General features: G+C 70.7%; 54 protein-coding genes and 2 pseudogenes (1 of these 56 running past the window's edge). 19 read left to right on the top strand and 37 right to left on the bottom strand.

Annotated elements, in window-relative coordinates:
- From ACFV5H_RS01735 to ACFV5H_RS01720, 4 genes are all read right to left on the bottom strand, one after another.
- Positions 1-232, bottom strand: partial view of a GuaB3 family IMP dehydrogenase-related protein gene (locus ACFV5H_RS01735; protein ID WP_385048191.1) — the start only. The gene continues 893 nt to the left of window position 1, outside the view; only the first 232 of its 1,125 coding nucleotides appear in the window; the start codon lies at positions 230-232; its stop codon lies off the left edge, out of view.
- A gap of 107 nt (positions 233-339) precedes the next feature.
- On the bottom strand, positions 340-1,845 hold the full coding sequence (gene guaB, locus ACFV5H_RS01730) for an IMP dehydrogenase (protein WP_385048194.1): 1,506 nt from the start codon (positions 1,843-1,845) through the stop codon (positions 340-342).
- 171 nt (positions 1,846-2,016) lie between these two features.
- Complete coding sequence (locus tag ACFV5H_RS01725; protein ID WP_030829597.1) at positions 2,017-2,604, bottom strand: sigma-70 family RNA polymerase sigma factor; 588 nt, start codon at positions 2,602-2,604, stop codon at positions 2,017-2,019.
- A gap of 916 nt (positions 2,605-3,520) precedes the next feature.
- The gene (locus tag ACFV5H_RS01720; protein WP_003948568.1) at positions 3,521-4,132 is read right to left on the bottom strand and encodes a response regulator transcription factor; all 612 of its coding nucleotides are present in this window, start codon (positions 4,130-4,132) and stop codon (positions 3,521-3,523) included.
- A 380-nt stretch (positions 4,133-4,512) separates the two neighbouring features.
- Here ACFV5H_RS01720 and ACFV5H_RS01715 point away from each other — a divergent pair, with 380 nt between their 5' ends.
- Complete coding sequence (locus tag ACFV5H_RS01715; RefSeq protein WP_385048197.1) at positions 4,513-4,842, top strand: WhiB family transcriptional regulator; 330 nt, start codon at positions 4,513-4,515, stop codon at positions 4,840-4,842.
- 106 nt (positions 4,843-4,948) lie between these two features.
- Here the strand turns inward: ACFV5H_RS01715 and ACFV5H_RS01710 are convergent, their stop codons facing one another.
- Positions 4,949-5,845, bottom strand: coding sequence for a LysR family transcriptional regulator (locus tag ACFV5H_RS01710; RefSeq protein ID WP_073932703.1), 897 nt, complete (start codon positions 5,843-5,845; stop codon positions 4,949-4,951).
- Positions 5,846-5,925: 80 nt separating this feature from the next.
- Here ACFV5H_RS01710 and ACFV5H_RS01705 point away from each other — a divergent pair, with 80 nt between their 5' ends.
- The 4 genes from ACFV5H_RS01705 (at position 5,926) to ACFV5H_RS01690 (ending at position 8,832) form a co-directional block, all read left to right on the top strand.
- Positions 5,926-6,606, top strand: a complete 681-nt coding sequence (locus ACFV5H_RS01705; protein WP_385192198.1) for an MOSC domain-containing protein — start codon at positions 5,926-5,928, stop codon at positions 6,604-6,606.
- A 61-nt stretch (positions 6,607-6,667) separates the two neighbouring features.
- A complete protein-coding gene (locus ACFV5H_RS01700) occupies positions 6,668-7,441 on the top strand; it encodes an SDR family NAD(P)-dependent oxidoreductase (RefSeq protein ID WP_385048204.1) in 774 nt (257 codons plus the stop codon).
- 128 nt (positions 7,442-7,569) lie between these two features.
- On the top strand, positions 7,570-8,277 hold the full coding sequence (locus ACFV5H_RS01695; RefSeq protein WP_385048207.1) for an ester cyclase: 708 nt from the start codon (positions 7,570-7,572) through the stop codon (positions 8,275-8,277).
- Between the two features lie 180 nt (positions 8,278-8,457).
- Positions 8,458-8,832, top strand: a complete 375-nt coding sequence (locus ACFV5H_RS01690; protein ID WP_385048209.1) for a VOC family protein — start codon at positions 8,458-8,460, stop codon at positions 8,830-8,832.
- 200 nt (positions 8,833-9,032) lie between these two features.
- Here ACFV5H_RS01690 and ACFV5H_RS01685 read toward each other — a convergent pair whose 3' ends face one another.
- Positions 9,033-10,112, bottom strand: coding sequence for a hypothetical protein (locus tag ACFV5H_RS01685; RefSeq protein WP_385192195.1), 1,080 nt, complete (start codon positions 10,110-10,112; stop codon positions 9,033-9,035).
- 217 nt (positions 10,113-10,329) lie between these two features.
- On the opposite strand from ACFV5H_RS01685, the gene ACFV5H_RS01680 reads away from it, so the two are divergent.
- Positions 10,330-10,812, top strand: coding sequence for a DUF3293 domain-containing protein (locus ACFV5H_RS01680; protein WP_385192192.1), 483 nt, complete (start codon positions 10,330-10,332; stop codon positions 10,810-10,812).
- A gap of 15 nt (positions 10,813-10,827) precedes the next feature.
- Positions 10,828-11,037, top strand: a complete 210-nt coding sequence (locus ACFV5H_RS01675; RefSeq protein WP_385192190.1) for a hypothetical protein — start codon at positions 10,828-10,830, stop codon at positions 11,035-11,037.
- A 67-nt stretch (positions 11,038-11,104) separates the two neighbouring features.
- On the opposite strand, the gene ACFV5H_RS01670 is transcribed toward ACFV5H_RS01675, so the two are convergent.
- On the bottom strand, positions 11,105-12,352 hold the full coding sequence (locus ACFV5H_RS01670; RefSeq protein WP_385048219.1) for a hypothetical protein: 1,248 nt from the start codon (positions 12,350-12,352) through the stop codon (positions 11,105-11,107).
- A 241-nt stretch (positions 12,353-12,593) separates the two neighbouring features.
- Positions 12,594-12,749: a hypothetical protein gene (locus tag ACFV5H_RS01665; RefSeq protein WP_385048222.1), complete on the bottom strand. Its 156-nt coding sequence runs from the start codon at positions 12,747-12,749 to the stop codon at positions 12,594-12,596.
- Positions 12,750-12,823: 74 nt separating this feature from the next.
- Here ACFV5H_RS01665 and ACFV5H_RS01660 point away from each other — a divergent pair, with 74 nt between their 5' ends.
- Positions 12,824-13,240 carry a DUF1761 domain-containing protein gene (locus ACFV5H_RS01660; protein WP_385192188.1) on the top strand — a complete coding sequence of 139 codons (417 nt, stop codon included), beginning with the start codon at positions 12,824-12,826 and terminating at the stop codon, positions 13,238-13,240.
- A gap of 11 nt (positions 13,241-13,251) precedes the next feature.
- Here the strand turns inward: ACFV5H_RS01660 and ACFV5H_RS01655 are convergent, their stop codons facing one another.
- A complete protein-coding gene (locus ACFV5H_RS01655) occupies positions 13,252-14,304 on the bottom strand; it encodes a hypothetical protein (RefSeq protein ID WP_385192186.1) in 1,053 nt (350 codons plus the stop codon).
- Positions 14,305-14,392: 88 nt separating this feature from the next.
- Here ACFV5H_RS01655 and ACFV5H_RS01650 point away from each other — a divergent pair.
- Together ACFV5H_RS01650 and ACFV5H_RS01645 are read left to right on the top strand one after the other, a co-directional pair.
- Positions 14,393-14,986: pseudogene (locus ACFV5H_RS01650) on the top strand (RICIN domain-containing protein); the annotation flags it as partial.
- A gap of 45 nt (positions 14,987-15,031) precedes the next feature.
- Positions 15,032-15,850 carry a pectate lyase gene (locus ACFV5H_RS01645; protein WP_385192255.1) on the top strand — a complete coding sequence of 273 codons (819 nt, stop codon included), beginning with the start codon at positions 15,032-15,034 and terminating at the stop codon, positions 15,848-15,850.
- A gap of 72 nt (positions 15,851-15,922) precedes the next feature.
- Here the strand turns inward: ACFV5H_RS01645 and groL are convergent, their stop codons facing one another.
- From groL to ACFV5H_RS01625, 4 genes are all read right to left on the bottom strand, one after another.
- Positions 15,923-17,548: a chaperonin GroEL gene (groL, locus tag ACFV5H_RS01640; RefSeq protein WP_085571203.1), complete on the bottom strand. Its 1,626-nt coding sequence runs from the start codon at positions 17,546-17,548 to the stop codon at positions 15,923-15,925.
- Between the two features lie 148 nt (positions 17,549-17,696).
- The gene (gene groES, locus ACFV5H_RS01635; protein WP_073932713.1) at positions 17,697-18,005 is read right to left on the bottom strand and encodes a co-chaperone GroES; all 309 of its coding nucleotides are present in this window, start codon (positions 18,003-18,005) and stop codon (positions 17,697-17,699) included.
- A 303-nt stretch (positions 18,006-18,308) separates the two neighbouring features.
- The gene (locus tag ACFV5H_RS01630; RefSeq protein WP_385192184.1) at positions 18,309-19,088 is read right to left on the bottom strand and encodes a polysaccharide deacetylase family protein; all 780 of its coding nucleotides are present in this window, start codon (positions 19,086-19,088) and stop codon (positions 18,309-18,311) included.
- Complete coding sequence (locus tag ACFV5H_RS01625) at positions 19,085-19,969, bottom strand: polysaccharide deacetylase family protein (protein ID WP_385192182.1); 885 nt, start codon at positions 19,967-19,969, stop codon at positions 19,085-19,087. Before ACFV5H_RS01625 ends, ACFV5H_RS01630 begins: the two co-directional genes overlap by 4 nt.
- Positions 19,970-20,104: 135 nt before the next feature.
- Between ACFV5H_RS01625 and ACFV5H_RS01620 the strand changes: the two genes are divergently transcribed.
- Positions 20,105-21,292, top strand: a complete 1,188-nt coding sequence (locus ACFV5H_RS01620) for a methyltransferase domain-containing protein (protein ID WP_385192180.1) — start codon at positions 20,105-20,107, stop codon at positions 21,290-21,292.
- A gap of 15 nt (positions 21,293-21,307) precedes the next feature.
- On the opposite strand, the gene ACFV5H_RS01615 is transcribed toward ACFV5H_RS01620, so the two are convergent.
- A complete protein-coding gene (locus tag ACFV5H_RS01615; protein ID WP_385192253.1) occupies positions 21,308-22,399 on the bottom strand; it encodes an LCP family protein in 1,092 nt (363 codons plus the stop codon).
- Between the two features lie 105 nt (positions 22,400-22,504).
- Positions 22,505-23,557 (bottom strand): LacI family DNA-binding transcriptional regulator, encoded by a 1,053-nt coding sequence (locus ACFV5H_RS01610; protein ID WP_385192178.1) that lies wholly within the window; start codon positions 23,555-23,557, stop codon positions 22,505-22,507.
- A 139-nt stretch (positions 23,558-23,696) separates the two neighbouring features.
- On the opposite strand from ACFV5H_RS01610, the gene ACFV5H_RS01605 reads away from it, so the two are divergent.
- Positions 23,697-26,015 (top strand): glycoside hydrolase family 3 N-terminal domain-containing protein, encoded by a 2,319-nt coding sequence (locus ACFV5H_RS01605; RefSeq protein ID WP_385192175.1) that lies wholly within the window; start codon positions 23,697-23,699, stop codon positions 26,013-26,015.
- A gap of 9 nt (positions 26,016-26,024) precedes the next feature.
- Here ACFV5H_RS01605 and ACFV5H_RS01600 read toward each other — a convergent pair whose 3' ends face one another.
- The 5 genes and pseudogenes from ACFV5H_RS01600 to ACFV5H_RS01580 form a co-directional block, all read right to left on the bottom strand.
- Complete coding sequence (locus ACFV5H_RS01600; RefSeq protein ID WP_385192173.1) at positions 26,025-26,288, bottom strand: hypothetical protein; 264 nt, start codon at positions 26,286-26,288, stop codon at positions 26,025-26,027.
- Positions 26,285-26,581: pseudogene (locus ACFV5H_RS01595) on the bottom strand (tRNA (adenosine(37)-N6)-threonylcarbamoyltransferase complex transferase subunit TsaD); the annotation flags it as partial. The gene ACFV5H_RS01600 and the pseudogene ACFV5H_RS01595, both read right to left, overlap by 4 nt.
- Before the next feature lie 19 nt (positions 26,582-26,600).
- Positions 26,601-28,772 carry a DUF262 domain-containing protein gene (locus ACFV5H_RS01590; RefSeq protein WP_385192171.1) on the bottom strand — a complete coding sequence of 724 codons (2,172 nt, stop codon included), beginning with the start codon at positions 28,770-28,772 and terminating at the stop codon, positions 26,601-26,603.
- Positions 28,773-28,835: 63 nt separating this feature from the next.
- Complete coding sequence (locus ACFV5H_RS01585; RefSeq protein WP_103543427.1) at positions 28,836-29,027, bottom strand: hypothetical protein; 192 nt, start codon at positions 29,025-29,027, stop codon at positions 28,836-28,838.
- A 10-nt stretch (positions 29,028-29,037) separates the two neighbouring features.
- Positions 29,038-29,889: a helix-turn-helix domain-containing protein gene (locus tag ACFV5H_RS01580; protein ID WP_385192169.1), complete on the bottom strand. Its 852-nt coding sequence runs from the start codon at positions 29,887-29,889 to the stop codon at positions 29,038-29,040.
- A gap of 270 nt (positions 29,890-30,159) precedes the next feature.
- On the opposite strand from ACFV5H_RS01580, the gene ACFV5H_RS01575 reads away from it, so the two are divergent.
- A complete protein-coding gene (locus tag ACFV5H_RS01575; protein WP_385192167.1) occupies positions 30,160-30,660 on the top strand; it encodes an ATP-binding protein in 501 nt (166 codons plus the stop codon).
- Between the two features lie 10 nt (positions 30,661-30,670).
- Here ACFV5H_RS01575 and ACFV5H_RS01570 read toward each other — a convergent pair whose 3' ends face one another.
- From ACFV5H_RS01570 to tsaD, 5 genes are all read right to left on the bottom strand, one after another.
- Positions 30,671-32,263 (bottom strand): N-6 DNA methylase, encoded by a 1,593-nt coding sequence (locus ACFV5H_RS01570; RefSeq protein ID WP_385192164.1) that lies wholly within the window; start codon positions 32,261-32,263, stop codon positions 30,671-30,673.
- On the bottom strand, positions 32,260-33,774 hold the full coding sequence (locus ACFV5H_RS01565; RefSeq protein ID WP_385192162.1) for a restriction endonuclease subunit S: 1,515 nt from the start codon (positions 33,772-33,774) through the stop codon (positions 32,260-32,262). The genes ACFV5H_RS01570 and ACFV5H_RS01565 overlap by 4 nt, the downstream gene beginning before the upstream one ends.
- A complete protein-coding gene (locus tag ACFV5H_RS01560; protein WP_385192159.1) occupies positions 33,771-37,358 on the bottom strand; it encodes a DEAD/DEAH box helicase family protein in 3,588 nt (1,195 codons plus the stop codon). Before ACFV5H_RS01560 ends, ACFV5H_RS01565 begins: the two co-directional genes overlap by 4 nt.
- 176 nt (positions 37,359-37,534) lie before the next feature.
- Positions 37,535-37,798, bottom strand: coding sequence for a hypothetical protein (locus tag ACFV5H_RS01555; RefSeq protein WP_385192156.1), 264 nt, complete (start codon positions 37,796-37,798; stop codon positions 37,535-37,537).
- Positions 37,795-38,892 (bottom strand): tRNA (adenosine(37)-N6)-threonylcarbamoyltransferase complex transferase subunit TsaD, encoded by a 1,098-nt coding sequence (gene tsaD / locus ACFV5H_RS01550; protein ID WP_385192153.1) that lies wholly within the window; start codon positions 38,890-38,892, stop codon positions 37,795-37,797. The genes ACFV5H_RS01555 and tsaD overlap by 4 nt, the downstream gene beginning before the upstream one ends.
- 162 nt (positions 38,893-39,054) lie before the next feature.
- On the opposite strand from tsaD, the gene ACFV5H_RS01545 reads away from it, so the two are divergent.
- A complete protein-coding gene (locus ACFV5H_RS01545; protein WP_385192150.1) occupies positions 39,055-40,263 on the top strand; it encodes an RNA-guided endonuclease InsQ/TnpB family protein in 1,209 nt (402 codons plus the stop codon).
- Positions 40,264-40,288: 25 nt separating this feature from the next.
- Here the strand turns inward: ACFV5H_RS01545 and rimI are convergent, their stop codons facing one another.
- Together rimI and tsaB are read right to left on the bottom strand one after the other, a co-directional pair.
- On the bottom strand, positions 40,289-40,885 hold the full coding sequence (gene rimI, locus ACFV5H_RS01540; protein WP_385192148.1) for a ribosomal protein S18-alanine N-acetyltransferase: 597 nt from the start codon (positions 40,883-40,885) through the stop codon (positions 40,289-40,291).
- Complete coding sequence (tsaB, locus tag ACFV5H_RS01535) at positions 40,882-41,535, bottom strand: tRNA (adenosine(37)-N6)-threonylcarbamoyltransferase complex dimerization subunit type 1 TsaB (protein ID WP_385192146.1); 654 nt, start codon at positions 41,533-41,535, stop codon at positions 40,882-40,884. The genes rimI and tsaB overlap by 4 nt, the downstream gene beginning before the upstream one ends.
- A 119-nt stretch (positions 41,536-41,654) precedes the next feature.
- Between tsaB and ACFV5H_RS01530 the strand changes: the two genes are divergently transcribed.
- Both ACFV5H_RS01530 and ACFV5H_RS01525 read left to right on the top strand, forming a co-directional pair.
- The gene (locus ACFV5H_RS01530) at positions 41,655-42,203 is read left to right on the top strand and encodes a hypothetical protein (RefSeq protein WP_385192144.1); all 549 of its coding nucleotides are present in this window, start codon (positions 41,655-41,657) and stop codon (positions 42,201-42,203) included.
- 164 nt (positions 42,204-42,367) lie between these two features.
- The gene (locus ACFV5H_RS01525) at positions 42,368-42,547 is read left to right on the top strand and encodes a hypothetical protein (RefSeq protein WP_385048263.1); all 180 of its coding nucleotides are present in this window, start codon (positions 42,368-42,370) and stop codon (positions 42,545-42,547) included.
- A 302-nt stretch (positions 42,548-42,849) separates the two neighbouring features.
- Here the strand turns inward: ACFV5H_RS01525 and tsaE are convergent, their stop codons facing one another.
- The 4 genes from tsaE to ACFV5H_RS01505 all read right to left on the bottom strand — a co-directional run bounded on the left by tsaE (position 42,850) and on the right by ACFV5H_RS01505 (position 47,388).
- Positions 42,850-43,380 carry a tRNA (adenosine(37)-N6)-threonylcarbamoyltransferase complex ATPase subunit type 1 TsaE gene (gene tsaE, locus ACFV5H_RS01520; RefSeq protein WP_385048266.1) on the bottom strand — a complete coding sequence of 177 codons (531 nt, stop codon included), beginning with the start codon at positions 43,378-43,380 and terminating at the stop codon, positions 42,850-42,852.
- Positions 43,349-44,572 carry an alpha/beta fold hydrolase gene (locus tag ACFV5H_RS01515; RefSeq protein WP_385192142.1) on the bottom strand — a complete coding sequence of 408 codons (1,224 nt, stop codon included), beginning with the start codon at positions 44,570-44,572 and terminating at the stop codon, positions 43,349-43,351. The genes tsaE and ACFV5H_RS01515 overlap by 32 nt, the downstream gene beginning before the upstream one ends.
- Positions 44,569-45,750 carry an alanine racemase gene (alr, locus tag ACFV5H_RS01510; RefSeq protein ID WP_385192139.1) on the bottom strand — a complete coding sequence of 394 codons (1,182 nt, stop codon included), beginning with the start codon at positions 45,748-45,750 and terminating at the stop codon, positions 44,569-44,571. Before alr ends, ACFV5H_RS01515 begins: the two co-directional genes overlap by 4 nt.
- Before the next feature lie 204 nt (positions 45,751-45,954).
- Positions 45,955-47,388: an NAD(P)H-hydrate dehydratase gene (locus ACFV5H_RS01505; protein WP_385192136.1), complete on the bottom strand. Its 1,434-nt coding sequence runs from the start codon at positions 47,386-47,388 to the stop codon at positions 45,955-45,957.
- Between the two features lie 148 nt (positions 47,389-47,536).
- Between ACFV5H_RS01505 and ACFV5H_RS01500 the strand changes: the two genes are divergently transcribed.
- Positions 47,537-48,721, top strand: coding sequence for a hypothetical protein (locus ACFV5H_RS01500; RefSeq protein ID WP_385192134.1), 1,185 nt, complete (start codon positions 47,537-47,539; stop codon positions 48,719-48,721).
- Between the two features lie 55 nt (positions 48,722-48,776).
- On the opposite strand, the gene ACFV5H_RS01495 is transcribed toward ACFV5H_RS01500, so the two are convergent.
- From ACFV5H_RS01495 to ACFV5H_RS01470, 6 genes are all read right to left on the bottom strand, one after another.
- On the bottom strand, positions 48,777-49,613 hold the full coding sequence (locus tag ACFV5H_RS01495) for an RNA polymerase sigma factor SigF (protein WP_385048279.1): 837 nt from the start codon (positions 49,611-49,613) through the stop codon (positions 48,777-48,779).
- 96 nt (positions 49,614-49,709) lie between these two features.
- Positions 49,710-49,838, bottom strand: coding sequence for a hypothetical protein (locus tag ACFV5H_RS01490; RefSeq protein WP_385048282.1), 129 nt, complete (start codon positions 49,836-49,838; stop codon positions 49,710-49,712).
- Positions 49,839-49,843: 5 nt separating this feature from the next.
- Positions 49,844-50,215, bottom strand: coding sequence for a holo-ACP synthase (locus ACFV5H_RS01485; RefSeq protein WP_385048285.1), 372 nt, complete (start codon positions 50,213-50,215; stop codon positions 49,844-49,846).
- Positions 50,216-50,410: 195 nt separating this feature from the next.
- Positions 50,411-50,581 (bottom strand): hydrophobic protein, encoded by a 171-nt coding sequence (locus tag ACFV5H_RS01480; RefSeq protein WP_385192132.1) that lies wholly within the window; start codon positions 50,579-50,581, stop codon positions 50,411-50,413.
- Positions 50,582-50,933: 352 nt separating this feature from the next.
- Positions 50,934-52,781, bottom strand: a complete 1,848-nt coding sequence (glmS, locus tag ACFV5H_RS01475; protein WP_385192129.1) for a glutamine--fructose-6-phosphate transaminase (isomerizing) — start codon at positions 52,779-52,781, stop codon at positions 50,934-50,936.
- Positions 52,782-52,891: 110 nt separating this feature from the next.
- A complete protein-coding gene (locus ACFV5H_RS01470) occupies positions 52,892-53,680 on the bottom strand; it encodes a hypothetical protein (RefSeq protein WP_385052234.1) in 789 nt (262 codons plus the stop codon).
- Positions 53,681-53,913: 233 nt separating this feature from the next.
- Here ACFV5H_RS01470 and coaA point away from each other — a divergent pair, with 233 nt between their 5' ends.
- Together coaA and ACFV5H_RS01460 are read left to right on the top strand one after the other, a co-directional pair.
- Entirely contained in the window at positions 53,914-54,882 is a 969-nt protein-coding gene (gene coaA / locus ACFV5H_RS01465) for a type I pantothenate kinase (RefSeq protein ID WP_385052231.1), read from the top strand.
- A gap of 16 nt (positions 54,883-54,898) precedes the next feature.
- A complete protein-coding gene (locus tag ACFV5H_RS01460) occupies positions 54,899-55,846 on the top strand; it encodes a DUF389 domain-containing protein (protein ID WP_385052228.1) in 948 nt (315 codons plus the stop codon).
- Positions 55,847-55,879 lie beyond the last annotated feature (33 nt).

Genomic DNA, 55,879 nt, shown 5'->3' with positions numbered 1-55,879 from the left:
GGTTCAGCACGCCGAGGCCGCCGAGCTCGCCGATGCGGATCGCCGTGGCCGGCGAGACGACCGAGTCCATGGGAGCGGCCAGGAACGGCAGCTCGAAGCGGTAGGCGTCGATCTGCCAGGCGATCGAGACCTCCTTCGGGTCCCGCGTACGGCGGCTGGGGACGACGGCGATGTCGTCGAAGGCGTACGCCCGGCGGCCGCGCTTGCCGCGCCCGATCTCGATCTCAGTCACGTCTGTGGCCTTTCCCTGATGCGTTGCAGCGCCTTCCAGTATCCCCGACGGACACGCCGAGGGCGGTCCCGGAGGTGTCCGGGACCGCCCAGGAAGGCCTCTTCTGACTACTTGCGGCTGTAGTTCGGTGCCTCGACCGTCATCTGGATGTCGTGCGGGTGGCTCTCCTTGAGGCCCGCGGAGGTGATCCGTACGAAACGGCCGTTGTCCTGGAGCTCGGGCACGGTCCGGCCGCCGACGTAGAACATCGACTGGCGCAGGCCGCCGACCAGCTGGTGGACGACCGAGGAGAGCGGACCGCGGTAGGGCACCTGGCCCTCGATGCCCTCGGGCACGAGCTGCTCGTCGGAGGCGACGCCCTCCTGGAAGTAGCGGTCCTTGGAGAACGACTTGCGGTCGCCGCGCGTCTGCATGGCGCCGAGCGAGCCCATGCCGCGGTACGACTTGAACTGCTTGCCGTTGATGAAAAGCAGCTCGCCCGGGGACTCCTCGCAGCCCGCGAGCAGCGAGCCCAGCATCACCGTGTCGGCGCCCGCGACGAGGGCCTTGGCGATGTCGCCGGAGTACTGCAGGCCGCCGTCGCCGATGACCGGGACACCGGCCTCCTTGGCGGCCAGCGCGGCCTCGTAGATCGCCGTGACCTGCGGGACGCCGACGCCGGCGACGACACGCGTGGTGCAGATGGAGCCGGGGCCGACACCGACCTTGATGCCGTCGCAGCCCGCGTCGACGAGGGCCTTGGCGCCGTCGCGCGTGGCGATGTTGCCGCCGATGACGTCGACGCCGGAGGAGTTCGACTTGATCTTGGCGACCATGTCGCCGACCAGGCGGGAGTGGCCGTGCGCGGTGTCGACGACGATGAAGTCGACGCCCGCCTCGATCAGGGCCTGGGCGCGCTCGAACGCGTCACCGGCGACACCGACCGCGGCACCGACCAGCAGCCGGCCCTCGGCGTCCTTGGCGGCGTTGGGGTACTTCTCGGCCTTCACGAAGTCCTTGACCGTGATCAGGCCCTTGAGGACGCCGCCGTCGTCGACCAGCGGAAGCTTCTCGATCTTGTGACGGCGCAGCAGCTCCATGGCGTCCGGGCCGGAGATGCCGACCTTGCCGGTGACCAGCGGCATCGGCGTCATGACCTCGCGCACCTGACGGGAGCGGTCGGTCTCGAAGGCCATGTCGCGGTTGGTGACGATGCCGAGCAGCTTCTTGTTGCCGTCGGTGACCGGAACGCCGCTGATGCGGAACTTGGCGCACAGGGCGTCGGCCTCGGCGAGCGTGGCCTCCGGGTGGATGGTGATCGGGTCGGTCACCATGCCGGACTCGGAGCGCTTCACCAGGTCGACCTGGTTGGCCTGGCCCTCGATGGACAGGTTCCGGTGCAGAACGCCGACGCCGCCCTGGCGGGCCATCGCGATCGCCATGCGCGACTCGGTGACCTTGTCCATGGCGGCGGACAGCAGCGGGATGTTGACCCGCACGTTCTTGGAGACGTACGAGGCGGTGTCGATCTGGTCGGGCGCCATGTCCGACGCGCCCGGCAGCAGCAGCACGTCGTCGTAGGTCAGCCCGAGTGTCGCGAATTTACCGGGCACTCCGTCGACGTTGGCAGTCATGACACCTTCCCCAAATGGCCTTGATCGGTGCGGATGTCCATGCTAACGGGAAGCGCGGGTGTCTCATTCCACGGTTTCGCACGGCTCCGGGCTTCGTATGTTCGTACGGGAACGGCTGATCTTCCGTTCATATTCCGTTCGTATGCCGAAGCGGCGGCGCGGTGGCGGGGGTTACTGCTCCGCCAGGGCGCGCAGCCGGCTCAGCGCGCGGTGCTGGGCCACCCGGACGGCGCCGGGTGACATTCCCAACATCTGTCCAGTCTCCTCCGCCGTGAGGCCCACGGCGATCCGCAGCAGAAGCAGCTCGCGTTGGTTCTCGGGCAGGTTGGCCAGCAGTTTCTTGGCCCATTCCGCGTCGCTGCTGAGCAGGGCGCGCTCCTCCGGGCCGAGGGAGTCGTCGGGGCGTTCGGGCATCTCGTCGGAGGGCACGGCCGTCGAGCCGGGGTGCCGCATCGCCGCGCGCTGCAGGTCGGCGACCTTGTGGGAGGCGATGGCGAAGATGAACGCCTCGAAGGGCCGGCCGGTGTCCTTGTAGCGGGGCAGCGCGAGGAGCACCGCGACGCAGACTTCCTGGGCGAGGTCCTCGACGAAGTGCCGGGCGTCGCCGGGCAGCCTCGACAGACGGGTGCGGCAGTAGCGCAGCGCCAGGGGGTGGACGTGGGCGAGCAGATCGTGCGTGGCCTGCTCGTCTCCGTCGACCGCGCGATGGACGAGCGCACCGATCGCCCCTTGGGCAGTGCCCGCCTCGTCGTCGCGCATCGGTCCATGGTGCCTTGCGGACGTCTGGTCCGCGGCACCGTGTCCCTGGTTGTGCACCGAAGCGTTATGAGCAGGTGCGCCGGAACTCATCCCTTGCGCCCTCCCCTTCCGCTCGACCGACTCGTCCCCGAGGAACTCCACACCTCAAGGATGCGGCATCCGCGGCGAAACGAGCAGTGGGCGCCTGGCGGCTGCCGCCGAGGCGCTGGTGGACGGGGTTCTCGCACCCCGGGCGCAGCGGACGGCGGGAGGGCTCTCGTACCCCGGGTCCGGCCGACGACAGAGGTCCCACACCCCGCGCGGCGAACGGCAGGCATGCCCGCGCTTCGAGCACGGCCGACGACGAGGGCCTGCACATCCCGGGACCGGCGGATCCGGCCGAGTCTGCCGACTCGGTGCGCTCCGGGGCCGGCGCGGCCCGTCCCGGAACCCGCTCGGTCGGCTCCATGGTCTGCCGTGCGGCTCGGTTCGGGTCCGTGGGGCCGTGTTGCGCCGCGCGGGACCACGGGCTTCACCCCACCGGCGGCACGCCATCGCAGCCACGGACTTTCCGTACGCCGACAGCACACCGCGCGAGGCCACGAATCTCGCGTCCACCGACGACAGACCTCGCGAAGCCACAAACCTCGCGCCCGCCGGAGTGGCCGGGCCCCGGGCAGGAGTGTTCACAGGCGCCGCTCGCCAGGGTGGACCGGTCCGAGGCGGAAGGGGTCCAGGGCCTCTCGTCCGGGTCGTGCCGAACCCGGGGCTCCCGCTTCCGCGCCGGCCGGGCCCGGCTGCCCCGCCGATCCAGGCCGCCGGGCACGTGGCCCCGGATCCCCGCCGGGCCGTACACGCCCCGGATCCCGCCGCCGTCCCGCGGTGCAGGGCCCGGGGCCCTGCTCGCCACCCCGCGTGATCCCGACGCGAGCCGGCCCTAGCGCACCAGGCCCCACCGGAAGCCGAGCGCCACCGCGTGGGCCCGGTCCGACGCGCCGAGCTTCTTGAAGAGCCGCCGCGCGTGCGTCTTGACGGTGTCCTCGGAGAGGAACAGCTCGCGGCCGATCTCGGCGTTGGAGCGGCCGTGGCTCATGCCTTCGAGGACCTGGATCTCACGCGCGGTGAGCGTGGGCGCCGCGCCCATCTCGGCGGAGCGCAGCCGGCGCGGGGCGAGCCGCCAGGTCGGGTCGGCGAGCGCCTGTGTGACCGTGGCCCGCAGCTCCGCGCGGGAGGCGTCCTTGTGCAGATAGCCACGCGCGCCGGCCGCCACCGCGAGCGCCACACCGTCGAGGTCCTCGGCGACCGTGAGCATGATGATGCGCGCTCCGGGGTCGGCGGACAGCAGTCGCCGGACCGTCTCGACGCCGCCCAGACCGGGCATGCGTACGTCCATCAGAATCAGGTCCGAGCGGTCGGCTCCCCAGCGGCGGAGGACTTCCTCGCCGTTGGCAGCCGTCGTCACGCGCTCGACGCCGGGCACGGTCGCAACCGCGCGGCGGAGCGCCTCTCGGGCAAGCGGGGAGTCGTCGCAGACGAGGACGGAAGTCATGGCCGCCCTCCGCAGCTGATGCGCGTCACCTTGAGCCTCCAGGCTGGTACGAAATCGTCACCTGTGCGGTCGACCGTCTCGGACGCCCGCCCGAGCACTTGTTCCTTCAACCGCCTCGCACTCTCAACGACGGTCACTCGAAAGAGTTACGGGGCCGTCTGCCACCTTCGGCACTCTACGTGAGGAGGCGGACACGATGGAGATACGCGCGACGGACCTCCGAACTTTCACCACAACCCATGCCCCATTCAGCCCTTTTTCTTCCCCTTTGTTGGTGTCCGGGGCTAGATTCGCAATGAGTCATATTTTCATCTCCTTGGATCGTAGTTGTACGGTCGTGGACACCGGATCCGCCCAGAACGGCTACAAGGGGTCACGCAATGGCAGATTTCTCCCGCCTTCCCGGACCGAACGCGGACCTGTGGGACTGGCAGCTCCTGGCTGCCTGCCGCGGGGTGGACAGCTCGCTCTTCTTCCACCCGGAGGGCGAGCGTGGGGCGGCTCGGAGCGCTCGCGAGAACTCGGCCAAAGAGGTCTGCATGAGGTGCCCGGTGCGCGCCGAGTGCGCCGCACACGCGCTGGCGGTACGCGAGCCGTACGGCGTGTGGGGCGGACTGACCGAGGACGAGCGCGAAGAGCTGATGGGGCGGGCGCGCAACCGGCTGGTGTCGGCATCGGCCGGCGGCGGGCACACCGCTTCGAACAACTGAAGGAACGTTTCTCCAAGAACACGGGGCACGTACGCGTGCCCTTGCTCCGTCACTGGGGGTGATCGACCGCTCCTCACGCGCGGTGACCACGTACCCGGAACCCCCCTTACCGGGCAGCCGCCCCGGCCAGCTTCTCCAGCGTCGCGGTGACCGCCGGCACCTGGGCGAGGTCCGGGAGGGTGAGCGCGACGATCTCCCGGCGCACGGCGGGCTCCAGCGCCACGGTGCGCACTCCCCTGGGCCGTACCGACTCGATGGCGAGCTGGGGCAGCACCGCCACCCCGAGTCCGGCGCCGACCAGTCCGGCGACGGCCGGGTAGTCGTCGGTCGCGAAGTCGATGCGCGGGGTGAAGCCGGCCGTCTCGCACACCTCGACCAGCTGGCCCCGGCAGCGCGGGCAGCCGGCGATCCAGGGCTCGTCGGCGAGTTCGCCGATGGCGACGGACTCCGCGCGGGCGAGCCGGTGCCGTTCGGGCACGAGCCCCACCAGCCGGTCCGACAGCAGCGGCCGTACGACGAGGTCGTCCCACTCCTCGGCGCCCGCCGCCCCCTCGTACCGGAAGGCGAGGGCCACGTCGCAGTCGCCCTCGCGGAGCATCTCCACGGAGCGGGGCGGTTCGGCCTCCTCCAGGGAGACCCGGGTGCCGGGATGGGCGGCGCGCAGGGCGGCGAGGGCCGTGGGGACGAGTGTGGAGCTGCCGCTGGGGAAGGAGACGAGCCGAACCCGGCCCGCGCGGAGCCCGGCGATGGCGGCGACCTCCTCCTCGGCGGCGGTCAGTCCGGCGATGATCCCGGCCGCGTGCCGCACCAGCGCCTCTCCGGCCTGCGTCAGGCGCATCTCACGGCCGCTGCGTATGAGCAGGGGCGTCCCGACGGACGCCTCCAGGGCCTTCATCTGCTGACTGACGGCGGGCTGGGTGCAGCCCAGTTCGCGGGCCGCCGCGGAGAAGGAACCGGAGGTGGCCACGGCGCGCAGCACGCGGAGGTGACGGGCTTCGATCACACCTCAAGGATAAGCCGAACTTTGACCCGGCGCCGGATAATGCGTCGACGCTTTGACGTTCATCGCTTACCGTGCGACCCATGAAGCTTCTGTCTGTGAACCTGGGTCGCCCCAAGGCCGTGCCGTACACGGACCAGCGCGACGGCGTGACCGGCATCGACAAGCAGCCCGTGGACGGGCCGGTCCGGGTGGCGGCGCCGGGGCCGATGGGGATCGGCGGGAGCGGCCTGGCCGGGGACGCGGTGTGCGAGAGGCGGCATCACGGCGGGGACGAGCAGGCGGTGTACGCCGTGGCCCGCGAGGACCTCGACGAGTGGGAGCGCACGCTGGGGCGCCCGCTGACGAACGGCATGTTCGGCGAGAACCTCACCACCGAGGGGATCGACGTGTCCGGCGCCCTGATCGGTGAGCGCTGGGCCGTCGGTCCCGAGGTGGTGCTGGAGGTGACCTCCGGGCGTATCCCCTGCCGCACCTTCCAGGGCCATCTGGACGAGAAGGGCTGGGTGAAGCGGTTCACGCAGCGGGGCGCGCCGGGGGCGTACTTCCGGGTGATCCGGCCCGGTGAGATACGCGCGGGTGACGCCGTATGGATCGTGCACCGGCCGGATCACGAGGTGACGGTCGCGCTGCAGTTCCGCGCGGTGACGACCGAGCGGACGCTGCTGCCCCGGCTGCTGGCGGCGGGCGAGGCGCTGCATCCGGAGGCTCTGGCGACGGCGCGGACGTACGTGGAGAAGTACGGGACGGAACCGACGGCCTGACGGCGTGTCCATGGGATGACACGAAGCGGACGCCTCCCCTCCGGGTAACTACTCTTGCGCCATGACAACGGCTCTGATTACGGGATCGACGGCTGGGATCGGTGCCGCGTTCGCGCGGCGGCTGGCGGCCGACGGACATGATCTGGTGCTGGTCGCCCGCGACACCGTCCGGCTGCGCGAACAGGCGACCGAGCTGCACGACCGCCACGGCATCGAGGCGGAGGTGCTGACCGCCGACCTGGCCGAGGACAAGGGCATCGAGGCGGTGGCCGACCGCCTCGGCGACCGCAAGAACCCCGTCGACCTGCTGGTCAACAACGCCGGCTTCGGCCACCGGGGCCGTTACCTCGAGGTCCCCATGGCCGACGAGCTGAGGATGCTCAAGGTGCACTGCGAGGCGGTGCTCCGGCTGACGTCGGCGGCGGTGGAGGCGATGCGCGAGCGCGGGCGCGGAGGTGTCGTGAACGTCGCCTCGACCGCCGCGTTCGTACCGCGCGGGACCTACGGGGCGTCCAAGGCGTGGGTCGTCCAGTTCACCCAGGGCGCGGCGCAGGATCTTGCGGGCCACGGTGTACGGCTGATGGCTCTGTGCCCCGGTTTCGTGCGCACCGAGTTCCACGCGCGGGCCGGGATGGGCACGGACAACATCCCGAACTGGATGTGGCTGGACGCGGACAAGGTCGCCGCGGCGGCGCTCGCCGACCTGGCCCGGGGCAAGTCGCTGTCGATCCCGGATCCGCGCTACAAGGCGCTGATGGGGGCGGCGAAGCTGGTCCCGCGCGGATTGCTGGGCGGGATCTCGTCGCGGACGGGACGGAAGTACGGGCCCCGGTAGGTCCCGGTGGGCCCCGGTAGGGGTGGCCCGACGGCCGTACCGCCACAGCGGGACGGACCCCGCTCCCCGGGAGAAAATGGGTGCTGACGGAACCGACCCGGACGCAGGGGGGACCGGAGGCGAGAGCCATGACCTTCCTACAGCTCATCGACTGCAAGACCAGCCGGTTCGAGGAGATGGACCGGCTCCTGGACCAGTGGGTCGAGCAGACCAGGGGGAAGCGGACGGCGACGCACGCGGTGGTCGGCAAGGACCGCGCGGACACGTCGCACCTCGTCGAGATCGTGGAGTTCCCGTCGTACGAGGAGGCGATGCGGAACTCCGGGCTGCCGGAGACCGACCGGATCTTCCGGGAGATGGTGGCCCTGTGTGACGGTATGCCGACCTTCACGGACCTGGACGTGGTGCGCGACGCGCGGCTGAACACGGACTCCGCGCGGCGCTTCTTCGAGATCCTGGCCACCGAGGACGACCTCTCCCCGATGACGGGCCTGGTCGAGGAGCACTACCACGACCACGATCCGGCCAACGAGCAGGACGTCATCGGCCTCGACCACCTCCGGCGCGAGATGGACGTGTGGCGCGGCGGCTTCGACTTCGCGTTCCGGATCGAGGACCAGCTCGCGCAGGGGGACCGGGTGTGCACCCGGTGGAGCTGGGAGGGCACCCACAAGGGCGACTTCCTCGGCATCCCGGCGACAGGGAGGAAGGCCGCCATGACGGGCACGACCATCTTCCGCTTCGGCGACAACGGGAAGATCGTCGAGGGCTGGTGGCAGTACGACCGGCTGGGGCTGATGGCGCGGCTGGGGGCGCTGGAACCGACGGATCTCTGAGCCGACGCCGCCGGACCGCTCTCCCGACCCGCCCTGGTGCGTACGCGCCGGACCGACGCGTACACGGTCGTCCCGGCCGGCCCGGAAGCCCCTGCCGCGCATGTCCGCCGCGGTGGCGGGTATCGCCCTTCCCGTACGGGAGTGTCGTGGAGACGGCCGAAGAGGCGAGGGGTGCCGGAAGTGATTCGAAAGCTGCAGATGGTCGCGCTGGACTGCGCCGATCCAGCCGGGCTCGCGCGGTTCTACGCGGATCTGCTCGGCGGCCGGGTGGTCACGGACCCGGACGCTCCGGAGTGGGTCGAGGTGCACGGCTTCGAGGGGATTCCGCTGGCCTGCCAGCGGGTCGACGGCTACCGGCCGCCCGAGTGGCCCGGCCAGGACCGCCCGCAGCAGCTCCACCTGGACTTCGACGTGGACGACCTCGACGGGGAGGAGAAGCGGGCGCTCGCCCTCGGCGCGACCGTGCTGGAGCGGACGGACCAGCTCCGCCCGGGGACCAACTGGCGGGTCTACGCGGACCCGGCCGGCCACCCGTTCTGCCTCTGCCTCCACTGAGCCGGGCACGTCCCGGCGGGCACGGGTGCCGGCGTCGGCCGGCGCGGTACGGCCACGGAGGTTCGTTCCAGGCGGTGATCACGCGGACGGTGGCTCTTTCGCCGGCCGGTTCCGGGAAGAGAACCCCGGCCGTGCCCCGAGGGCCCGGTCCGACTCCATCGCGCTCCCCCTCGGTTGCGTCAGGAGAGTGAACGAGCAGGTCACCTCGTCCCGGGTGCCGTCGCCCGCGCCCAGCGGTGGAGCGTCTCGCTCCTGTCGTCGTACGTGAGCCAGGTCCCGTCGCCTAGCGGGCGTACGTAGCTGTCGACGGGGCCCGTCGGGTACGTGACGACCCCGCGTACGCGCAACGTGTGCGCGTCGAGCAGCCAGTGGCGGGCCCCCTCCGGGTCCTCGTCGGATTCGACCGTCGAGGCGATGACGGTGTCGGCGTCGACGAAGCCGCAGCCGTAGTCCCAGTAGGTCTCGTCCTCGTCGTCGGCCGACTCGGGCTCCTGCTCGGCGGTCACCGTGCCGTCCAGGGCGTGCAGGCGCAGGTCCGCCCCGTAGTGCTCGACCGTCAGGAAGCCCGGGTGTCCCGCGTGGACGTCCACCAGGATGCGGTCCAGGCCCTCGTTCACGTCCCAGCCGGTCAGCTTCCCGCCGTCCCGGCGTGCCCAGTGCAGCAGGATGCCGTCCTGGCCCATGCCGATGCTCAGCCCCATGTGCACACCGTCGGGGTGGGAGAGGTGGTGCGAACCGGCTGCCGCGCTGTCGATCAGCGGCAGCCACCCCAACTCCCGTCCGTCACGGGCGTCCAGCACCACCCAGCGCTCCTGCCATTCGCCCGGCTCCGGCTCCGCCACGACATGCGCCCACACGAGCCGGCCGTCGTCCGAGATCCGGCAGGAGCCGTGCTCCGAACCACGGCACACCTCCTGCTCGTCGCCCGTGTGCGGATGATCGAGCTCGGGACCCCAGCAGCCGTGCCGGTACTCCCACAGCGTCTTCCCGTCCGTCCCCATGGCCCGTACCGCGCGCTGCCCCGAGAAGACCGCGAAGGTGCCGTCCGGGCTCACCGAGTGAACGCCGTGGTCCCACCGGGGCCAGGGCAGGGGGAAGACGGCCGTCGGCGCGCGCTCCCCCGCGAACAGCTCACGGAGGTCGTGGGCCTCCAGCTCGTGCCCGTTCCGGAGCAGGGCGCGGCGGGAACCGTCCCCACGGCTCTCCAGCGCGAAGCCGTTGACCAGTGCGCGCCCACCCGGCAGCCTCACCGAGTCGCGCAGTTGTGCGGTGATCGACATGGGCCGAAGGTAACGGGCCCCACTGACAGGGCGGATCGTCCTTCGCGCTCGCCGAGGAGCGTGGTGTGTCCCGCTGCTCCACATCGCCTTCACAACCCTCTTGCCACGGGGCCCGGATCATGAGATCTTGCGGCCGACGCCTCCATGATCCCGTGGGGGCGAGCACCGATCTCCCTGCACGAGGTGTAAGGGGGTCTTCGTTCCACAGGAGGCCCTTGTGCACGCCATCGGCGCACCCGGCACGCCCCGCAACTGGGATCTCTACCGGACGGCGGTCGTCGACATCCGGTTCGGGGAGCGGGCCGTGCGAGTCGCACCACGTCCTCGGGGCACGGCCGAGGGCTTCTTCCCGGTACCGGACGGCAGCGGTGCCACCGTCCATGTGATCACCGCCTGGAACCCCCGTGGCCGTACCGCGTCGGCCGACGCCAACGCCCGTGACCAGCGCCTGCTGCTCGACGAGGTCCGTCGCCGTGGTCTCACCTCGTGGCCCGCGGTGGGTGGCGACGTGTGTGGCACGCACCGGGAGGAGAGCGTCGCCGTCGTCGGACTGAGCGATGCGGCCGCGTGTGCTCTGGGGCGCCACTTCGGCCAGGACGCGATCTTCGCCTGGACCCCCGGTGCCTGGCGGGTCCTGGCCTGCGAAAGCGGTGCTGTGGCGGTGAGCGGATGGGCGGCGTCCGAGCAGGCGTCGGCGTAGAACAGGAGCAGAACGATGGGCATGTATCCCATGCGCACCCCGGATCGCTGTCCCCGCTGCGACAGGCGTCTCGGCGATCCGCCGGCCGAGCGGGTCGTGGTCGACGGCTTCCCGGCCGAGGTGACCTACGCGACGGACCCCGTGTGCGGTGCGCGCTGGCACGTGTGGGACAGGACGTCCCCGCTGCGTCGCCTGGCTCGCCCTCATGTGGAGGGCACGGGATGATGTCACGACGCGCCGGGGAGATGCGATCGACTCCCCGTTACGACGTGGCCGAGCGGGTGGCGGGGCCTCATTGGATGAGCTTGATGAGTTCCGCGCCGGCTTTGTAGAAGGCGAAGAGGCCGGGAGCCACTGACAGGAGGGGGCGGAGCCGGCCTCTCAGCGGGTACCAGCGGGGCGCCTCGTACAGCAGTTTCCCCTGGACGGAGAGGTAGGAGAAGTCCCTCTCACCGGCGGAGGGGCCACGCGACGCGACCGCACCGTCTCCACGCTCCAGCAGGCGCCTTTTCACTTCGGCTCTTTTCCGAACGATGATCCTCCGGTGGTTTTTGACCATCACCCAGAGGAGCGCCAGCACGATACCCAGGTTCGCCCAGATTCCCACCAGCGCCATGACGCCGATGACCGTGTTGCCCGATTTCCCGGGGGCGCCCTGCAGGATGTAGGCCACGGCGAAAAGGGAGACCGTGAAGTTCAGGAAGCCGAGATAAACCATCGCGTTGACGTCACCGACCGGCTTCCAGCCGAAGTCGTCGTCACGGTCCCTCGGCACGTACTGGAACACCCAGTGTTTCCTGGACCTGATCGAGAACATCAGGATCTTCTGATAGATGTAGGCCTGCTTCGCCGCGAAGTAGACCCCGATCGTCCCTACGGTGATCCAGGTGGCGGCCAGCAGCGGATGCTCCGTGTAGTTCGCCCACCAGGAGGCGCGCAGGACGTCTTCGCGCGGATGGTCCCTCGATATCTCGGAGAGGTCGGAGAAGGCGCGGCCGCCCTTGTAGGCCGCCCAGTACAGGTAGCCGCTCCCGAGGGCGCTGACGGCCAGCAGCACCACTTTGACCAGGCGCCCGAGGCGTATCTCCCCGTTGAGGCGTTCAAGCTTCTCGGCGAGCTTCCCCACCTTGAACTTCTCCGGCCGTACGAGCCCGGAGGCGACGAGGTCCCTCTGGAGCCGGGAGAGTCTTCTGACCAGGGTGAGATAGAGCGTCACCGCGAGCGTGGAGGTGACGCCGAGGGCGACGCTCGGCAGGTCGGCGACGAGAGGCAGCTCGCGGCACTCCGAAGGGTGGTCCCGGAAGGCGGGGACGGCCAGGTGCAGAAGAGTGGAAGGAGGGCATTCCCGCGACGATTCCACCCCGACCGCGGCGCATGCGGCGAACACGGCGAGCATGACCACGAACGGGAAGGAGGGAATGAAGAAGGCCTGCTTCACCTTGCTCTTCGGAGTGATCTTCTCCGAATAGACATCCAGGGCACTGTGGACCCTGCCGGATGCGCGCCTGATTTTCGATATGAGCGACTTCAGGAATTTCACGGCACGCTTCCCCACTGTCGTACACGTGTCGCACACGCGCGGGGATGCAGCCGATCGACACCCCCGTGAAGATTAACCGATTCCCTCACTTCACCGCCATACACCCTCCCCGTCACTTTCCCGTCGCCTGAACAGAACTCGAACTGAAATCAATAAAAAGAACGAAAGGAAAATAAGATCATCCGATCAGATATGAGCAGAGGGAGGGGATCAGTCGGTGGGGACGTACCGTGACACGGTGTCAGGGCGTGGGCTGCCCCGGCTGTACCGATGCCGCCGGTGACGAGGTCGGGGTGCCGGACGGGGGCTGGAGTTCGCGCTGGGCCCAGGCTCCCGCGACCACCGTGGCGAACGCGGTGGCGGCGGCGACGAGTACGGTGCCGGGGGAAGCGGACACACCTTGTCCTGTACATCGCCGAGACTCATGGCCCCGGCGGTCGCAAGGACCGCTCGTCCGCAAGGAGCCCGTACGTGTTCTCCGTTCTCGCCGACATCAACTGGGCGGCCGTCGCGATCGCGGCCGTCGCCTCTGTCCTGCTCGCCGGCGTGTGGTTCGCGGTCGTGATCGCCAAGCCGTACGCCGTGGCCCTCGGCCGCGAGGGGGCGCCGGCGCCCGTGCGGACGGCGGTCGCCGCGGCGGGACCGCCGGTGTGCCTCCTCGTCACCGTCCTGACCAGCGCCGTACTCGTCGAGGCGCTCGACATCACGGGAATGGGGGACGCCGTGGTCTTCGGGCTCCTCGTCGGCGTCGGTTATCTCGGCGCGATGACCTTCCAGATCGCCGTCAACCCGAACTTCCCGCGCCCGCTGTACTACGGCGTCCTCAACGCGCCGTTCTTCGTGGTCACGAGTGTGCTCAGCAGCGTCGTCCTGGTCGCGATGGGCTGAGTCCCGGCCGGTCAGTCACCGCCTCCGCCGCCCCCTCCCCCGTCACCACCGCCGCCGTCGCCGCCGCTTCCGCCGCCGTCGCCGCCCTCCCCGCCGTCACTGCCCCAGCCGTCGCCGCCGCCGCGTTCGTTGTCGTCGCGTCCGGTGCCGAGGTTGCTGAACCAGTGGAGGTCCCAGGTGTCGGCTTCCGTCTCCGCACGGGAGCGGGGACGGAACCTGGCCAGGCCCGTCGTGTCCCCGAGGCCGAAGGAGGCGGCGACCGTGTGGGCCATCACGGCGTCCAGGGGGTCGGGGCTCTCGTGGTGCACCGTGGCCAGCGGCAGCAGCACCGTGCCGGGTGGGGGACCCGGCCACCGTGACGGACGGGTCAGCAGCGCGACCCGCCGGTCGTCGCGCAGCAGCCACGAGCTCTCCGCGTTCTCGCGCCGCAGCGTCCAGTGCCGGTCGGGCAGGCGTATCTCCACGCTGCTCCTGGACTTGCGGAACTTACGGCGGAGTTCGAGGTGCGCGGTGACGTCGCCGACGGTCAGGTGCAGGCCGCCGTCCGGGGCGGCGGAGTCGCCGCGGAAGCCGTACGGCGCCCTGAGCCGTACGGCGGGGGCGTGCGGGCCCCACACGTCCACGCGGACCAGGCGCCGGTCCACGGCGACGGCGACCGGTCCGGCGGGGCCGGGCGCGTACCGCCGCGCGATCCACAGCGGTACGCCCTCCGCGTGCGCCCGCGCGGCGAGCGCGGCCACCTGGCCCGCCCCGCCGCATCCGCGGACCGCCAACTCGCCCAGGGCGCGGGCGAATTCGGCGGTCCGCCGCACCTTCAGCGGCGTGGTCGTCCCCGTCACTCGGGTGACCGGGACGGTGCCGGGACCCTGCGCCAGCGAGGTCAGGGGGCGTTCGGTGCCGCCACCACCGAGCCAGCACCCCCGCAGGTACGCCTCGGCCATGGCGCCGAGGTTCAGCTCGGCCGGCGGGGTCGTCCTGCCGCCCCTGCGCAGCCCGCCCTCGGTGAGTTCCACCGTCCGCGCCAACGGGTTCCGGGACCGTTCCCCGTAGAGCACTTGGCTCATCACACATCCCCTCCTGCTTCCCCGCCCGCACTGCGGTTCCCACCCTCACACACCGGGCCCCGGCGGCCCTCGCCGCCCTCGTCGAAGAATGTCGCGGCCGTGCGGCAACCCCCCGCCGTGCGGCGGCGACTTCGGGGCGGTGGACAACGAGGGCCATCGCACATCGAACGAAAGCCGTGACATGCGCAGTACTGGTAACACCGCCCCGCGCGCGGGGCACCGGAGGAAGAACGGCCGGCGCCGCACCGTCCTGATCGGCGCTCTCACCACGTCGCTCGTGGGCGGCGCCGTGGTCGGCGGCGTGCTGATGTCGGCGTCCGCCGCGGAACCGGGGGCGGGTACCTACCGCCTGGTGAACGCGGCGAGCGACACCTGTCTGGAGGTTCCGGCGGGGAGCACGGGCGCCGGGGCGCAGTTGGCCCTGGCGGACTGCGACGGGGGCGCGGACCAGAACTGGGAACTGGCCGAGTCCGGCGACGGTTTCACCGTGACGTCGTCCGCCACCGGTCTGTGCGCGGGTGTCAAGGGCGACTCGGTCTCCGCCGGGAAGGCCGTGCAGCAGCAGGACTGCGGAGAGGGCTCCTCCCAGGTGTGGAAGGTGAGCGCCGTCGGTGACGCCCACCACCTGGTCAACGCGCACAGCGAGAAGTGCCTGAATCCCAAGGACGGTCTGCTGCAGCAGAACTCCTGCGACAAGGCCGCCGGAAAGACCTGGACCCTGCGGGAGGTGAACGGCCCGACGCCTCCGGCGGCGACTCCGACCGCGGCTCCGACGGCGAGCACTCCCGCCTCTCCCTCCACGCCCGCCTCTCCCTCCGCGCCCGCGGACGACGAGCCGGCCGGTGACGCCGAATTCGCCTCCTGGCCCACCGCCACCGGCGAGCAGGCCGTCTCCTCGACCATCGAGGTGAAGGGCGTCTACGACGGTTCCCTGAAGCGCTTCCACGGCTCGGGCGACCTCGGCGGCAGCGGCCAGGACGAGGGCCAGGACCCGATGTTCAAGCTCGCCGACGGCGCGACGCTGAAGAACGTGATCCTGGGTTCGCCCGCCGCCGACGGAGTGCACTGCTCGGGCAGCTGCACCCTGGTCAACGTGTGGTGGGAGGACGTCGGCGAGGACGCCGCCAGCTTCAAGGGCAAGTCCGCCTCGGCGGCCTACGTCGTCGACGGCGGCGGTGCCCGCAAGGCCGACGACAAGGTCTTCCAGCACAACGGCGCCGGCACCCTGACCGTCAAGAACTTCCAGGTGTCCGACTTCGGCAAGCTCTACCGCTCCTGCGGCAACTGCGGGACCCAGTACGAGCGCCACGTCGTGATCGACAACGTCCTGGTCACGAGCCCCGGCAAGGTCATCGCCGGTGTCAACGCCAACTACGGTGACACCGCGACCCTCTCCGACGTGACGATCGTCGGTGACAGCAAGAAGAAGATCATCGTCTGCGAGCGGTTCAAGGGCAACGACAGCGGCGACGAGCCGACCGCGCTCGGCAGCGGTCCCGACGGCACGTCGTGCGTCTACGAGACCTCCGAGGTCACGTACCAGTAGGGCACGGGGCGAGGGCCCGGCACCGCCGAACTGCGGCGGTACCGGGCCCTCGTGGCGCTGTGAGCGGGTCGCTCAGTGGGCGTGGCCGTGGCCGTGGCCCGCGGCGGCCGGCTCTTCCTCTTCCTTCTTCTCGACGACCAGGGTCTCGGTCGTCAGGAGGAGGGAGGCGATGGAGGCGGCGTTCTCCAGGGCGGAGCGGGTCACCTTGACCGGGTCGATGACGCCGGCCTTGACCAGGTCGCCGTACTCGCCGGTGGCGGCGTTGTAGCCGCTGCCCTTCTCGAGCTCGGCGACCTTGGAGACGATGACGTAGCCCTCGAGGCCGGCGTTCTCGGCGATCCAGCGCAGCGGCTCGACGGCGGCCTTGCGGACCACGGAGACACCGGTGGCCTCGTCGCCGGTCTTGTCGAGGTTGCCCTCGAGGACCTTGACGGCGTGGACCAGCGCGGAGCCACCACCGGAGACGATGCCCTCCTCGACCGCGGCGCGGGTCGCGGAGATGGCGTCCTCCAGACGGTGCTTCTTCTCCTTCAGCTCCACCTCGGTGGCGGCGCCGACCTTGATGACGCACACGCCGCCGGCCAGCTTCGCGAGGCGCTCCTGGAGCTTCTCGCGGTCCCAGTCGGAGTCGGTGGTCTCGATCTCGGCCTTGATCTGGCCGACGCGACCGGTCACGTCCTCCTTGTTGCCGCCGCCGTCGACGATCGTGGTGTCGTCCTTGGTGACGGTGACGCGGCGGGCGGAGCCCAGCACGTCCAGGCCGACCTGGTCGAGCTTGAGGCCGACCTCCTCGGAGACGACCGTGGCGCCGGTGAGGACGGCCATGTCCTGCAACATCGCCTTGCGACGGTCGCCGAAGCCCGGGGCCTTGACGGCGACCGCGTTGAACGTGCCGCGGATCTTGTTGACGACCAGGGTCGACAGGGCCTCGCCCTCGACGTCCTCGGCGATGATCAGCAGCGGCTTGGAGGCGTTGGCCTGGATGACCTTCTCCAGCAGCGGCAGCAGCTCCGCGATGGAGGCGATCTTGCCCTGGGTGATCAGGATGTACGGGTCGTCGAGGACGGCCTCCATGCGCTCCTGGTCCGTCACGAAGTACGGCGACAGGTAGCCCTTGTCGAAGGCCATGCCCTCGGTGAAGTCCAGCTCCAGACCGAAGGTGTTGGACTCCTCGACGGTGATGACACCGTCCTTGCCGACCTTGTCCATCGCCTCGGCGATGAGCTCGCCGACCTGCTGGTCCTGGGCGGACAGCGCGGCGACGGCGGCGATGTCGGACTTCTCGTCGATCGGGCGGGCCGAGGCGAGCAGGTCCTCGGAGACCGCGGCGACGGCGGCGTCGATGCCCTTCTTCAGCAGCGCCGGGGAGGCGCCGGCGGCGACGTTCTTCAGGCCCTCGCGGACCAGCGCCTGGGCCAGCACGGTGGCGGTGGTGGTGCCGTCACCCGCGATGTCGTTGGTCTTGGTCGCCACCTCCTTCACCAGCTGCGCGCCGAGGTTCTCGTACGGGTCCTCGATCTCGACCTCGCGGGCGATCGTGACACCGTCGTTGGTGATGGTGGGGGCGCCGAACTTCTTGTCGATGACGACGTTGCGGCCCTTGGGGCCGATCGTCACCTTCACCGTGTCGGCAAGCTTGTTGACGCCGCGCTCGAGGGCGCGACGGGCGTCCTCGTCGAACTTCAGGATCTTCGCCATGGCAGCGGGAGCCCTCTCGGAAATCTGGGTGAAATCACTGCGCCCCGGGCGCCCGGTCCTTGTCGGATGCTGGGGCCAGGGGCGCAGTGGTTCGAGCAAAAGTGCTTGCTACGAGGTCGGGTGGTCCGGGGTGACCCCCGGATCTCCCTTACTTCTCGACGATCGCGAGGACGTCGCGGGCCGAGAGGACGAGGTACTCCTCGCCGTTGTACTTGACCTCGGTGCCGCCGTACTTGCTGTACAGAACGACGTCGCCGACCTTCACGTCGAGCTCGACGCGCTTGCCGTCCTCGATGCGGCCCGGACCGATGGCCAGGACGACGCCCTCCTGGGGCTTCTCCTTGGCGGTGTCCGGAATGACCAGGCCCGAAGCCGTGGTCTGCTCGGCGTCGAGCGGCTGGACCACGATGCGGTCCTCGAGCGGCTTGATGGCAACCTTGGAGCTGGCGGTCGTCACGATCCGACCTCCCCCTTCGGAGATCTCACGGGGTTAACTGTCTGAGGTGGCGACCAGGTGGATCCGTCGTCGCGGGTGCCGGACCTGCCCGTCGCGTGTGTTGGCACTCTCCAGGGGGGAGTGCCAGACCTGAGACTATGACTGCGGTTAGCACTCGGTCAAGCGGAGTGCCAATTGCCTGCGGCGCGTCGCGGGGATGGGTGCCTTTTCGGCACGGGGTCGTGCAGTCGGCGGTGTTGCGGTGACCGTCACCGGGGGCTGCCGCCCCCAGGCCCCCGCTTCGGCCCTGAACGGGCCTCGTCCTCAATCGCCGGACGGGCTGAGAGATGAGCGGCGCTCGCCAGGAACCGTCGGTGGGCTGATTCGGGCGGTGTAGTCCTCCAGCCTGCCCACCCTCAGGCCCCGCTCCTCCAACTCCCCCAGCAGCCGTGTCGTCCGTTCCGTCAGCGACAGTGTCGGGGCCTCGCCCGACGGTACGGCGATGATGTCGCCGGGGGTCAGGTGGTGGGGGCCGTCGGTGTAGGTGAGGTGGCCGTCGGGTTCCAGGGTGGCCCGCCACAGGACCACCGTCCGGATGCCGCAGTCGGCGGCGGCTCGCAGGGTGGTGGTGTCGTACGTGCCGTAGGGCGGGCGGAAGAGGCGGGGGCGGACGCCGAAGCGGGACGTGAGTTTGTGCTGCTGGCCGCAGATCTCGGCGCGCTGGCCGGCGTACGGCAGACCGCGCAGGGCCGGATGGTCGAGGGTGTGGTTCTGCAGGCTCGCGCCGACCGCGCGCAGGCGGGCGAAGTGCGCGTACCCGGGGCCGGCCACCGTGTCCGTGAGGAACAGGCTGACGGGGAGCCGGTGCTCGCGCACCAGGTCGATGAAGCGGGGGTCGCGTTCGGCACCGTCGTCGTAGGTGAGGAAGACGACCCTGTCGCGGGTGGGGACGTGGTCGACGACGGGCGGGAGCGCACCGGCCTCCGGCGCCGGGCCGGCTCCGGGGGACCGGCGGCCCGTACCGTCCTCCGCTCTCTCCCCCGTACCGCATCCGGCGATCACGGCCAGCAGGGCGACGGTGCCCGCCAGGAGACGGACCCTCACAGGTAGTCCTCCAGGCGGGCCACCGCGTACCCCTCCGCCGTGGCCTTGTCCAGGAAGCGGCGGATCATGTCCGGCATCGTGCCCTTCCAGTCCTTACGGCCCCGGAAGTGGGTGAGGACGATGTCGCCGGGGTGCAGGTCGCGGTCCCACTCGCGGTACTCCCAGTGGTCGACGAAGACCTCCTCGTTCCAGAGGGGGACGTGGGTGATCCCGCAGGCCTTCGCGGCGCGCAGGGTGGCCTTGTCGTAGTTGCCGTAGGGCGGGCGGAAGAGGACGGGGCGCTCGCCGTAGCGCTCCTCGACGACCTTCTGCATGCCGCAGATCTCGCGCTTCTGGCGGGCGTAGGACAGGGCCGGCAGGTAGGGGTGGTGGAGGGTGTGGTTGTGCAGGGCGACTCCCCGGTCCCGCATCTCCTTGAAGTAGCCGTAGTCCTCCTTGACGAGGTAGTCGCTGAGGAAGGCGCTGTACGGGATCCTCAGTTCGCTCATCATCCGCAGGAACGCCGGGTCCTTCTCGGCGCCGTCGTCGATGGTGAGGAAGAGGATCCTCTCGTCGGTGGGGACGGTGGTGAAGACCGGGGGGAGTTCCAGGCGGCGGTGGCCGTCGACCTCGAAGCCGTCGCGGGTGGTGATCCTCGGTTTCCTCGCCGGGGGCGGCGGGGCGGTCAGGGGCACCTTCTTCAGTCCCCAGCGTTTCGCGGCGGCGACCTTCGCGGTGTGCGCCGCGCGCAGTCGGGTGGCGTAGGCGTCGAGCGCGCGGGCCGGGGGTGCCTTCAGGGGCTGCTGGCCGCCCGCCGGTTCGACCCGGGCGTCACCGTCGCCGCCCGGTCCGCAGCCCGAGGCGATGGAGGCGAGAGCGAGTACCGCGAGGCCGATCCGCACACCACCGAACGGCCACCTTTTATCGTTTTGTCCTACTGCTCGCATGGTGCCGGATCCTCGCAGTCCGCCACCGGGAACCCGGCCCGACACCGCGGCCGGAGGCATACGGTCCACCGACTGGCCCACAATGACCCGGTGAACGACCTCGCTCCCCTCCTCACCCCCGAAGGCCGCGCCCTCCTCGACGAGGTGCGCGACACCGATCCGGCGCACGAACTCGCCGTCGCGACCCGGCTGCGCCGCGAGCACCCCGCCGAGCTGGTGTCGGCGGCGCTGGGCCAGGCGCGGCTGCGGCAGCGCGCGGTGGCCAAGTTCGGGGCGGAGGACGCGCGGCGGATGTTCTTCACGCCCGACGGGGTGGAGCAGTCGACGCGGGCGAGTGTGGCGGCGTACCGGGCCGAGTGCCTCCGGGCGCTCGGGGTGCGGTCCGTCGCCGACCTGTGCTGTGGGATCGGCGGCGACGCGATCGCGTTCGCCCGTGCCGGGATCCGGGTGCTGGCCGTCGACCGGTCCCCGCTGACCTGCGAGGCGGCCCGCGCCAACGCCGACGCGCTCGGTCTCGCCGGCCTGATCGAGGTGCGCGAGGCCGACGTGACGGAGGTGGACACGGCCGGGTACGACGCCGTGTTCGTCGACCCGGCCCGGCGTTCCTCCAGACGCGGCCGGATCTTCGACCCGGAGGCCTACTCCCCTCCCCTGTCCTGGGCCGTGTCCGCCGCGCTCGGGGCACCGCTCGGCCTGCTGAAGATCGCGCCCGGCGTTCCGCACGAGGCGATCCCCCCGGAGGCGACGGCCGAGTGGGTCTCGGACGGCGGGGACGTCAAGGAGGCCATGCTGTGGTTCGGCCCGGACGTGACGCCGGGGGCGCGGCGGGCGACACTGCTGCCCGCCGTCGCCGGCATCTACGTGACACCCGGGACCATGCTCCCGGACCCCGGGGTCCGGCCGGTCGGGCGGTACCTGTACGAGCCGGACGGCGCCGTCATCCGCGCCCACCTGGTCGCCGAGGTGGCCGAGGAGGTGGAGGGCGGGCTGATCGACCCGACCATCGCCTACGTCACCTCCGACGAAGCGCACCGCACGCCGTACGCCACCGCCTACGAGATCACCGATCGGCTCCCGTTCAACGTCAAGAAGCTGAAGGCGCTGCTGCGCGAGCGGCGGGTCGGTGTCCTGACCGTCAAGAAGCGCGGCTCGGCGGTGGAACCGGAGGAGCTGCGCCGCAAGGTCCTGCCCAAGCCGCACGGCCCCGGGTCCGTCACGGTCTTCCTGACCCGCGTCGCCGGCGCCCCGACGATGCTGCTGGGGCACCCGGTGCGGTGAGGTCCGCCGGGACGTTCACCTCAGGGACGCCCACAGCTCCCCCGCCTCCGGCTCGTCCGCGATCACGCGGTTACGGTCCCAGGGGGCCGGGACGACCGGCATGGTGAGGGTCGTGACGTCGTCGGACGGGAGGTCCCGCAGGCTCTGGGCGAGGCGGGTGAGTTCGCCGAGCGAGTCCAGGCCGGTGTCGGTGGTGAGGCTGTCGGTGACGGTGTCGGCGAGCCGGTACAGCCGGGTGGGGCCGGCCAGCAGGTCCTCGTCCGCGACCTGCTCCAGCAGCGCCTTCACCAGCTGGTGCTGGAGCCCTATGCGGCCGAGGTCGCTGCCGTCGCCGATGTCGTACCGGGTGCGGGCCAGGGCGAGGGCGTCCGTGCCGTCGAGGTGGTGGGTACCGGCGTCCAGGGTGAGGTGGCTGCGGTCGTCGTCGATGTCCTCCTCGGTGGTGACGGTGACCCCGCCGAGCGCGTCGACCAGGCGGGCGAAGCCGGCGAAGTCGATCTCGACGTAGTGGTCCATGCGGACGTCCGTGAGCGACTCGACGGTCTTCACGGCGCACACCGGCCCGCCCACCTCGTACGCGGTGTTGAACATCACCCCGGAGGCCGCACGGGTCGATTCCCCGTCCTGAAGCGGGCAGGAGGGCCGGTCGACGAGGGTGTCGCGGGGGATGCTGACCACCGTCGCGGCGGTCCGGCCGGCGTCGAGGTGGACGACCATGGCGGTGTCGGAGCGGGCGCCGCCGCTGTCGCCGCCGCCGAGCGCCTGGTTCTCCTCGCCGCTGCGCGAGTCGGAGCCGAGCACGAGGATGTTCAGGGACTCGGTCGGCAGGGGCGTGGCCGTGGCGGACGCGTCCGGGGACGGTGTGGTCACGGCCTTGGCGGGGCGGTCGTCGCCCAGGGCGCTGTCGATGTCGACGCTGTCGATGTTGCCGTTGAGCTGCCAGTACGCCCAGCCGGCCGCTCCGGCGCCCAGGACCAGCAGGCCGGCCAGCGTCAGCCCCGTGATCCTCAGTGCTTTCGCCCGCCGGCCCGTCCGTATGTCCGGACCCCCGGCCTCGTCCCCGTCGTTCCCGGCCCCGCCGCTCTTCTCATGTCCCCTCACGGACAGGAACGTAAGTCCGAATTATGACGAGCAGCTACTCCCGGAGAGCTTTCTTGTGAAATTCTCAGACTTCCGGCATGTCGCCCGGCGGTCCGAAACTTTCGGACCGGCTCACGCCCCCGTTGGCGGCGCCGTACTGCTCCGCACCACCAGGCTCGTCGCCAGCTCCACCCGGGTCGCCGCCGCCGAGTCCTCGTCCCTGCCCAGATCGAGGACCAGCCTGGCCGCCGCCTCGGCCATCTCCGTCAGCGGCTGCCGTACGGTCGTCAGCGGCGGCCCCACCCAGCGGGCCACCGGCAGATCGTCGAACCCGACCACGCTCAGGTCCTCCGGGATCCGCAGCCCCAGCTCCCGCGCGGCCTCGTACAGCCCGAGGGCCTGGAGGTCGTTGCCGGCGAAGACCGCGGTGGGCCGGTCCTCGCGGCGCAGCAGGGCGAGACCCTGCCGGTAGCCGGCCTCGTGGTGGAAGTCCCCTGTCATGATCAGCTGGGGGTCGACCGGCAGCCCGGCGGTCTCCAGGGCGGCCCGGTAGCCGTCGACGCGGGCGCGACTGCACATCATCTGCGTGGGCCCGCTGATCGCGCCGATCCGGGTGTGGCCCAGGTCCACCAGGTGCCGGGTCGCGGCGAGCCCGCCCTGCCAGTTGGTCGCGCCGATGGAGGGCACGTCGGTGCCCGGGTCGCCGGCCGGGTCCATCACCACGAACGGGATGGAACGGCTGGTCAGCAGGGCCCGCCCGGACTCGTCGAGGCCGGACAGCACGAGGATGACGCCGTGCGGGCGGCGCGCGGCGACCTGGTCGGCCCAGGTGCGTCCGGGCGTGAGCCGGCCCGCGCTCTCGGAGAGGACGACGCTCAGGCCCTCGTCCCGGGCCACGTTCTCCACGCCCCGGATGACCTCCATCGCCCAGGCGCTCTCCAGTTCGTGGAAGACCAGGTCGATCAGGGGCGAGCGGGTGGACTCGGCGCGGCGGCGCCGGTAGCCGTGGGCACGCAGCAGCCCTTCGACCCGGCTCCGGGTGGCGGGGGCGACGTCGGCACGACCGTTGAGGACCTTCGAAACAGTCGGGGCGGAGACGCCGGCCTCGCGGGCGATCTCGGCGAGGGTCGCCGTCCGGGCTCTGCGCCCTTGCGTCCGGGTTTCAGCGGGCTGCGGGGAAGTCATGGCCGCGATCGTAACCCTGCGGGCCCTCTTGACGAAGACTTCCGGGGGCCATAGGTTCCCGGAACATTCGAACCGAAAATCGAAACATTCGTCGAGAATCGTATGTGTGAGGGCCGTCCGTCCACCCGACAGGAGCTCCATGACCACCGCGCCCTGGCGTGACCCCGCCCTACCCGCCGCCGCCCGCGTCGACGACCTGCTCTCCCGGATGACCCTGGAGGAGAAGACCGCCCAGCTGTACGGCGTGTGGGTGGGCGCCGACACCGGCGGCGGGGGCGTCGCCCCGCACCAGCACGACATGACCGCCGACCACGACTGGGACGAGCTGATCACCCTCGGCCTCGGTCAGCTCACCCGCTCCTACGGCACCGCCCCCGTCGACCCCGGCCTCGGCGCGCAAGCACTGGCCCGCGCCCAGCGGCAGATCGCCGCGGCCGGCCGCTTCGGCATCCCGGCGGTCGCGCACGAGGAGTGCCTGGCCGGATTCACCGCCTGGCAGGCCACCGCCTACCCCGTCCCGCTGGCCTGGGGCGCGAGCTTCGACCCCGGGCTGGTCGAGGACATGGCCCGCCGCATCGGCCACGACCTGCGCGCGGCGGGCGTCCACCAGGGACTCGCGCCCGTCCTGGACGTCGCACGGGATCTGCGCTGGGGCCGGGTGGAGGAGACCATCGGGGAGGACCCGTACCTGGTCGGCACGGTCGGCGCCGCCTACGTACGCGGGCTGGAGTCCGCCGGGGTCGTCGCCACGCTCAAGCACTTCGCCGGGTACGCCGCCTCCGCCGGGGCGCGCAACCTCGCGCCGGTGCGGGCCGGGACGCGGGAGTTCGCGGACATCACCCTGCCGCCGTTCGAGATGGCGCTGCGCGAGGGCGGGGCGCGCTCGGTGATGGCCGCGTACACCGAGACCGACGGCGTGCCCTCGTCGGCCGATCCGGCGCTGCTCACCCGACTCCTGCGCGACGAATGGGGTTTCACCGGCACGGTCGTCTCCGACTACTTCGGCGTCGGCTTCCTGGAGAGCCTGCACCGGGTGGCGGGCACCCCGGCGGAGGCCGCGCACGCGGCGCTGCTGGCCGGCATCGACGTCGAACTGCCCACGCCCAAGTGCTACGGCAGCCCCCTGTCGGCGGCCGTCCGGGCCGGCGAGGTCCCGGAGGAACTGGTCGACCGCGCGGCCCGCCGGGTGCTGCTCCAGAAGTGCGAACTGGGCCTCCTCGACGAGGACTGGACCCCGGAGCCGGCCGGTCCGGTCGACCTCGACTCCACCGGGAACCGCGCCCTGGCCCGCCGCCTGGCCGAGGAGTCCGTGGTCCTCCTCGACAACCCCGACGGCCTGCTCCCCCTCTCCCCCGACACCCGGATCGCGGTCGTCGGCCCCCGCGCGGCCGACGCCCTCGCCATGCTGGGCTGCTACGCCTTCCCGTCCCACGTCCTCCCCCACCACCCCGGCGTCCCGACGGGCATCGGGATCCCGACCGTGCTGGAGTCGCTGCGCGCCGAACTCCCCGACGCCAAGGTGACGTTCGCGCCGGGCTGCGACACCTCCGAGCCGGACACGGCGGGCTTCGCGGAGGCGGTCGCGCGGACGGCGGAGGCGGACGTGTGCGTGGCGGTGCTCGGCGACCGGGCGGGCCTGTTCGGCCGCGGCACGTCCGGCGAGGGCTGCGACGCGACGGACCTGAACCTGCCCGGCGTCCAGGCGGAGCTGCTGAACGCGCTCGTCGCGACCGGCGTACCGGTCGTCCTGGTACTGCTCACCGGCCGCCCGTACGCGCTCGGCCGCTGGCACGGCCGCCTGGGCGCCGTCGTCCAGGCCTTCTTCCCGGGGGAGGAGGGCGGCCCGGCGGTGGCGGGAGCGCTGTCGGGCCGCGTCAACCCGTCCGGCCGCCTCCCGGTGAGCGTCCCGCGCCTGCCCGGCGGCCAGCCCTGGACCTACCTCCAGCCGCCGCTCGGTCTCGCGGGCGAGGTCAGCAACCTCGACCCGACCCCGCTGTACCCCTTCGGCCACGGCGGCTCGTACACGACGTTCGCGTGGTCCCCCGACGTCCGGGACGAGAACGCGGAGATCGGCACGGACGGCTCGTACGACGTCTCGCTGACCGTCCGCAACACCGGTGACCGGTCCGGCGCCGAGGTCGTCCAGCTCTACCTGCACGACCCGGTGGCGTCGGTGACCCGCCCGGACGTCCGCCTGACCGGCTACCGGCGGGTCGAGCTGGCGCCGGGCGAGGCGTCCCGGGTGACGTTCCGCTTCCACACGGACCTGTCGGCGTTCACCGACCGTTCCGGGCGCCGGGTGGTCGAACCGGGCGCGCTGGAGCTGCGGTTGGCGGCCTCCAGCACGGACGTCCGCCACACGGCCCGGCTGCGCCTCACGGGCCCGGTGCGCGAGGTCGGCCCGGACCGGCGGCTGCGGTGCGGGACGGAGGTGGAGCCGGCGGGCACCGGGGCGTGAGGCGCCGGGTCAGACGCTCCCGAGCGACTCGAACCGCCACCGGTGCACCGGACGGGTGACCAGGTCCCCGTCCGGCTCGGGAAGTTCGGGGAGGTCGGCGTCGTACGGGGCGTCCCACCAGGTGATGACCAGGACGCGGTCCTGCGGGGCGCGGAGGGTCTCCCGGCGCAGGGGCCGCTCGGGCAGCTCCCGCGCCCGCTCCTGTGCCCAGGCCAGCAGTTCGGCGCCCCGGCCGGGCAGTGCCCGGGCCTCCCACATCAGTACGACCGTCATGAGTACAGGTTGTCCTTGGCGGTCTCGTGCACGTGGTCGTGCGGGTGCGAGGTGCCCGGCACGTGCGGGTCCGTCACCGGGAGGGAGGAGTCGGCCGACAGGTCCCAGTCGGAGGCGGGGCGGTTGCGGGCGACCATCTCCGCGCCCAGCGCCGCGACCATCGCGCCGTTGTCCGTGCACAGCTTGGGGCGCGGTACGCGCAGCCGGATCCCGGCCGCCTCGCAGCGCTCCTGGGCCAGGGCCCGCAGCCGGGAGTTGGCGGCCACGCCGCCGCCGATCATCAGGTGGTCGACCAAGGGCATGCGCCGGTCGTCAGACGAGCCCTTTCTCCAGCGCCTCACGCCTGACCTCGACGAGCCGTGGCTCTCGGTCGTCGAGCCTGGCACGCCAGAAGTTCCATCCGGGGCACGCCTTCGTCTGGAGGACGAATTCCCCGGCTGCGGACAGGGACCCAAAGCTCTCGCCGGAGGCCACCTGGATCCGGCCGTCATCGAGTACCCGGGCGTGGAACTCTTCGTTGCGGCGCCGCCCCACGAGCTGGACTCCCCTGGGAAGGAGACCCTTGGCGATGAGATCGGTGACCGCGACGTCGTACCGTGCCCGGGTCCGTGTGCGAGAGCGGTCGGAACGCTGCGCGGGGACGACCGAAGCGCCGAAGGAGGCCGCGGGGTTCCAGATGATCTCGCACAGCCGTCGGTAGAGGTCCTGTCGCGTGCGGATCGCTGCCTTGTCGAACTTGGGGAAGGCCCGGAGTGCCCGGTCGAGCTTGTGCTGCTTCACGAACTTGTTGAAGGGGGCGTTCCGCTCCCGGTGCTTGGGGTGCAGCGCGCCGGCGAGGTGGTTCTGCCGCTGGTAGTAGTCGAGCTTCTCCTCGTACGGAAGATCCTGGTAGCTGGCGTTGTCCGACTTCTGGAGCAGCAGCAGCGCGCCGAGGCGGTTGCGGTAGGAGTCGAACTCGGCGTGAGTGGGCGTCTCGGGCTGGTAGCGGTCGAAGTGGTTGGCCCAGATGTGCTCGATCTCGAAGGGCCGTCGGCTGTCGAGGTACCTGCTCATCTCGTCGCCCCGTGCGCAGGCCGTCTCGACGTGGCCGGTGAGGCGGGCGAGGAGGTAGCGCACCTGGCGGCGGTTGTTGGAGCGTAGGCCGTAGGTGTTCATGCCGGTGAAGTCGTAGTCCAGGGCGGCGACCTCGCGGGCGAGTACCTCCCGGAGTCTGTCGACGCCGACGCCGCCGCGCAGGAGACCGACGAGCCTGACGGCCTCGCGATCGAGGTCGGTGCCCGAGGCGGGCAGGTCGTTGACGAGGCGGCGTACGAACACGAGGTCGAGGTAGTCGGCGATGAGCTTCGCCTTCGCCTTGAAGGTGGAGATGTCGTCGCCGGGACCGACCGCGGCCAGGATGGGGGCGGCTTGCATGGAGATGCCGTTGTAGGCGTTGAAGTAGACGCCGCCGAGCTCGGGAACGTAGTTGGTGGCTGCCGAAGCCAGTGCGAGGTACCTCTTGGCGTTCCCCGCCAGATCGTCGATCAGCCTGCGGTGATCCGACGAACGCGTCAGTTCCAGACGGACCGCGTTGTCCTTGACCCAGGTGTGGAAGGGACCGTTGATCTTCTCTACGTCCTCGGAGAGTTCGTCCGAGTCCTTTCCTGTACCGACCTCCGCGTACCGGCCGATCAGGTAGGTCTTGATGAACTCGCTGGGGGCGTTCACGTCGACACCGGCCAGCTCGGAGATCATCTGACGCCAGACGTTCGCAGCACCGCCCGCGTGCTCGGCGTCGACCTCGGACAGCAGGAAGCTCTTCAGCAGGTCGATCGGACCGAGTCGTACCCCTCGGTCGTTCATCGACTCGTACATCTCCCAGCCCTGTTCCGAGGTGGCCGCCCGGATGCCCACCATGCAGACGCCGTCGAGGAGCCAGTCGACGAAGTAGGGCAGCGCGTCGCCACGCAGGTCGTCCGGGAACTCCTCGCGGAAGACCCGGGACGCATCCCACAGCCTGCGCAGGGCACCGGAGGCACCTTCGGGGAGTACGTAGTCGTTGTCCTTGAAGACCTCGTCCAGGAACTGTCGGCGTTCCGGGATGTCGAGGGTGTGGACGGACTTCCCGAACTTACGGGTCTCGATGAGGCCGGCCAGCCTCGCCGCGTCGTGGTCGAGATCCTGGGCCCGCAGTAGTTCGCGGAGGTAGACCAGCATCAGGTGCAGTGTCGTGATGCGTTGCTGCCCGTCCACGAGGTAGGTGACGGACGCGTCCACGTGGTAGACGTACGGGCCCATGAAGTAGGGCTGGTATCGGGCGACGTGTTCCCGGTCGTGTTCGAGCTTCCAGTTCTCCACGAACTTCTTGCGCAGGTCTTCGATGAGGCGGCGCACGTCCGTACGTCCCCAGGTGAAGTCACGCTGGTAGCTGTCCAACTGGTAGCGGTGGCCGGTGAACACCTCCTCGATCGTCATTGCCTTGCTCTGGATCAGGTTCTCCAGCAACGCGCCCCCCGGGTTTTCGTGATCGTTCCCCACACCCAGCTTGCACCGGGCGGAACGTTGAGACTAGAGGAGGTGGTCGGCCTTGCCTGCCTTGATGTCCAGGATCAGCTGCGCGAGGGCTTCGCGGGTGTCGGTGAGGGGGTGGTCCTCCTGGCCGGCTATGGCGATGTAGGCGTTGCCTTCGGTGTCGGTGCCTAGGCGGAAGCAGTTGTTGCCTTCGCCGCAGAAGGGGGCTTCCCACTGGATGTCAGTCACGGTTACTCCCTCAGAGGTCATGCGTGAGCTGCCTGATCAGGTCACGGGAATCGGGTGTCGGTAGCGAGGCTCCGTCCATCCACTCCAAATGGCTACGGTACTTGGAGAGTTGAGCCCCGGCATGTGTGAACTCGGGCCCATGGGCCGAGTCGAGCTGCACCGTGTCGAGCTGGGGCACGGGGCCTTCCGCGTAGAGCAGGGCGTGTCCGGCTCCGGGGAAGCCGCCCACCTTGAATGGAACGATTCTCACTTCGACATTCTCGCGTTCGGATGCCTCGCACAGGTAGTCCAGTTGCCGTTGCATCGCCGTGGTACTCCCGAAGGGCATGTGCAGGGCGGCCTCATGGACATAGGCGATATAGGGCACCTTGCCGGGGATGTCGAGGATCTGTTGGCGTTCCATGCGGTGGGCCACGCGCAGTTCGATCTGGAGTCTGGTCAGCGGCGGCAGGACCGCATCGAAGACGGCTCGCGCGTATTCCTCGGTCTGCAACAGTCCTGGCACGTGGACCACTTGGGTGGTGCGGACGCGCGTGGCGTGCCACTCGAGTTCAGCGATGTCCAGCAGCCCGGCGGGCAGAGAACCTCGGTGCTGCTCCCACCAGCCGCGTTCCTTGTTGGCGGCCATCACTGTCAGCGCCTCGATGTAAGGCTCGTCTGCGCAGGCGTAGTTGCAGGCCAGCGTGCGAACGCGGTCGGCAGAGAAGGGCCGGATACCGGACTCCATGTTGGACAGCCTGGTGCGATCGACCCCCAGGAGTCCCGCGGCGTATTCGGTCGTGCGTTCGGCAGCGAGCCGCAACTTCCGCATCTCGGCGCCGAGTCGCTTCTGCCTCTCGGTCGGCGTGGTTCTGGTCGACATGGCGTCCTTTGTGAGTTGAGGCACCCAGTGTGCCCGGTGCGTGACACAGCGCTCAACTCCTCAGGGGGTAATTATCTCCGAAAGGTTGGACATGGTGACCCGCCGACTTCTACTGTCAGCGATGAAGCAGCCACAGCGCGCTACTGGAAGTGCATCGCGTGAGCCTGCCCACACTCTCCTGCCCTGGGAGGGGTGGGCTCGCGTCAGGGAGACAGGCCACCGGCTGCGCGCCCCGACCCTCATCCACCCTTTGCTGTAAGGGGATCCGCCATGTCTGCGACGACAGCCTTCACCCTGTGTCCCATCTCGTCGGACGTGCTTCCGGCGACCAAGCCCACGCCCGACACCCTCGCCTACAGCTTCACCCTCCCCACCGCACTGACCAGTGCGGCGATGGTCAGGGCGGCGACTCGTACCGCCCTTGACCTGCACGGACTGGGTGACGTGACCGAGGCCGTGGTGCAGACGGTGAGCGAACTGACCGCTTGCGCCTGCCGCTTCAGCGCCGCCGATGACATCTACGTGTCCCTACGGCACCGCGACGGCACGGTCCGGGTGATCGTCTACGACGGTCACCCCCGCCACACCCATCCCCGTCTCTCCGCGGCCTGCGACGCCCGGCGCAAGGCGACTCTCCGTGTTCTCACGGCGGTCGTACGGGCCTGCGGCGGAACGTGGGGACTCGACGCGGCCCGGCAACCCGGCGGCGGCACGCGGATGTGGGCGGTCCTGCCCATCGCCGGGGCGCGGGCGTACGGGAAGAGGCGATGACCTCGCCGAGTTAGGCCGGCTCCGCCTCGTCCTCGATCACTTCGCCGCCGAGCGCCTCGGCGATCGCCTTGAACTCGTCCAGGGCCGCTTGCAGGTCCTGGACGATCTCCTGGGCGATGACCTCCGGTTCGAGGTCGCTGTCCGCGTCCTCCAGGGCCGGGTCCTTCATCCAAGTGATGTCCAGGTTCACCTTGTCGCGCTTGATCAGCTCGTCGTAGGTGAAGACCTGCCAGGGACCGTCCGGTGACTCGGAGGGCTTGCGGTTCTCGTGGGGCTCGTCCGGGCGGTAGGCGGCGACGAAGTCGTCCAGGTGGGCACGGGTCAGGGGGCGCTTCTTCAAAGTGAAGTGCTGTCCGGTGCGGAAGTCATACACCCAGGTCTTCGTCGTGTGTGGCCTGCCGTCTGCTCGCGGCGGCTCCTTGTCGAAGAAGAGGACGTTCGCCTGCACTCCGCCCGCGTAGAAGATGCCCTTGGGGAGCCGCAGGATCGTGTGCAGGTTGAACTCCTGCAACAGCCGGCGTCGGATCGTCTCGCCGGCGCCGCCCTCGAAAAGGACGTTGTCGGGAAGGACAACAGCGGCTCGGCCGTCGACCGCCGTCAGCGACATGATGTGCTGCAGGAAGTTGAGCTGCTTGTTGGACGTGGTCGCCGTGAAGTCGTCACGGTCGTACTCGACGTCCTCCTTCTCCACTGAGCCGTCCTGGCCGATCACATTGATCGCGGACCTTTTACCGAAAGGCGGGTTGGCCAGGACGAGCGTGGCGTGACGGCCGCTGGGTTTCTCAGCGAGAGCGTCTCCGACGGTGACGAGGCTACGGCCGTCGCTGGTGCCGATGCCGTGGAGCAGCATGTTCATCGCGGCGAGGCGGGCAGTGCCGGTGACCAGTTCGTTGCCGCGGATGTGCTCGCCTCGCTGGAGGGCGGCGCGCTTCTCCCCGCTGAGGCCCTTCATGTGGTGCTTACGCAGGTAGGAGTGGGCAGCGATGAGGAAGCCACCGGTACCGCAGGCGGGGTCGGCGATGATGTCGTCCGGGGTCGGGCGGGTGACCTCGACGATGGCGTCGATCAGGGCACGGGGTGTGAAGTACTGGCCTGCGCCGGTCTTCGTGTCGGAGGCACCCTTGTTGAGGAGGCCTTCGTAGGCGTCGCCCTTGAGGTCGGTGCCCTGGATCGTCCACTGCTCGCGTCCGATCAGTTCGACGACGAGCTTTTCGAGGAGGGCAGGCTTGGTGATGCGGTTCTGGGCCTCGGCGAAGATCGTGCCGATGGTGGTGCCGGGGCGGCGGCCGAGTTCGTCCAGGACGTCCCGGTAGTGGCGCTCGAGCTCTACGCCACGCTTGGTGACCAGGGACTTCCAGCCGTACTCCGGCGGGATGACCTGGGTGATCTCGTCGTCCTCCCAGGCCTCCTCGGCCATCTCGTCGACCATCTTGAGGAAGAGGAGATAGGAAAGCTGCTCGACATACTCGATGGTGGACATGCCGTTGTCACGGAGGACGTTGCAGTAGTTCCAGAGCTTGGCGACAAGGCTGTTCGTCTGCGCGGCCGCCTTGGCCCGCACCTCGGGTGCCGGTTCGGTGGTGATCTCTTCGGCGGCGGTCACAGGGGGAGCTCCTGCTGGACGGATGAACGGGGGGGCTCGGTGGGTTCAGGAGCAAGGGAGGCTGCGGCAGGTTTACGGGCGGCTGGGGCGTTCCGCGTGCGCGTGCGCTTCGGCTTGGGCTGAGCGGCCCGCTCAGCCCGGATGCGGTCGAGTACGGCGGCGGCCGACTCGTCCTCCGGATTCTGGGGGACCAGCCCACCTGAGAAAGCCTTGCGGAGCAGCGCCATGCGCAGAAGCGCGGACCGGCGTTGCGCAAGGCGAAGGGCTTCTTCTGCCTTCGCGGCGATCAAGGACTGTTCCTCAATACGCTTCAGGATGTCCAGTTGCACATCAGCGGGCGGAATAGGGACAGGTAGTTCTTTGATCTTCTTCAAGCTGATCGATGCAAGGTTTGTGCTCTGCTTGCCATTTTTCTCGAACCAGCGCCCCATGCTATTCGCCCACCAGGAGAGCAGCTTCGGTAGCAGGACTTCGTTCTTAATGCGAGCTCGGAAGACATGGTTCTGATGGATGACATCATCCATCGCACCTTCCCATACCCAGCCCCGACCGAGCTTGTCCCGGTCACCACCTTCATTCATCAGGACATCGCCAGGCAGCAGCCGCAGTTGGGTCAACTTAAATTGCGGAACGCGGATTAGCGTGACGCACTTGAGGTCGAGGTGCCCTCTTTGCACGTTCGCCACTCTGAGGTAAGGAACTTCGGGCAGAAGCGGGTCTTGCTGCTTCTTGGAATCTTTGGTCACTCCCCCGACGACGTCGGCGATTTCACCGAGTCGTTGCCATGACCATTCCTTCGGAAGCATGGGCAAGGAGCCATCGATTGCCCCCGAGGCGGATGGGGGTGGAGAAGCTTCGGGCAGGTCGCCCACATGGAACCCGAGAGTGACATCGGCCACAGAATGCTTCAGTCGCGCCACGCGCAGGATCGATTTTTGCAGGAGTTTATCTCCTGTATCGAGGCGAGATAGACCCACTTCCAGGGCTTCAACAATCCGCTCCTGCTCACCCAGCGGCGGAAGCAACAGGTTAATATCCTCAAGGATCTTCTGGTTAAGCTTGTAAATTCCGGCCGTGGTACGCACTCGTGATTCGATCTGAGATCGAACCATGGGCGACTGCCAAATAAGCCTGAGAAACGCCGAGTCGAGAACTCGCCCATCAGGGCGAACCCGGATCATCGTGTCCGGAAAGGCCACCGGCGCGGGAACGGTCCCGACGGCCCCGCCGCGCCCGACAAGGCTGAGCGATCCGTTTCCGCGACTGAGCAGAAAGTCCCCTTCGGCCACACAAAAGGGCGCTGCCTCATCAGCCGTCCACGCACCCTGTTTGCTTTCGGACAGGTCGATCCATCCGTCCTTGATCGCGGTCAGGCGCAGGACAGGGAAGCCCCCGTCACGATCGCGGACGGAGCGACCGTTGACCAGGGGCTCGGAGAGGACGTCCGCCAAACGAACGGAAACCCACCCCTCCGGAAGCCCAGCCGACTCCGAAAGTCCCGTCCCACTCAAGCCAGTTCCCGGTTCAGTTCGCCCAACAGTTCCTGCGCCCTCGTCCTGCCGCCGAACGTAACTGCAAACCCGCCACGACCGCCCTGGGCGGTGAACGGCTCGATGTTCAGCTCGGGTGACTCGATGCCCACGTCGTCCGCGATCACGTCGCGGATCCGTTCCAGCCACCACATCTGTTCGTCGGTGAACTCCACGCCCGCCTGCTTCTGACGCAGCAGCCAGCCCTGGAAGCGCTCCTCGACAACGTTACGGTATGGCTGAAGCTGATCATCCGCTCCGAGTTCGTAGCGGATCAGTGCCATCAGGTCACCGAGGCCCGCCTCGCTGCCCGGATGCGCGGCGGCGCGGCCCAGCTGTTCGTAATGGCCCCACAGTATGGACGGCGTCCACGCCCGAGGTCCGCTTTTGATCTTGCCCTCCAGCTCACGCAGCGCCGCCCGCTTCTCCGCGACCGAACGGTTGCCGCTGCCGGAGCCCAGGGCGACCTGAACGGCGGCGTGACGGTCCCGCTCGGCCTTGGTCAGCACCTCGTGCCAGTCCTTCAGCTCCTTACGGGCACGCTCGGCGCGGTCCACCTCGACCACCTCGGTGACGGCCACGGCCGTGGTCTCGTCGTACGTCAGGTCCTGCTGGTGCCGGATCTCGACGATCAGCCTGCGCAGCTCCGGGTTGCCGGTGAGCGGTGCGATGGCGTCCGTGACGAGTTTGCGCATCGCCTGCTCACCACCCGTCCTCAGCGCCGCATCCTGGCGGTCGACGTCGACGGCGTCGGCGAGGTGGCGAGCCAGGGACGTCAACGTGGTGCCGTCGCCCGCGACCTCCTCGATGCGGCGGCGCTCGTCGTCGGTGAGCTGGCGGTCGACGCGGGCGAGGCGGCGGGCCAGGGTCTCGGCCTCGTCCGAGCTCAGGGCCAGTGTGCCCGTCTTGTCCAGGAGCTTCTTCAGGGAGACCTGCCGGTCGCCGGCCGGAATCAGGGGCCGGGCGTCGACGAGGGGCGAGTCCGTGACACCGACCGCGTCCACCAGGACGAACCTGTCCTTGGCCAGGTCCCTCGCGGCTTCCGGGGTGACCGCACGCAGTTCGTCCGGGTCGATGGAACGGGCACCGCGACCCTTCATCTGCTCGAACAGCACCGGGCTGCGCACGGAGCGAAGGAAGATCACGCATTCCAGCGCCTTCACATCCGTGCCGGTGGCGATCATGTCGACCGTGACGGCGACCCGGAGGCTCGGAGAGTTACGGAGGGCGTTGATGAGCTCGTCGGGGTCCTCACCGTTCTGCCGGGACTTGTAGGTGATCTTCTTGGCGAATTCGTCGCCCCGTCCGAAGACCTCCTTGACCTGCTTGAGGACCTCCTCGGCGTGGTCCTCACCCACGGCGAAGACCAGCGTCTTCGGTACCTCGGCGCGGCCGGGGAACCAGCGGGGCCAGGTGTTCTTGTAGAGGGTGAGGACCTGGCGGATCTCGTCCTCGTTGATCACCGAGCGGCCGAGCTCCCGGGTGCTGTACTCGAAGTCGTCCTCGAGTTCCTCGTACCGCTGGGCGCGGGTCTTGCGGTCGCGGATGCGGACGGTCGTGCCGGCCTCGATGGTGGCGCCGCCGTCGTCCCGCAGGTTCGTGTGGACGCGGGCGATGTCGAAGTCGACGTTGACGCCGTCGGCGACCGCCTGCTCGAAGGTGTACTCGGAGACCAGGTTGTTGTCGAAGAAGCCACGGGTCTGTGGAGTGGGGGTGGCGGTGAGGCCGACGAGGTGGGCGTCGAAGTACTCCAGGACGGCACGCCACAGGCCGTAGATCGAGCGGTGGCACTCGTCGACGACGATCACGTCGAAGGACTCGATGGGCACACTCGGCTGGTACTCGACCGACGCGGGGTGGTCTAGCGCGTACGCCTTGTCGCGGTCCTGTTCGGCCTGCTCGTCCTGGGCGTCCGCCGTCGCGTCGTCGTCCGTGAGCGGCTCACCCTTGAGAAGGCTGTACATCTTCTGGATCGTGCAGACGACCACCGCGGACGTCTGCTGGACCCCGGCGGAGCCCAGCCGGTCCACGTTGTAGAGATCGGTGAAGGTACGGCCCTCGTCCGGTGTCTTGTAGCGGCGGAACTCGCCGAGGGCCTGGCGGCCGAGGTTGTTCCGGTCGACGAGGAACAGGACACGCTTGGCGCCCGCGTGCCGCAGCAGCCGGTGCGTGGCGGTCACGGCCGTGAACGTCTTTCCGGCGCCGGTCGCCATCTGGATCAGGGCACGCGGGTGGTCCTGGGCGAGCGACGCCTCCAACCTGTTGATCGCCTCGAACTGAGCTTCCCGCAGACCATGCCGCTCCAGCTCCGGCATCCGCTCACGCAGCGCCGCGCGGAACGTCACGCCCTCCACTTCCGCGTTCTCGGCGCGACGCATCCACTCGGCGATCGTCTCGGGCCGGTGGAAGGCGAACACCGCGCGGGAACGGGCTTCCGGGTCAAGGCGGTTGACGAAGTAGGTCTCGGTGCCGGTGGTGGCGTACCGGAACGCGAACGGCTCGTCCCGGCGCCACACGCTGAGCGCGTAGTCCCGGTGCACGCCGCGCGCGTACCGTTCGTTCTGTGAGAGTGCGCTGCTGAGAGGCGTGCCCTCGCGCTTGGCCTCGATGACGCCGACGATCCTCTGGTCGATGTACAGGACGTAGTCGGCGCGGCCGGTCGCCAGCGTGAACTCCCGTACGGCGACTCCCCGTCCGGCCAGTGGGTTGAGCTGGTCGCGGTCCTGGACGACCCAGCCGGCGGCCTCCAGGAGCGCGTCGATACGGACGCGGGCCTGCACCTCGTTGAGCGGCGTCGGACGCTGCGCCCGCTCGACGATCGCTTGCCGGGCGGACACGGCGACCTTGCGGGGCTGCTGTCGCTCCTTCTCGTAATCGGCCTGCTGGGCCTTGCGCAGTTCATCGATCTGCGACTGGAGCTGCTGCAACTGCTCGGCCAGCGCGGCCTGCGACTGCTGCGCGCTGACCATCAGCGCCTGGGCTTCTTCCCGAGCCCTGCGCTCCGCCTCCAGGCGGTTCTCCGTCTCGCTGAGCCGGACACGCGACTCTGCGAGCGTCGCCCGGTGCCGGTCCAGCGCCTCCCTCAGCGCCCGCGCCTCGGCCGGATCGGTCAGGTCCTGGGGCATGGCGGGCGGCACGAAGGCCCGCACGGTGCGGGAGCCGGTCAGGGCCCGATCGAAGAAGACACCCAGGTCCCAGCAGAGCCGGACGTTGGCGAGGGCGGCGGTCGTGTCGAAGACATGGGCGTGGACGGCCTGATTGCCGCTTCGGCGCAGCGTGTCGAACGCCTCGCGCACGGGGGCGGTGAGCGCGCCGATGTTGGTCAGTGCGCGCAGGCGGTCGATCTGGTTCGTACCGGTGACGCGGATGCCCGTGCGCCGCACCAGTTCCTCGGCCAGCACCTCACCGAACTGGCGCGCGCTGACGGAGGCCGCGTTGGGGTTGGTGAAGACGTTCAGCTCGGCCTGCGAGCCGTAGAGCGCGAGCAGCGGCTCATGCCCGTACAGCATCCCGAAGTTCGGTGAGGCCTTCGCCAACTCGTGCAGGCGGCGGAGCTGTTCGTCCATGCGCGCGTGTCCCCCCGGACTCGACGTGGTCGGCACCGATGACGGCGAACGCCCAGCTTAACCACGTCAGGCCGACTGGACTACGGAACTCCGGCCCTGCCAAAGCCATCGGCACTACCGGAGCCCAAGAGCACGCCATGTGATCGATCCGGCGACGGAACGTCGAGCGATTCGGGTCAGACGCCCCCGAGCGACTCGAACCGCCACCGGTGCACCGGCCGGGCGACCAGGTCGTCGCCCGGCTCCGGGAGTTCGGGGAGGTCCGCGTCGTACGGGGCGTCCCACCAGGTGATGACCAGGACGCGGTCCTGCGGGGCGCGGAAGGTCTCGCGGCGCAGGGGGCGGCGGGCGAGCTCCCGCGCCTGTTCCTCGGTCCAGGCCACCAGGTCCGCGCCCCGGCCGGGGACCGCCCGCGCCTCCCACATCAGTGCGACGGTCACGAGTACAGGTTCTCCTCGCCGACCTCGTGGACGTGGTCGTGGGAGTGGGCGGTGCCGGGCACGTGCGGGTCCGTCACCGGGAGGGAGGAGTCCGCCGACAGGTCCCAGTCGGAGGCGGGTCGGTTCCGGGCGACCATCTCCGCGCCCAGCGCCGCGACCATCGCGCCGTTGTCCGTGCACAGCTTGGGGCGCGGCACGCGCAGCCGGATGCCGGCCGCCTCGCAGCGCTCCTGGGCCAGGGCCCGCAGCCGGGAGTTGGCGGCCACGCCGCCGCCGATCATCAGGTGGTCGACGCCCTCGTCCTTGCAGGCCCGTACGGCCTTTCGGGTGAGGACGTCCACGACCGCCTCCTGGAAGGACGCCGAGACGTCGCGCACGGGGACCTCCTCGCCCGCAGCCCGCTTCGCCTCGATCCAGCGGGCCACGGCAGTCTTCAGCCCGGAGAAGGAGAAGTCGTACGCCGGGTCGCGCGGGCCGGTCAGACCGCGCGGGAAGGCGATCGCCTCCGGGTCCCCCTCGCGGGCGTACCGGTCGATGACCGGGCCGCCGGGGAAGCCGAGGTTCAGCACACGGGCGATCTTGTCGAAGGCCTCGCCGGCCGCGTCGTCGATGGTCGCGCCGAGGGGACGGACGTCGGAGGTGATGTCCGTGGAGAGCAGGAGCGAGGAGTGGCCGCCGGAGACCAGCAGGGCCATCGTCGGCTCGGGCAGCGCGCCGTGCTCGAGCTGGTCGACGCAGATGTGCGAGGCGAGGTGGTTGACGCCGTAGAGGGGCTTGCCGAGGGCGTAGGCGTACGCCTTGGCCGCCGACACGCCGACCAGCAGCGCGCCGGCGAGTCCGGGTCCCGCGGTGACGGCGATGCCGTCGAGGTCGCGGGCGCTGACGCCCGCCTCCTTCAGCGCGCGCCCGATGGTGGGGACCATCGCCTCCAGGTGGGCGCGGCTCGCCACCTCCGGGACGACGCCGCCGAAGCGGGCGTGCTCGTCGACGCTGGAGGCGACGGCGTCCGCCAGCAGGGTGGTCCCGCGCACGATGCCGACGCCGGTCTCGTCGCAGGAGGTCTCGATCCCCAGGACCAGGGGTTCGTCAGCCATCAGGACCTAGCCAGGGGACGTCCCGCTTCAGCGGGGTGGGGAATGGCTTCTCTCACTGCTCTGACCTCGGCTTTCTGTATGGATCCGCACTGTTGTCAGTGGGGCCCGCTAAATTGTCTGTACTGGCTGTGACCGTGCGATTGCGACAGGGGGGTGGTGGGGGTGATGCGTGCCTACAAGTTCCTTCTGCGGCCCACGGTGCGCCAGGAGCAGGCGCTTGCCGGGATGCTGGCCGATCACTGCTCGCTGTACAACGGTGCGCTTCAGGAGCGCCGGGACGCCTACCGGCACGCCTCGAAGACCACCGTTCGTTACGGTGGTCAGTCCGCGCAGCTGAAGGAGATCCGGACGTTCGATCCGGAGCGGCAGGGCCGCTGGTCGTTCTCCTCCCAGCAGGCCACCCTGCGCCGTCTGGACAGGGCGTTCGCCGCGTTCTTCCGCCGGGTGAAGGCCGGTCTCACGCCGGGCTACCCCAGGTTCAAGGGTGTCGGGCACTTCGACACGGTGGTCTTCCCGAAGGACGGAGACGGCTGCCGATGGGACTCCACCCCGCACGACGGGCAGACCAGGGTGCGGCTGCAGGGTGTCGGGCACGTGCGGGTGCACCGGCACCGGCCCGTACGCGGCCGGGTCAAGACGATCAGTGTCAAGCGGGAGGGCCGCCGCTGGTACGTGATCCTGGCCTGCGACGAGGTGCCGGCCGAGCCGCTGCCCGCGACGGGAAGCACCGTCGGCATCGACATGGGCGTGACGCACTTTTTCACCACGTCCGACGGTGAGCACGTGGCCAACCCGCGCTTTGTGGAGACGATGGCGAAGGAGTTGGCCGCCGCCCAGCAGCACCTCGCGACGTTCCCCCGCCGCACCCGGCGCCGCACGAAGAAGCACCGGGCCGCAGCCCGGAAGGTCGCCAAACTCCACGCGAAGATCCGCAGGCAGCGGCTCGACCACCACCACAAGGCCGCGAACACGCTCGTCACCGGGCATGACGTGATCGCGCACGAGAAACTGAACACCGCCGGGATGACCAAAAGCCCGGCAGCCAGGCCCGACCCCGAGACTCCCGGCGGCTTCCTGCCGAACGGGGCCGCCGCCAAAGCGGGCTTGAACCGCAGCATCCTCGACGCGGGTTGGGGGTTGTTCCTGTCGATCCTGGCGCAGAAGGCTGAGAGTGCCGCTCGCCGCGTGATCCCGGTGGACGCCCGCAACACCTCCCGCACCTGCCCCGACTGCGGGCACGTCGCCAAAGAGAACCGCCTCACCCAAGCCGACTTCGAGTGCACCGCGTGCGGCTTCACCGCCAACGCGGACCACGTCGGCGCGCTCAATGTGCTCAACAGGGCCGGGCTGGTCCTCTGCGACGTGGCTTAGCCACCAACACAGGAAGCCCGCAACTTCAGTTGTGGGTGGAGTCACTGGTTTCGGTTCCTTGTACGCCGTTCCCGTCGACGGGATTCGCCGGGTTCACAGAGGTGGACGGATCGGTCAGTCGCATCACCAGGGCGTCCACGTTCCCCGGCTGGTAGTAGCCGCGCCGGACGCCGATGGTCTCGAAGCCGAAGCGCTCGTAGAGCTTCTGGGCGCGCACGTTGTCGACCCGGCACTCCAGCAGCACCTCGGCGCACTCAAAGGCGGTCGCCGCCCGCAGCAGCTCGGTCAGCAGCCGCGAGCCGAGGCCGGTGCCCCAGTGGTCCCGGGTGACGGCGATGGTCTGCACGTCGGCCGCCTGGACACTGCCTCCGCCGTCACCGGCCCCGCCGCCGTCGGACTCCGCGCCGGAGGTGGTCAGGCCCGCGTAGCCGACGATCCGGTCGCCCTCCTGGGCGACGACGTAGCACCGGGTCGCCCCCGGCCCGCGCGCATGGGCCAGCTCGGACCAGAACATCCCGCGCGACCAGGCGTCCTCGGGGAACAGGTCCCGCTCCAGCTCCAGTACGGAGTCGATGTCCCACCAGCGCATCTCGCGCAGCACGGCAGTCTCGGTTCCCGTCACTTGGGGGTGACCACCTTGTAGTTCTTGGGGACCTGGGCATCGGGCCGGCGCAGATACAGCGGCCGGGGCGCGGGCAGCTCCTCGCCCGCCGCCAGCCGCTCGGCGGCCAGCCGGGCCAGGGCGGCGGCGGACACGTGCTCGGGCTCGTGCGCCTTGGGAAAGGTGTCCGGGTAGAGCAGCGCGCCCGCGCCGACGGCCGGGAGCCCGGCCACCCGGTCCGCGATGTCGGCGGGCCGGTCCACGGCGGGCCCGGTGAGACGGGTGCGGGAGTCGGCGTAGCGCGCCCAGTAGACCTCCTTGCGGCGGGCGTCGGTCGCCACGACGAAGGGGCCCTCCAGGTCGGCCGCCCAGGCGAGGCCGTCCAGCGTGCACACGCCGTGCACGGGCACGCCGAGCGCGAGCCCGAAGGTGTCCGCGGTCATCAGGCCGACACGCAGCCCGGTGTACGGGCCGGGGCCGACGCCGACGACGATCCCGGTGACGGCGTCCAGCCGGGAACCTGCCTCGGCGAGCACCCGGTCGATCGCCGGGAGCAGCAGCTCGCCGTGGCGGCGGGCGTCCACCTGGCTCGACGAGGCGATGACGTCGTGGCCGTCGTGCAGCGCGACGGTGACGGCGGGGGTGGCGGTATCCAGAGCGAGCAAGAGCACGCAAACAGCCTACGGCTCCCGAGCCCCGGCCACGGCCGCACGGGTCGGCCGGTCACGTACTGCTACGGTCACGACGACGTACGTAAATAACAGGGCAGAGCGGGACAGAGGTGACGACGGTGGCAGGCACCAGCTCGGCGATCGTGGCGGGGCTGACCGCGGCGGCCCTCGCGACGATCGGCTACCTCGGCCACCGGGCGGCGGTGACCGCCCCGGCCGGGCTGCGCCCCCCGGCGCCCGGCACCGCGGCGGCCGTCCAGAAGGCCCTCCGGGACGGCGACCACCCCGCCGCCCTGCCCGCACGGTCGGGGACGGGCGAACGGGTCGTGTACGCGCTGGACAAGGACCGGGTGTGGCTGGTCGAGAGGAGCGGCAAGGTGCGGCGCACCTACGGGGTCAGCCCCAGCACGGTGGACCCGGAGCCGGGCACCTACCGGGTCACGTCCCGGTCCGCGTCGGTCACCGGATCGGACGGCGTTCCGATCGAGTACGTGGTGCGGTTCGCGTCCGTCGAGGGCACGGCGATCGGGTTCAGCGCGGCGGTCGACGGCTCGGCGCCGCGGCTCGACCCGGAGCAGCGGACGGGCGGCATCCGGGAGACGCGCGCGGACGGTGCGGCGATGTGGGGGTTCGCGACGATCGGGCGGAAGGTCGTCGTCGTACGGTGAGTCCCGGTGTGCGCGTTCCGGCCGGATCACGTGAACGGGGTCCGTACATTCCGACAAGACGTCGGCAAGATGTTGCGTTCGGCGTCCCGGGCGTGGTCACATGGTATCCAGCCCGTGGTTAGGTCTACCTAACCACGCCCGCCCCCGTCCTTCAGGAGGCGTCCATGCCGGCCCATCAGAGCGCCCGCCGGACCACGGCGCAGTCGCGGCCACAGCCGGTCTCCGGAATCCCGATGCACGACCTGCTGGCGTCCTGCGCGGCGGCCGCCGCGATCTCCACCCCGCCCCGCGCACCGGAACCCCGGCCCTGCGAACCGGCCAAGGGGCACCGCGAGGCCGCGTAGGCCCGTCGAGCCGCATGGCTCCGGTCGAGCCGCGTGGCTCCGGTCAGCCGGCAGGACGGTCAGGCCGCGTAACCCGATCGGGCCGCGCGGACCGGTCGGCAGGCAGGACGGTCAGGCCGGCAGCACGTTCAGGCCGGCTAGGACGGCCAGGCCGCGTAACCCGATCGGGCCGCGCGGACCGGTCGGCAGGCAGGACGTTCAGGTCGGCAGCACGTTCAGGCCGCGTAACCCGATCGGGCTACGCAGACCGGTCGGCCGGTCGGATGCCCAGGCCGACGGGGCAGCCGGGCCGCGTGACCCGGTCAGGCCGACAGGACGGTCAGGTCGGTCGTCGACCAGCGTCCGCCCAGGCCGGTCACGGTCACCTGGCGCACCTCGTCGGTGGTGTCGCCGACCGCCCGGTGGATGACGAGCTGGAGACGGTCCTCGGTCAGCTCCTCGACCTTGCCCTCGCCCCACTCCACGACGATCACCGACTCCGGCAGCGAGACGTCGAGATCGAGGTCCTCCATCTCGTCCAGACCGCCGGAGAGCCGGTACGCGTCGACGTGGACCAGCGGCGGGCCGTCCCCCAGCGACGGGTGCACCCGGGCGATCACGAACGTCGGCGAGGTGACCGCGCCCCGCACGCCGAGCCCCTCGCCGAGGCCCCGGGTCAGGGTCGTCTTGCCCGCGCCCAGCTCGCCCGAGAGCAGGACGAGATCACCGGCGCGCAGCAGCTTGGCGAGCCTGCGTCCCAGCTCGCGCATCTGCTCGGGGGAGGTGACGGTCAGCCCGACGGAGTTCGCGGTCGACGTCGGCTCAGCCGGGTTGTGCGGTGCTGCTGCTTCCATAGCGACCAACGGTAGCCCCTGCGGGCACCGCACCCGCACGGACGAGCAGGTCGGCGAGGCGGTCGGTGACCGCCTCCGGGTGCTCCAGCATCACCAGGTGCCCCGCGTCCGGGACCAGCACCAGCTCCGCGTCGGGCAGCAGACCGGCGATCGCCTCGCTGTGCTCGCTCGGCGTGACCAGGTCGTCCACCCCGGCCAGCACCAGCACCGGCAGACCGGCGAAGTGGGTGAGGGCCTCGGTCTTGTCGTGGTCGTTGAACGCCGGGTAGTACTCGGCGACCACGTCGATCGGCGTGCCCTCGATCATCCGCTCGGCGAACCGGGCGACCGCCGGGTCCACGTCCCGCGACGCGAACGAGTACCGCTTGACGACCCCCGCGAACAGGTCCGCGGTGGCCCGGCGCCCCCGCTCCACCAGCTCGGCCCGCTGCCCCAGCGCCTTCAGCACCCCCGGCAGCACCCGCCGCACCGCGTTGACGCCGGCCACCGGCAGCCCGAAGTTGACCTCCCCGAGCCGCCCCGACGACGTACCGACCAGGGCGACGCCCATCACCCGCTCCCGGATCAGCTCCGGGTACTGGTCGGCGAGGGCCATCACCGTCATCCCGCCCATGGAGTGACCGACCAGCACCAGCGGCCCCTCGGGCGCCGCCGCGTCGATGACGGCCTTCAGGTCCCGCCCCAGCTGCTCGATGGTGACCGGCTCGCCCCGCTCCGCCTGCGCCGCACCCCGCGCCGAACGGCCGTGGCTGCGCTGGTCCCAGTGCACGGTCCGTACGACGCCCCGCAGCGCGGCCCGCTGGAAGTGCCAGGAGTCCTGGTTGAGGCAGTAGCCGTGGCTGAAGACGACGGTGACCGGGGCGGGGGCCCTGCGCCCGAACAGCCGGCGCCGGCGCTCGGGGGTCGGGGCGGGGTCGACGTCGTCGGCCTCGTAGTACAGCTCGGTGCCGTCGTCGGCGTACGCCTTGCCGGGCGTGCCGCGCAGCGCGCCGTACGGTCCCGCGGAGTCGAGGGCGAGCCGGGCCTTCCTGCGCATCCCCCGGCCGACCGTCATCCGCTCTATCGCGACGCCCGCGGCGGCCCCGGTGGCGAGCACGCCTATCGCGACACCCGCGACACCGGTGGCGCGACGCCAACTCCCGCCGGACGCGGAGGCGACAGCCGCGACAGCCTCCGCGCTGCTCTCGCTCACGTACCGCTCCCCTCGTCGACGTAGACGCGCGGGACACGGGCCCCGATCCGGGTGACGATCTCGTACGCGATGGTCCCGGCCGCCTGCGCCCAGTCCTCGGCGGTGGGCTCACCGCGGTCACCGGGCCCGAAGAGGACGGCCTCGGCGCCCGGCCCCGGCTCGTCCCCGCCCAGGTCGACGACGAACTGGTCCATCGCGACCCGCCCCGCGACCGTGCGCCACTTGCCCTCGACCAGCACCGGGCCGGTGGAGGAGGCGTGGCGCGGGATGCCGTCCGCGTAGCCGAGCGGGACGAGGCCGAGGGTGGTGACGCCCGGGGTGACGTAGTGGTGGCCGTAGCTGACGCCGTGGCCGCCGGGGACGTGCTTCACCAGGGCCATCGCGGCGGACAGGGTCATCGCCGGGCGCAGTCCCAGGTCGGCGGGGGTGCCGATGGCGGGGCCGGGCGAGACGCCGTACATCGCGATGCCGGGGCGGACGAGGTCGAAGTGGCTGTCGGGGAGGGTGAGGGTGGCGGGCGAGTTGGCGATGTGCCGCACCTCGGGGTCGACGCCCTGTCCCTCCGCGTACGCGACCATCTCCCGGAACCGGGTGAGCTGGGCGGCGATGGAGGGATGGCCCGGCTCGTCGGCGCAGGCGAAGTGCGACCACAGGCCGGTGACCCGGAGCAGCCCCTCCGCCTCGGCGCGCAGCGCGGAGGCGACCAGTTCCGCCCAGTCGTCGCCGGGCTGGCAGCCGCCCCGTCCGAGCCCGGTGTCGGCCTTGAGCTGCACCCGCGCGGGCCGCCCGGCGAGACGAGCCGCCCGGGTGACCTCGTCCAGCGCCCACATGCCGCTCAGGGACACGTCGAGGCCGGCCTCGATCGCCTCCCGCCAGGGCCCGCCGGGCGTCCACAGCCAGCACATGATCCGTACGTCGTCCGGCACCCCGGCACCGGGCGCGCGCAGCGCGAGCGCCTCCTGCGGGGTGGCGGTGCCCAGCCAGGTCGCCCCGGCCTCGACGGCCGCCCGGGCGCAGGGGGCCGCGCCGTGCCCGTACCCGTCCGCCTTGACCACGGCCATGAAGGCGGCGCCGGGCGCCCGCTCGCGCAGGACCCGCACATTGGCCCGCACGGCGGCAAGGTCGATCTCGGCACGGGCCCGCAGCTCCGCACCACCCGGGGCAACTGTCTCGTTCATCCGGCCCAGTCTCTCAGAGCCCCGCTCCCGGGGGCGCTGCCCCCGGGGGCAAGAACAGCCCCTCCGGCGTTTGCGGAGCGGGGTCCGGGGCGGAGCCCCGGGGTCGGGACGGGAAGGGGCGGCGGGGGCGAGGAAAATCCCTGAGGCTCCCACCGCACCCACCGCACCCATCGCCCCAGCCCCACACGCACGCCGAGCCCCCGGTCACCCCCGCGCGACGTCCCGCCACGCCCTCGCGATCCCCTCCGCCACATCGTGCGCCCCCATCGGCGCCCCGTCCGCCGCGAACCGCCCCGCCAGCCCGTGCAGGTACGCCCCCGCACTCGCCGCGTCCACCGCCGGCAGCCCGGCCGCCAGCAGCGACCCGGCCAGCCCCGACAACACGTCGCCGCTGCCGGCTGTGGCCAGCCATGACGTCCCGGTCGGGTTCACCCGCACCACACCCCCGCCCGAGGAGGCGATCAGAGTCGTGGACCCCTTCAACAACACCGTCGCCCCGTACCGCCCCGCCAGCTCCCGCACAGCCGCCAGCCGGCCCCCCTCGACCTCCTCCCGCTCGACCCCGAGCAGCGCCGCGGCCTCCCCCGCATGCGGGGTCATCAACGTCGGCGCCCGCCGCCCCCGCACCGCCGACGCCTCCGCCAGCCGCAGCCCGTCCGCATCGATCAGCACCGGCACATCCGCCGCCAGCACCTCCGCGACCGTCCCCGCGTCGTCCCCGGCCCCCGGCCCGACCACCCATGCCTGCACCCGCCCCGCACGCCTCGGCCCCCCGTCCGACACCAGCGTCTCGGGAAAGCGGGCGATCACGGCCTGACCGGCGGGACCGACGTACCGTACGGCCCCCGCCCCGCCCCGCAGCGCCCCCGCCACCGCGAGCACCGCCGCCCCGGGATACCGGGCGGAGCCGGCCGCGATCCCGACGACGCCCCGCCGGTACTTGTCGCTCTCCACGGCCGGCACCGGCAGCAGCCGGGCCACGTCCGCGTGCTGCAACGCCTCCAGTTCCGGCTCCTCGGGGAGCGACAGCCCGATGTCGACCAGCCGCACCGCCCCCGCGTGCTCCCGCGCCGGATCGACCAGCAGCCCCGGTTTGTGCGTCCCGAAGGTCACCGTGAGGTCGGCCCGGACCGCCACCCCCCGCACCTCCCCGGTGTCGGCGTCGACCCCGCTCGGCAGATCGACGGCGACCACGGCCGCCCGCGCCCGCCCGGCCGCGTCGGCGAGCGGCACCGCCTCCGGCCGCAGCCCGCCCTTGCCGCCGATGCCGACGATCCCGTCCAGAACGAGATCGGCCCGCTCGATCAACGCCTCGGCCCCGTCCACCCCCACCACTCGCCCGCCCGCCCGGCGCAGCGCCGCGAGCCCCCCACCGTGCGCCCGCTCCGGCGCGAGCAGCACCGCGCTCACGCCCGCACCGCGCCGGGCGAGCCGGGCACCGGCGTACAGGGCGTCACCACCGTTGTCCCCGCTGCCCACCAGCAGCAGCACCCTGCTGCCGTACACCCGCCCCAGCACATCCGCACAGGCAGCGGCGAGACCGGCGGCGGCGCGCTGCATCAGCGCCCCCTCCGGCAGCCGTGCCATCAGTTCCCGTTCCGCCGTCCTGACCGTCTCCACGCTGTACGCAGTACGCATGCGTCCGAGTCTCCCGCAGACGGCCCGTCAACTCCCGCAACGGGGAAGCGGACCGCTTGACTCTCTGCCATGCCCTTGCCAAACTCTCGGCCCCCCACAGGATGAATCGATTCAGTCGAATCGGTTCGACGACAGAAGCAGAGGACCCATGGGACGCAGAGCCGCACTCCTCGCAGCAGCCGGCGCCACCGCACTCCTCACCACAGCCGGCGTCATGACGGCCCCGGCGACCGCCGCCACCTCCCCCACGGCCACCGCGGCCCCGGCCCCCGCCCGCGCCGCGGCCTGCGGTGACGGCTCCTACCAGGCCGAGGCCGTGCTCAACGGCAGCACCTGGACGGCCAGGCGCGGCAGCAGCACGGTCTACACCGGCAGCGACATGCGTGCGGCCGTGCAGGCGGCGATCAACAGCCTGTCCTCCGGCCGCACCAGCAAGGAACGGGTGGTGGTCCGCGGTTCGGGCTCCGTCTCCGCCGGTTCCCGCATTTCCCTGCCGAGCTACACGACCCTGGACGTCTGCGGCACCATCGACGTCACCGGCAGCGGCTCCGGCGACCAGGCCCCGGTCTACTCCCGCGGCACCCGCGACATCGAGGTGCAGCACCTCAACGTCACCGGCGCCCCGCTGTACGGGATCTTCATGCGCAACGTGCAGAACGTCGTCCTCGGCCAGATCGACATGCGCCTGACGCGCGGCCTCGGCGTCCGCATCGACAACCGCGGCGACACCAGCCAGTGGACGCGCAACGTCCGTATCGACAACGTGTACGTCTCCGGCGCGTCCAGCCACGCCGTGGAGACGTACGGCGTCGACGGCCTCACCGTCGGCACGGTGACCGCCCGCAACGTCGGCGAGTCGGGGCTGCTGCTGAACCAGACGATCAACGCCACGGTCTCCAAGGTGGACGCGGAGAACGCGGGCACCGGCACCGGGTACGCCGCCTTCCGCATGGCCAACCGCAACGGCCGGATCGGCAGCTCCTACTCCACCAACATCCGCGTCGGCGAGGTCGTCGCACGCGGCGGCGGACGGGGCGTGTTCTGCGTCTCGGAGAGCGGCGGCGCGACGATCGACAGGATCACGCTCTCGAACACGGGCAACAACGCGATCCTCATCGAGAACTGCTACAACGTGAACCTCGCCGCCCAGAGCGGCACGGTCACCGGCGGCGGCGAGATCCGCCTGGCCGCGCGCTCGGAGTTCGCGAACAACAGGGACATCACCGTCCAGAACCTCACGGTGACGAACTCGTCGATCCGCGAGAGCCCCTGCGGCGAGAACACGACGTTCCGCAACAACCGGCTGGTGAACAGCAGCCAGTCGATCTGCTGACGAAAAAGGCGGGGTGCGGCACACCGTGCCGCACCCCGTACGTCCGTCGTCCGCCTCAGTTCGTGGTGAGCATCCCCGCCCGCAGCCGCTTCAGCGTGCGGGACAGCAGCCGCGAGACGTGCATCTGGGAGCAGCCGAGCCGCTCGCCGATCTCCGCCTGCGTCAGCTCCTCCACGAACCGCCAGTGCACGATCTTGCGCTCGCGCTCGTCGAGCTCGGCGATCATCGGGGCCAGCGCGTGGAAGTCCTCGACCAGTTCCAGCGCGGCGTCCTCGGTGCCGATGAAGTCCGCGAGCACGCTCTCGCCGTCCGGCTCGCTGCCGATGGCGGCGTCCAGGGAGGCGGAGTTGTAGCCGTTGGAGGCGATCCGGGCCTCGTTGACCTCTTCCTCGGTCAAGCTCATCAGCTGTGCGAGTTCGGCGGTCGTGGGCGTCCGGCCCAGCCGGCTGCGCAGTTCCTCGGTGGCGCGGGCGAGCTGCACCCGGGCCTCCTGGAGCCGGCGCGGCACGTGCACGGACCACGAGGTGTCCCGGAAGAACCGCTTGATCTCGCCGACGATGTAGGGGATCGCGAAGGAGGTGAACTCCACCTCACGGGAGAGCTCGAACCGGTCGATCGCCTTGATCAGTCCGATCATGCCGACCTGGACGATGTCCTCCATCTCCTCCGGCCCGCGACTGCGGAACCGGCCGGCCGCGAAGCGGACGAGGGACATGTTCATCTCGATGAGGGTGTTGCGCGCGTACTGGTACTCGTGCGTGCCCTCCTCCAGCTCCGTCAGCCGGCGGAAGAACTGCTTGGACAGCTCCCGGGCGTCCTTCGGCGCGACCTGACCGGGATCGGCGACCTCCGGCAGCTCCGTCACCGTCTGAGCTCGGTCGGTCCGCGTCATCGTCGACGTCACTGTTCGCCCTCCCTGTTGGTTCGGTCCGGCTCCGGGCACCGGTTCCACGCGTCTACCCCGGTCCATCCGAAACACGCATCCGGGTCAACGACGGCGGTTGCGCAGCAGCCGCACGAGGGCGAACACGACGGTGAGCACGGCGGCGACGACGAGGAACGCCTGGCCCCAGAGGGGCAGGTCGACCCCGGCACCCGGGAAGGCGAGCACGGGCACCGGTCTCACCCCTCCGCGATCACGACCGCCGAAGCCACCCCGGCGTCATGGCTGAGCGACACGTGCCAGGACCGCACGCCCAGCTCGGCGGCGCGCGCGGCCACCGTCCCCCTCACCCGCAGCCGCGGCTGCCCACTGTCCTCGCACCACACCTCGGCATCGGTCCAGTACAGTCCCGCGGGTGCCCCGAGCGCCTTGGCGAGCGCCTCCTTGGCCGCGAACCGCGCGGCGAGCGAGGCGACACCACGCCGCTCCCCACTGGGCAGCAACAGCTCGCTCTCCAGGAAGAGCCGCTGGGCCAGCGCGGGCGTCCGCTCCAACGACTCCGCGAACCGCTCGATCTCGGCCACGTCGATCCCGACTCCGATGATGCTCATGCGCAGCACCTTACGAGCCCGCACCGGGAGGACGTCGGACGCCGGCGTGGAGGCCGCCGGTTCCCGTGCGCACCGGCGCCCGACGGACGGGCGGGTGCCCGTCAATCCACTTCCGACGCCCCATTTCACCCTTTCCACGCACATGCGGAGGGCTCCGACGGAACCGCCGGAGCCCTCCGCACACATTCCGCCGCCCTACCAGCGGTACCAGCGGCCCCGCGCGCCACCCGTGCCCGCCGGGCGGACGAAGAAGCCCACCAGCCACAGCACGAGCACGACGACCGCGACCCACCACAGCGCCTTGAGCGCGAAGCCCGCACCGAACAGGACCAGCGCCAGGAGAAGAACCAGAAGCAGGGGAACCATGTGTATCAACCTCCGGTCCCGCGAGTGCCCCGGCACTCCCCGCACAAGCTCTCCAACTCCACGTTATTTTCACGGCTTTGGGGGAATCCACGCGGGACGGCCACCCCCGCGGCGGGTCGGGCCGGCGGGAGCGGGCGGCCCGGCGGTCACCGGCGACACCCGTCGGGCCGGGCCGGGTTCGCACCACACGGACTTCCCCTCGCCGCCGTCCCGGGACGGCGGCTGCCGGCCCCACGGGCCGGCACACGCCCGCACCGGTGCCGGTCCGCGCCCGTCCTCCGGGCCCAGGTCCGCGGACCGTTCGAAGGGCAGCGGCGAGTCGGGCGGCGCGGGGTCGGCGTCCTGTGAAGACCTACTCCACCGTCACCGACTTCGCCAGGTTCCGGGGCTGATCCACCTCGTTCCCCCGCGCCGTCGCCAGCTCGCAGGCGAAGACCTGCAGCGGCACCGTCGTCACCAGGGGCTGGAGCAGCGTCGGGGTGGCCGGGACGCGGATGAGGTGGTCGGCGTATCCGGTGACCGCCTCGTCCCCCTCCTCCGCGATGACGATCGTCCGCGCACCCCGCGCCCGGATCTCCTGGATGTTGGAGACGATCTTGTCGTGGAGGACGGAGCGGCCGCGCGGCGACGGGACGACCACGACCACCGGCAGGTCCTCCTCGATCAGCGCGATCGGGCCGTGCTTCAGCTCGCCCGCCGCGAAGCCCTCCGCGTGCATGTACGCGAGTTCCTTCAGCTTCAGCGCGCCCTCCAGCGCGACCGGGTAGCCCACGTGCCGGCCCAGGAACAGCACCGTGTCCTTCGCGGCCAGCGACCGCGCCAGCTCCCGTACCGGCTCCATCGTCTCCAGGACGCGCTCCACCGCACCGGAGATCGACGACAGGTCCCGCACCACCGCGCGGATCTCGTCCGCCCACTTGGTGCCCCGCACCTGGCCCAGGTACAGCGCGACCAGGTAGCAGGCGACGAGCTGGGTCAGGAACGCCTTGGTCGAGGCGACCGCGACCTCCGGACCGGCGTGCGTGTAGAGCACGGCGTCGGACTCGCGCGGGATCGTGGAACCGTTGGTGTTGCAGATCGCCAGCACGTGCGCGCCCTGCTCGCGGGCGTGGCGCAGGGCCATCAGCGTGTCCATGGTCTCGCCGGACTGGGAGACGGCGATGACGAGGGTCTGCTGGTCGAGGATCGGGTCCCGGTAGCGGAACTCGCTCGCCAGTTCCACCTCACAGGGGAGCCGGGTCCAGTGCTCGATGGCGTACTTGGCGATCAGCCCGGCGTGGAAGGCCGTACCGCAGGCGACGATGACGACCTTGTCGATCTCGCGCAGGACGTTCGCCGGGATGCGGACCTCGTCCAGGGTCAGCGAGCCCGCCCCGTCGATACGGCCCAGCAGCGTGTCGGCGACCGCCTTCGGCTGCTCGGCGATCTCCTTGAGCATGAAGTAGTCGTAGCCGCCCTTCTCGGCTGCGGAGGCGTCCCAGTCGACGTGGTACTCGCGGACGTCGGCCGCGCCCCCGTCGAAGTCGGTGACCGTCACCGCGTCCCGGCGCAGCTCGACCACCTGGTCCTGCCCCAGTTCGACGGCGTCCCGCGTGTGCGCGATGAACGCGGCGACGTCCGAGGCGAGGAAGGCCTCGCCCTCCCCCACGCCCACCACCAGCGGGGAGTTCCGTCGCGCGCCGACCACCACGTCCGGCTCGTCCGCGTGGACGGCGACCAGGGTGAACGCGCCCTCCAGACGCCGGCAGACCAGCCGCATCGCCTCCGCGAGGTCCGCGCAGGCGGAGAACTCCTCGGCGAGGAGGTGGGCGACGACCTCGGTGTCCGTCTCGGAGGCGAGGTCGTGGCCGCGCTCGGCCAGCTCGGCGCGCAGGGCGGCGAAGTTCTCGATGATGCCGTTGTGGACGACGGCGACCCGGCCCGCGTTGTCGAGGTGCGGATGGGCGTTGGCGTCCGTCGGGCCGCCGTGGGTGGCCCAGCGGGTGTGCCCGATGCCGGTGGTCCCGGTCGGCAGCGGCCGTTCGGCCAGCTCCTTCTCCAGGTTGACGAGTTTCCCGGCCCGCTTGGCGGTGGCCAGGCCGCCGTCGGCCAGCACGGCGACGCCCGCCGAGTCGTACCCCCGGTACTCCAGCCGCTTCAGTCCGGCCGTCACGACGTTCAGCGCCGACTGCGGCCCCACGTATCCCACGATTCCGCACATGCCCGGCAGCCTACGATCCGCCGGCCACCGGAAAAGGCCTTTGCCTGCCCGAAATCGGAAATTCCCACCGGTGCAGGAAGCACCGGTGGGAAGAAGGGACGCGGGGTGCGTCAGGCGAGCTTGCCGAGCTGGGCGTCGGAGACCGCCGTCGGGAAGTCGAAGTCCTCGCCGGTGGCGGCGGAGGCGAAGTTGGTGACGGTGAAGGAGGCGACGGTGGCACCCTTGCGGGCGACGACCAGCTTCATGGGCGCCTTCACGCCCTCCTCCGCGGCCAGGGTCGCCGTGATCGCGAGGGCCTCGTCGCCACCGCCGGGCGCCTCGGTCTTCTCGACCGACAGGATCTTGAACGGCTCGCCCATGGCGTCGTAGGTGAAGCCTCCGGCGCACTTGCCGACAGCGGCGTCCACGTCCTTGATGACCTGCTCGGCGCCGCCGTCCTCGTAGGAGGCGAGCGTGACGAGCATCTGCTCCGCGTCGAGTCCGGCGAGCAGGGCCTCCTCGGGGCTGACGTCCGCGGCGGGCTTCTGCGGCTCGCCCGTCCAGGAACGCTTCACCGTGGCGGCCGGCGAGCCGACGGGCACACCCATCTGCAGGTGGGCGAGCGGCTGGCAGGCCGCGTCCTCCGCCTTGACCTTGTCGGCGGCGATGTCGTCCGTGGCGGCCACCTCCGCCACCTTGCCGTCCTTGACGTCCGCCTGCGCCAGCGCGGCCTTCTCCAGCTCGGCGGCGGTGAGCGCCTTCGCCGCCGGCGCGGTGGAGGCGGAGGCGCTCGACTCCGCCTTGCCCTTGCTGTCGCCGGCCTTGTCCTCGTCGCCGGAGCCACCGCAGGCGGTGGCGAGCAGGGCGAGCGCGGCGGCGGAGGCGGCGAGCGCGGTACGGCGGACGGCGGTGGTTCTCACGTGGGGACTCTTTCTCGAAGGCGCGGAGGACTCCGCAACGCATTGCGCGCCATTCAAACGGATCCCGAACACAGCCGCCGCACAGTTGATCACCCGACGATCACCCGGTATGCGACCGTGACAACCGCGTGATCTCCGACGACTACGGAAGCGCCGGGACGGCGTGACACAGCCCACCTGTCGCCCCGTTCAAACTCCGTTAACAATGGACTGTGATCTCTCCGGTCTCCCCGATGCCTCGGAGCGCCCACCGGCAGCGGCCGGAGGCGACTCCCTACGTGGACCTCACCCGCGCCGAGTGGAGCGCGCTGCGCGACAAGACTCCGCTGCCCCTGTCGGCGGCGGAGGTCGAACAGCTGCGCGGCCTCGGTGACGTCATCGACCTCGACGAGGTGCGGGACATCTACCTCCCGCTGTCCCGGCTGCTCAATCTCTACGTCGGCGCCACCGACGGGCTGCGGGGCGCGCTGAACACGTTCCTCGGCGAGCAGGGCTCCCAGTCGGGCACTCCCTTCGTCATAGGGGTCGCCGGTTCGGTGGCCGTCGGCAAGTCCACGGTCGCCCGCCTCCTGCAGGCCCTGCTCTCCCGCTGGCCCGAGCACCCGCGCGTGGAGCTGGTGACGACGGACGGCTTCCTGCTGCCGACGAAGGAGCTCCAGGAACGGGGCCTGATGTCGCGGAAAGGTTTCCCCGAGTCGTACGACCGCCGCGCGCTGACCCGTTTCGTCGCCGACGTCAAGGCGGGCAAGGGGGAGGTCTCCGCCCCCGTCTACTCCCACCTGATCTACGACATCGTCCCGGGCGAGGAGCTCACCGTGCGCCGCCCGGACATCCTGATCGTCGAAGGGCTCAACGTCCTCCAGCCGGCGCTGCCCGGCCAGGACGGCCGCACCAGGGTCGGGCTCGCCGACTACTTCGACTTCAGCGTGTACGTCGACGCCCGCACGGAGGACATCGAACGCTGGTACCTCAACCGCTTCAAGCGGCTGCGCGAGACCGCGTTCCAGGACCCGTCGTCGTACTTCCGCAAGTACACCCAGGTCTCCGAGGAGGAGGCCCTCGACTACGCCCGCACGATGTGGCGCACCATCAACAAGCCCAACCTCGTGGAGAACATCGCCCCGACCCGGGGCCGGGCCGCACTGGTGCTGCGCAAGGGCCCGGACCACAAGGTCCAGCGCCTCAGCCTGCGCAAGTTGTGACCACTACGCTGCCGTCATGCTGCACCTGCGACTGATCACACCGGCCGAGAAGACCGATGACGTGGTCCGGCTGATCGAGGGGACGGTCGGCACCGCGCATCTGTGCGTGCTGCCGGGCGTCGCCCGCGACCCCGCCGGGGACGTGGTGACGTGCGACGTGGCGCGGGAGGCCGGCGACGACCTGCTCAGCGGGCTGCAACGGCTGGGGCTGGACACGAGCGGTTCCATCGCCGTGGAGAACATCGACCTGTCGCTGTCGAAGCGGGCCGAGGAGGCAGAGAAGGAAGCGCCGGGCGAGCCCGCGGACGCGGTGCTGTGGGAGCACCTGACCGAGGCCACCCACGAGGAGTCGACCCTCTCGGTCACCTATCTCGCGTTCCTCACGCTGGCCACCATGATCGCGGCGTGCGGTGTGGTGCTGGACAACGCGGTCCTGATCGTGGGCGCGATGGCGGTGGGTCCCGAGTTCGGGCCACTGGCCGGTATCTGTACGGCGGTGGTGCAGCGCCGGCCGCGTCTCGCACTGCGCTCGGTGACCGCCCTGCTGGTGGGCTTCGCGGTGGCGATGGCGGCGACGGTGGCCTTCAGCCTCTTCATGGACGCGGTCGGGCTGTTCACCAAGGAGCAGCTGGAGGGCGAACGGCCGCAGACCGGCTTCGTGTACGCCCCCGACTGGTTCTCCTTCGTGGTGGCGGTCCTGGCGGGCGCGGCCGGCACGCTCTCGCTGACGTCCGCGAAGTCCGGCGCGCTGGTCGGCGTCGCCATCTCGGTGACGACGGTCCCGGCCGCCGCGAACGCCGCCGTGGCGCTGAGCTACGGCGACACGGTGCAGACCTGGGGGTCGACCGAGCAGCTCCTGCTCAACCTGCTCGGCATCACCCTGGCGGGCACTGCCACCCTGCTGGCGCAGAAGTACTTCTGGGCGGGGCAGCGCGAGCGGCTGCGCAGGCGTGGTACGGCCTGAGCGGCGCGGTGCCTCAGTGGTTGCCCGGCGTGG

This window comes from Streptomyces sp. NPDC059787 (genome assembly GCF_042732315.1).
GTDB lineage: Bacteria > Actinomycetota > Actinomycetes > Streptomycetales > Streptomycetaceae > Streptomyces > Streptomyces atrovirens.
The sequence above is the reverse complement of the archived record's forward strand: the minus strand, read 5'-3'. Positions and strand labels throughout refer to the sequence as shown.

Excerpts from the sequence above, each read along its gene's own strand:
- guaB (WP_385048194.1), bottom strand. The coding sequence starts at position 1,845 with ATGACTGCCAACGTCGACGGAGTGCCCGGTAAATTCGCGACACTCGGG.
- ACFV5H_RS01725 (WP_030829597.1), bottom strand. The coding sequence starts at position 2,604 with ATGCGCGACGACGAGGCGGGCACTGCCCAAGGGGCGATCGGTGCGCTC.
- ACFV5H_RS01720 (WP_003948568.1), bottom strand. The coding sequence starts at position 4,132 with ATGACTTCCGTCCTCGTCTGCGACGACTCCCCGCTTGCCCGAGAGGCG.
- ACFV5H_RS01715 (WP_385048197.1), top strand. The coding sequence starts at position 4,513 with ATGGCAGATTTCTCCCGCCTTCCCGGACCGAACGCGGACCTGTGGGAC.
- ACFV5H_RS01705 (WP_385192198.1), top strand. The coding sequence starts at position 5,926 with ATGAAGCTTCTGTCTGTGAACCTGGGTCGCCCCAAGGCCGTGCCGTAC.
- ACFV5H_RS01700 (WP_385048204.1), top strand. The coding sequence starts at position 6,668 with ATGACAACGGCTCTGATTACGGGATCGACGGCTGGGATCGGTGCCGCG.
- ACFV5H_RS01695 (WP_385048207.1), top strand. The coding sequence starts at position 7,570 with ATGACCTTCCTACAGCTCATCGACTGCAAGACCAGCCGGTTCGAGGAG.
- ACFV5H_RS01685 (WP_385192195.1), bottom strand. The coding sequence starts at position 10,112 with ATGTCGATCACCGCACAACTGCGCGACTCGGTGAGGCTGCCGGGTGGG.
- ACFV5H_RS01675 (WP_385192190.1), top strand. The coding sequence starts at position 10,828 with ATGGGCATGTATCCCATGCGCACCCCGGATCGCTGTCCCCGCTGCGAC.
- ACFV5H_RS01655 (WP_385192186.1), bottom strand. The coding sequence starts at position 14,304 with ATGAGCCAAGTGCTCTACGGGGAACGGTCCCGGAACCCGTTGGCGCGG.
- groL (WP_085571203.1), bottom strand. The coding sequence starts at position 17,548 with ATGGCGAAGATCCTGAAGTTCGACGAGGACGCCCGTCGCGCCCTCGAG.
- ACFV5H_RS01610 (WP_385192178.1), bottom strand. The coding sequence starts at position 23,557 with ATGACTTCCCCGCAGCCCGCTGAAACCCGGACGCAAGGGCGCAGAGCC.
- ACFV5H_RS01605 (WP_385192175.1), top strand. The coding sequence starts at position 23,697 with ATGACCACCGCGCCCTGGCGTGACCCCGCCCTACCCGCCGCCGCCCGC.
- ACFV5H_RS01600 (WP_385192173.1), bottom strand. The coding sequence starts at position 26,288 with ATGACGGTCGTACTGATGTGGGAGGCCCGGGCACTGCCCGGCCGGGGC.
- ACFV5H_RS01580 (WP_385192169.1), bottom strand. The coding sequence starts at position 29,889 with ATGTCGACCAGAACCACGCCGACCGAGAGGCAGAAGCGACTCGGCGCC.
- ACFV5H_RS01575 (WP_385192167.1), top strand. The coding sequence starts at position 30,160 with ATGTCTGCGACGACAGCCTTCACCCTGTGTCCCATCTCGTCGGACGTG.
- ACFV5H_RS01560 (WP_385192159.1), bottom strand. The coding sequence starts at position 37,358 with ATGGACGAACAGCTCCGCCGCCTGCACGAGTTGGCGAAGGCCTCACCG.
- tsaD (WP_385192153.1), bottom strand. The coding sequence starts at position 38,892 with ATGGCTGACGAACCCCTGGTCCTGGGGATCGAGACCTCCTGCGACGAG.
- ACFV5H_RS01525 (WP_385048263.1), top strand. The coding sequence starts at position 42,368 with ATGCCGGCCCATCAGAGCGCCCGCCGGACCACGGCGCAGTCGCGGCCA.
- tsaE (WP_385048266.1), bottom strand. The coding sequence starts at position 43,380 with ATGGAAGCAGCAGCACCGCACAACCCGGCTGAGCCGACGTCGACCGCG.
- alr (WP_385192139.1), bottom strand. The coding sequence starts at position 45,750 with ATGAACGAGACAGTTGCCCCGGGTGGTGCGGAGCTGCGGGCCCGTGCC.
- ACFV5H_RS01505 (WP_385192136.1), bottom strand. The coding sequence starts at position 47,388 with ATGCGTACTGCGTACAGCGTGGAGACGGTCAGGACGGCGGAACGGGAA.
- ACFV5H_RS01500 (WP_385192134.1), top strand. The coding sequence starts at position 47,537 with ATGGGACGCAGAGCCGCACTCCTCGCAGCAGCCGGCGCCACCGCACTC.
- ACFV5H_RS01495 (WP_385048279.1), bottom strand. The coding sequence starts at position 49,613 with ATGACGCGGACCGACCGAGCTCAGACGGTGACGGAGCTGCCGGAGGTC.
- ACFV5H_RS01485 (WP_385048285.1), bottom strand. The coding sequence starts at position 50,215 with ATGAGCATCATCGGAGTCGGGATCGACGTGGCCGAGATCGAGCGGTTC.
- ACFV5H_RS01480 (WP_385192132.1), bottom strand. The coding sequence starts at position 50,581 with ATGGTTCCCCTGCTTCTGGTTCTTCTCCTGGCGCTGGTCCTGTTCGGT.
- glmS (WP_385192129.1), bottom strand. The coding sequence starts at position 52,781 with ATGTGCGGAATCGTGGGATACGTGGGGCCGCAGTCGGCGCTGAACGTC.
- coaA (WP_385052231.1), top strand. The coding sequence starts at position 53,914 with ATGCCTCGGAGCGCCCACCGGCAGCGGCCGGAGGCGACTCCCTACGTG.
- ACFV5H_RS01460 (WP_385052228.1), top strand. The coding sequence starts at position 54,899 with ATGCTGCACCTGCGACTGATCACACCGGCCGAGAAGACCGATGACGTG.